At 62.4% G+C, this 57206-nt stretch carries 53 protein-coding genes (2 of these 53 running past the window's edge); 22 read left to right on the top strand and 31 right to left on the bottom strand.

Features of this window, described 5'->3' with window-relative positions:
- From der to AC244_RS07630, 3 genes are all read right to left on the bottom strand, one after another.
- A protein-coding gene (gene der / locus AC244_RS07640; protein WP_053248166.1) for a ribosome biogenesis GTPase Der crosses the window boundary here: on the bottom strand, positions 1-1062 show its 5' portion. Its footprint begins 372 nt before the window's first position; only the first 1062 of its 1434 coding nucleotides appear in the window; it begins with the start codon at positions 1060-1062; its stop codon lies off the left edge, out of view.
- 117 nt (positions 1063-1179) lie between these two features.
- Positions 1180-1848, bottom strand: coding sequence for a tetratricopeptide repeat protein (locus AC244_RS07635; RefSeq protein WP_053248165.1), 669 nt, complete (start codon positions 1846-1848; stop codon positions 1180-1182).
- Positions 1849-1941: 93 nt separating this feature from the next.
- Entirely contained in the window at positions 1942-2529 is a 588-nt protein-coding gene (locus AC244_RS07630) for an NnrU family protein (protein WP_053248164.1), read from the bottom strand.
- A gap of 176 nt (positions 2530-2705) precedes the next feature.
- Here AC244_RS07630 and AC244_RS07625 point away from each other — a divergent pair, with 176 nt between their 5' ends.
- Positions 2706-3725, top strand: a complete 1020-nt coding sequence (locus AC244_RS07625) for a polysaccharide deacetylase family protein (protein WP_053248163.1) — start codon at positions 2706-2708, stop codon at positions 3723-3725.
- A 21-nt stretch (positions 3726-3746) separates the two neighbouring features.
- Here the strand turns inward: AC244_RS07625 and sbmA are convergent, their stop codons facing one another.
- The 6 genes from sbmA to glpK all read right to left on the bottom strand — a co-directional run bounded on the left by sbmA (position 3747) and on the right by glpK (position 10744).
- Entirely contained in the window at positions 3747-5006 is a 1260-nt protein-coding gene (gene sbmA / locus AC244_RS07620; RefSeq protein WP_053248162.1) for a peptide antibiotic transporter SbmA, read from the bottom strand.
- 166 nt (positions 5007-5172) lie between these two features.
- The gene (locus AC244_RS07615) at positions 5173-6372 is read right to left on the bottom strand and encodes an MFS transporter (RefSeq protein ID WP_202596049.1); all 1200 of its coding nucleotides are present in this window, start codon (positions 6370-6372) and stop codon (positions 5173-5175) included.
- Between the two features lie 122 nt (positions 6373-6494).
- Positions 6495-7199 (bottom strand): hypothetical protein, encoded by a 705-nt coding sequence (locus tag AC244_RS07610; protein WP_053248161.1) that lies wholly within the window; start codon positions 7197-7199, stop codon positions 6495-6497.
- 29 nt (positions 7200-7228) lie between these two features.
- A complete protein-coding gene (gene map / locus AC244_RS07605) occupies positions 7229-7981 on the bottom strand; it encodes a type I methionyl aminopeptidase (RefSeq protein WP_053248425.1) in 753 nt (250 codons plus the stop codon).
- Positions 7982-8068: 87 nt separating this feature from the next.
- Positions 8069-9127: an LLM class flavin-dependent oxidoreductase gene (locus AC244_RS07600; RefSeq protein WP_053248160.1), complete on the bottom strand. Its 1059-nt coding sequence runs from the start codon at positions 9125-9127 to the stop codon at positions 8069-8071.
- A gap of 129 nt (positions 9128-9256) precedes the next feature.
- The gene (gene glpK / locus AC244_RS07595; RefSeq protein ID WP_053248159.1) at positions 9257-10744 is read right to left on the bottom strand and encodes a glycerol kinase GlpK; all 1488 of its coding nucleotides are present in this window, start codon (positions 10742-10744) and stop codon (positions 9257-9259) included.
- Between the two features lie 264 nt (positions 10745-11008).
- On the opposite strand from glpK, the gene AC244_RS07590 reads away from it, so the two are divergent.
- From AC244_RS07590 to xdhB, 3 genes are all read left to right on the top strand, one after another.
- Positions 11009-11785, top strand: a complete 777-nt coding sequence (locus AC244_RS07590; protein ID WP_053248158.1) for a 3-hydroxybutyrate dehydrogenase — start codon at positions 11009-11011, stop codon at positions 11783-11785.
- Positions 11786-11902: 117 nt separating this feature from the next.
- Entirely contained in the window at positions 11903-13393 is a 1491-nt protein-coding gene (gene xdhA, locus AC244_RS07585; protein ID WP_053248424.1) for a xanthine dehydrogenase small subunit, read from the top strand.
- Between the two features lie 2 nt (positions 13394-13395).
- The gene (gene xdhB, locus AC244_RS07580; RefSeq protein ID WP_053248157.1) at positions 13396-15732 is read left to right on the top strand and encodes a xanthine dehydrogenase molybdopterin binding subunit; all 2337 of its coding nucleotides are present in this window, start codon (positions 13396-13398) and stop codon (positions 15730-15732) included.
- A gap of 69 nt (positions 15733-15801) precedes the next feature.
- Here xdhB and AC244_RS07575 read toward each other — a convergent pair whose 3' ends face one another.
- On the bottom strand, positions 15802-16050 hold the full coding sequence (locus AC244_RS07575) for a hypothetical protein (RefSeq protein ID WP_053248156.1): 249 nt from the start codon (positions 16048-16050) through the stop codon (positions 15802-15804).
- A gap of 102 nt (positions 16051-16152) precedes the next feature.
- Between AC244_RS07575 and AC244_RS07570 the strand changes: the two genes are divergently transcribed.
- The 4 genes from AC244_RS07570 (at position 16153) to AC244_RS07555 (ending at position 21078) form a co-directional block, all read left to right on the top strand.
- Positions 16153-17094, top strand: a complete 942-nt coding sequence (locus tag AC244_RS07570) for a LysR substrate-binding domain-containing protein (RefSeq protein WP_053248155.1) — start codon at positions 16153-16155, stop codon at positions 17092-17094.
- Between the two features lie 127 nt (positions 17095-17221).
- Positions 17222-18460 carry a urate hydroxylase PuuD gene (locus tag AC244_RS07565; RefSeq protein ID WP_053248154.1) on the top strand — a complete coding sequence of 413 codons (1239 nt, stop codon included), beginning with the start codon at positions 17222-17224 and terminating at the stop codon, positions 18458-18460.
- Complete coding sequence (gene guaD / locus AC244_RS07560; protein ID WP_053248153.1) at positions 18457-19773, top strand: guanine deaminase; 1317 nt, start codon at positions 18457-18459, stop codon at positions 19771-19773. Before AC244_RS07565 ends, guaD begins: the two co-directional genes overlap by 4 nt.
- Positions 19774-19941: 168 nt before the next feature.
- Positions 19942-21078: an alpha-hydroxy acid oxidase gene (locus AC244_RS07555; protein WP_053248152.1), complete on the top strand. Its 1137-nt coding sequence runs from the start codon at positions 19942-19944 to the stop codon at positions 21076-21078.
- Positions 21079-21420: 342 nt separating this feature from the next.
- Here AC244_RS07555 and uraH read toward each other — a convergent pair whose 3' ends face one another.
- The 5 genes from uraH to AC244_RS07530 all read right to left on the bottom strand — a co-directional run bounded on the left by uraH (position 21421) and on the right by AC244_RS07530 (position 24702).
- The gene (gene uraH, locus AC244_RS07550; RefSeq protein WP_053248151.1) at positions 21421-21783 is read right to left on the bottom strand and encodes a hydroxyisourate hydrolase; all 363 of its coding nucleotides are present in this window, start codon (positions 21781-21783) and stop codon (positions 21421-21423) included.
- 13 nt (positions 21784-21796) lie between these two features.
- The gene (locus tag AC244_RS07545; protein WP_053248150.1) at positions 21797-22294 is read right to left on the bottom strand and encodes an ureidoglycolate lyase; all 498 of its coding nucleotides are present in this window, start codon (positions 22292-22294) and stop codon (positions 21797-21799) included.
- Positions 22295-22390: 96 nt separating this feature from the next.
- Positions 22391-22894, bottom strand: a complete 504-nt coding sequence (uraD, locus tag AC244_RS07540) for a 2-oxo-4-hydroxy-4-carboxy-5-ureidoimidazoline decarboxylase (RefSeq protein WP_025428020.1) — start codon at positions 22892-22894, stop codon at positions 22391-22393.
- Complete coding sequence (gene puuE, locus AC244_RS07535) at positions 22894-23823, bottom strand: allantoinase PuuE (protein WP_053248149.1); 930 nt, start codon at positions 23821-23823, stop codon at positions 22894-22896. Before puuE ends, uraD begins: the two co-directional genes overlap by 1 nt.
- A gap of 78 nt (positions 23824-23901) precedes the next feature.
- Positions 23902-24702 carry a DUF1045 domain-containing protein gene (locus AC244_RS07530; protein WP_082366765.1) on the bottom strand — a complete coding sequence of 267 codons (801 nt, stop codon included), beginning with the start codon at positions 24700-24702 and terminating at the stop codon, positions 23902-23904.
- 281 nt (positions 24703-24983) lie between these two features.
- Here AC244_RS07530 and AC244_RS07525 point away from each other — a divergent pair, with 281 nt between their 5' ends.
- Positions 24984-25373, top strand: coding sequence for a PRC-barrel domain-containing protein (locus tag AC244_RS07525; protein WP_053248148.1), 390 nt, complete (start codon positions 24984-24986; stop codon positions 25371-25373).
- A 306-nt stretch (positions 25374-25679) separates the two neighbouring features.
- On the opposite strand, the gene AC244_RS07520 is transcribed toward AC244_RS07525, so the two are convergent.
- Positions 25680-26822 carry an NAD(P)/FAD-dependent oxidoreductase gene (locus tag AC244_RS07520; protein ID WP_053248147.1) on the bottom strand — a complete coding sequence of 381 codons (1143 nt, stop codon included), beginning with the start codon at positions 26820-26822 and terminating at the stop codon, positions 25680-25682.
- Positions 26823-26860: 38 nt separating this feature from the next.
- On the opposite strand from AC244_RS07520, the gene mnmD reads away from it, so the two are divergent.
- Both mnmD and AC244_RS07510 read left to right on the top strand, forming a co-directional pair.
- Positions 26861-27580: a tRNA (5-methylaminomethyl-2-thiouridine)(34)-methyltransferase MnmD gene (gene mnmD / locus AC244_RS07515; protein WP_053248146.1), complete on the top strand. Its 720-nt coding sequence runs from the start codon at positions 26861-26863 to the stop codon at positions 27578-27580.
- 135 nt (positions 27581-27715) lie between these two features.
- On the top strand, positions 27716-29302 hold the full coding sequence (locus AC244_RS07510; protein WP_053248145.1) for a trimethylamine methyltransferase family protein: 1587 nt from the start codon (positions 27716-27718) through the stop codon (positions 29300-29302).
- Positions 29303-29391: 89 nt separating this feature from the next.
- Here the strand turns inward: AC244_RS07510 and AC244_RS07505 are convergent, their stop codons facing one another.
- Both AC244_RS07505 and AC244_RS07500 read right to left on the bottom strand, forming a co-directional pair.
- Entirely contained in the window at positions 29392-29841 is a 450-nt protein-coding gene (locus tag AC244_RS07505) for a host attachment protein (RefSeq protein ID WP_053248423.1), read from the bottom strand.
- A 143-nt stretch (positions 29842-29984) separates the two neighbouring features.
- Positions 29985-30659 (bottom strand): helix-turn-helix transcriptional regulator, encoded by a 675-nt coding sequence (locus AC244_RS07500; protein WP_053248144.1) that lies wholly within the window; start codon positions 30657-30659, stop codon positions 29985-29987.
- 95 nt (positions 30660-30754) lie between these two features.
- Here AC244_RS07500 and AC244_RS07495 point away from each other — a divergent pair, with 95 nt between their 5' ends.
- The 3 genes from AC244_RS07495 to AC244_RS07485 all read left to right on the top strand — a co-directional run bounded on the left by AC244_RS07495 (position 30755) and on the right by AC244_RS07485 (position 34027).
- Positions 30755-31054, top strand: a complete 300-nt coding sequence (locus tag AC244_RS07495; protein WP_053248143.1) for a hypothetical protein — start codon at positions 30755-30757, stop codon at positions 31052-31054.
- 20 nt (positions 31055-31074) lie between these two features.
- A complete protein-coding gene (locus AC244_RS07490; protein WP_053248142.1) occupies positions 31075-32178 on the top strand; it encodes a DNA alkylation repair protein in 1104 nt (367 codons plus the stop codon).
- A gap of 298 nt (positions 32179-32476) precedes the next feature.
- Positions 32477-34027 carry a DEAD/DEAH box helicase gene (locus AC244_RS07485; RefSeq protein ID WP_053248422.1) on the top strand — a complete coding sequence of 517 codons (1551 nt, stop codon included), beginning with the start codon at positions 32477-32479 and terminating at the stop codon, positions 34025-34027.
- A gap of 108 nt (positions 34028-34135) precedes the next feature.
- Here AC244_RS07485 and AC244_RS07480 read toward each other — a convergent pair whose 3' ends face one another.
- The 3 genes from AC244_RS07480 to AC244_RS07470 all read right to left on the bottom strand — a co-directional run bounded on the left by AC244_RS07480 (position 34136) and on the right by AC244_RS07470 (position 36625).
- Positions 34136-35011, bottom strand: coding sequence for a DMT family transporter (locus AC244_RS07480; RefSeq protein WP_053248141.1), 876 nt, complete (start codon positions 35009-35011; stop codon positions 34136-34138).
- Positions 35012-35096: 85 nt separating this feature from the next.
- The gene (locus tag AC244_RS07475) at positions 35097-35549 is read right to left on the bottom strand and encodes a GyrI-like domain-containing protein (RefSeq protein WP_234716866.1); all 453 of its coding nucleotides are present in this window, start codon (positions 35547-35549) and stop codon (positions 35097-35099) included.
- Positions 35550-35755: 206 nt separating this feature from the next.
- On the bottom strand, positions 35756-36625 hold the full coding sequence (locus AC244_RS07470) for a LysR family transcriptional regulator (protein WP_053248139.1): 870 nt from the start codon (positions 36623-36625) through the stop codon (positions 35756-35758).
- A gap of 80 nt (positions 36626-36705) precedes the next feature.
- Between AC244_RS07470 and AC244_RS07465 the strand changes: the two genes are divergently transcribed.
- The 4 genes from AC244_RS07465 (at position 36706) to AC244_RS07450 (ending at position 41211) form a co-directional block, all read left to right on the top strand.
- Entirely contained in the window at positions 36706-37794 is a 1089-nt protein-coding gene (locus AC244_RS07465; protein WP_082366764.1) for a YeiH family protein, read from the top strand.
- Positions 37795-38029: 235 nt separating this feature from the next.
- The gene (locus tag AC244_RS07460; RefSeq protein WP_082366763.1) at positions 38030-39424 is read left to right on the top strand and encodes a circularly permuted type 2 ATP-grasp protein; all 1395 of its coding nucleotides are present in this window, start codon (positions 38030-38032) and stop codon (positions 39422-39424) included.
- Between the two features lie 4 nt (positions 39425-39428).
- Complete coding sequence (locus AC244_RS07455; RefSeq protein ID WP_053248137.1) at positions 39429-40367, top strand: alpha-E domain-containing protein; 939 nt, start codon at positions 39429-39431, stop codon at positions 40365-40367.
- A gap of 16 nt (positions 40368-40383) precedes the next feature.
- Complete coding sequence (locus tag AC244_RS07450; RefSeq protein WP_053248136.1) at positions 40384-41211, top strand: transglutaminase family protein; 828 nt, start codon at positions 40384-40386, stop codon at positions 41209-41211.
- A 64-nt stretch (positions 41212-41275) separates the two neighbouring features.
- Here the strand turns inward: AC244_RS07450 and AC244_RS07445 are convergent, their stop codons facing one another.
- Both AC244_RS07445 and AC244_RS36280 read right to left on the bottom strand, forming a co-directional pair.
- Entirely contained in the window at positions 41276-41650 is a 375-nt protein-coding gene (locus AC244_RS07445; protein WP_053248135.1) for a hypothetical protein, read from the bottom strand.
- Positions 41651-41701: 51 nt separating this feature from the next.
- The gene (locus tag AC244_RS36280; protein ID WP_152975874.1) at positions 41702-42013 is read right to left on the bottom strand and encodes an NAD(P)-binding domain-containing protein; all 312 of its coding nucleotides are present in this window, start codon (positions 42011-42013) and stop codon (positions 41702-41704) included.
- A 127-nt stretch (positions 42014-42140) separates the two neighbouring features.
- Between AC244_RS36280 and AC244_RS07440 the strand changes: the two genes are divergently transcribed.
- On the top strand, positions 42141-42461 hold the full coding sequence (locus AC244_RS07440) for a winged helix-turn-helix transcriptional regulator (RefSeq protein WP_053248134.1): 321 nt from the start codon (positions 42141-42143) through the stop codon (positions 42459-42461).
- A 250-nt stretch (positions 42462-42711) separates the two neighbouring features.
- Here AC244_RS07440 and araD read toward each other — a convergent pair whose 3' ends face one another.
- The 6 genes from araD to chvE form a co-directional block, all read right to left on the bottom strand.
- Positions 42712-44451: an L-arabinonate dehydratase gene (gene araD / locus AC244_RS07435; RefSeq protein WP_053248133.1), complete on the bottom strand. Its 1740-nt coding sequence runs from the start codon at positions 44449-44451 to the stop codon at positions 42712-42714.
- Positions 44452-44503: 52 nt separating this feature from the next.
- Positions 44504-45937 (bottom strand): aldehyde dehydrogenase family protein, encoded by a 1434-nt coding sequence (locus AC244_RS07430; RefSeq protein ID WP_053248132.1) that lies wholly within the window; start codon positions 45935-45937, stop codon positions 44504-44506.
- A gap of 74 nt (positions 45938-46011) precedes the next feature.
- On the bottom strand, positions 46012-47007 hold the full coding sequence (gene araD1, locus AC244_RS07425; RefSeq protein ID WP_053248420.1) for an AraD1 family protein: 996 nt from the start codon (positions 47005-47007) through the stop codon (positions 46012-46014).
- Between the two features lie 186 nt (positions 47008-47193).
- Entirely contained in the window at positions 47194-48495 is a 1302-nt protein-coding gene (gene mmsB / locus AC244_RS07420) for a multiple monosaccharide ABC transporter permease (RefSeq protein ID WP_053248131.1), read from the bottom strand.
- Complete coding sequence (gene mmsA, locus AC244_RS07415; protein ID WP_053248130.1) at positions 48495-50030, bottom strand: multiple monosaccharide ABC transporter ATP-binding protein; 1536 nt, start codon at positions 50028-50030, stop codon at positions 48495-48497. Before mmsA ends, mmsB begins: the two co-directional genes overlap by 1 nt.
- 98 nt (positions 50031-50128) lie before the next feature.
- The gene (gene chvE, locus AC244_RS07410) at positions 50129-51196 is read right to left on the bottom strand and encodes a multiple monosaccharide ABC transporter substrate-binding protein (protein WP_053248129.1); all 1068 of its coding nucleotides are present in this window, start codon (positions 51194-51196) and stop codon (positions 50129-50131) included.
- Between the two features lie 278 nt (positions 51197-51474).
- On the opposite strand from chvE, the gene AC244_RS07405 reads away from it, so the two are divergent.
- Positions 51475-52458, top strand: a complete 984-nt coding sequence (locus tag AC244_RS07405) for a LysR family transcriptional regulator (RefSeq protein ID WP_053248128.1) — start codon at positions 51475-51477, stop codon at positions 52456-52458.
- A gap of 108 nt (positions 52459-52566) precedes the next feature.
- The gene (locus AC244_RS07400) at positions 52567-53007 is read left to right on the top strand and encodes a hypothetical protein (protein ID WP_053248127.1); all 441 of its coding nucleotides are present in this window, start codon (positions 52567-52569) and stop codon (positions 53005-53007) included.
- 7 nt (positions 53008-53014) lie between these two features.
- On the opposite strand, the gene AC244_RS07395 is transcribed toward AC244_RS07400, so the two are convergent.
- The gene (locus tag AC244_RS07395; RefSeq protein ID WP_053248126.1) at positions 53015-53269 is read right to left on the bottom strand and encodes a hypothetical protein; all 255 of its coding nucleotides are present in this window, start codon (positions 53267-53269) and stop codon (positions 53015-53017) included.
- Between the two features lie 352 nt (positions 53270-53621).
- Between AC244_RS07395 and iolG the strand changes: the two genes are divergently transcribed.
- Positions 53622-54614, top strand: a complete 993-nt coding sequence (gene iolG / locus AC244_RS07390) for an inositol 2-dehydrogenase (RefSeq protein WP_053248419.1) — start codon at positions 53622-53624, stop codon at positions 54612-54614.
- A 227-nt stretch (positions 54615-54841) separates the two neighbouring features.
- On the opposite strand, the gene AC244_RS07385 is transcribed toward iolG, so the two are convergent.
- Positions 54842-57206 carry the 3' portion of an EAL domain-containing protein gene (locus AC244_RS07385; protein WP_053248125.1) on the bottom strand. It continues 2 nt past the right edge of the window, so the window shows 2365 of its 2367 coding nt (coding positions 3-2367); its start codon straddles the right edge of the window (only 1 of its three bases is visible, at position 57206); its stop codon occupies positions 54842-54844.

The following is a 57206-nucleotide window of genomic DNA, read 5'->3' as shown; positions in this document are numbered from 1 at the left end:
GCGAATGCCGCGCGCCTGCGGCAACAGCCGCTCGGTCTTTTCGCGCAGATCGGCAAGCACCGCCTGCCAATCTTCCACCAGATCCCATTTGTTGAAGGCGATCACGGCGGCCCGGCCTTCGCGAATGATGAGATCGACGATCTGCAGGTCCTGCTTTTCGAACGGAATGGTCGCGTCGAAGACGATCACCACCGTTTCGGCGAAGCGGATGGCGCGCAGCGCATCGGCAACCGAGAGCTTCTCCAGCTTCTCCTGCACCTTGGCCTTGCGGCGCATGCCGGCAGTATCGAACATCTTGATGGTGCGGCCGCGCCAGTCCCACTCGACCGAGATCGAATCGCGGGTAATGCCGGCTTCCGGTCCGGTCAAAAGCCGGTCTTCGCCAAGGAACCGGTTGATCAGCGTCGACTTGCCGGCATTCGGCCGGCCGACGATCGCCACGCGCAGCGGCTTGGTTTCGTCGTAGGCAGGCTCGGCCTCGTCATCCTCTTCCCCCGTCTCGCCGGTGGTCGGGCGCAGGTCGATGTCGGTCTCGGCCACATCGTCTTCCGGCGGATAGGCCCGGTCTTCGCCGATCGCAGCGATGATCGCGTCGCGCAGATCGAGCATGCCCTGGCCATGCTCGGCCGAAATCGGGCACGGGTCGCCAAGACCGAGCGTGAAGGCGTCATAGAAACCGCCGTCCGAACCACGCGCCTCGGACTTGTTGGCGACGAGCACGACCGGCTTGCCGCGCCGGCGCAGCATTTCCGCCAGCGTGTTGTCGGCCGGCGTCAGGCCCGCCTTGGCGTCAACGACGAACAGCGACAGGTCGGCCTCGTCGATCGCAGCTTCGGTCTGCGCCCACATGCGGCCCTGAAGGCTGTCGGGTGCGGATTGCTCCAGGCCGGCGGTATCGATGATGCGGAACTTGAGGTCGATGAGCTTGGCATCGCCCGGACGGCGGTCACGGGTAACACCCGGCGTATCGTCGACGAGCGCCAGCTTCTTGCCAACCAGGCGGTTGAACAAGGTGGACTTGCCGACATTGGGGCGCCCGATGATGGCGACGGTGAAACTCATGAACGTATCCGTTTCCGTCTGAAAGCGCTGCGCGTCATCAGGACACGCAGCGCTTCAACAGTTTGATAATCAACATATCCTTTCCAAAGACCGGACCCGGTCTCCAGGGATATGCGCTTAGGCTTTGCCGCTCGCGGCAATCACGTCGAGCAGCATCTGCGCCCGGCCTGCGACATTGCGCGGGCTCTGGGCGTCATCGACGATCTGTTGGAACCAGCTCTTCGCCTTGGCGATATCACCGGCCTTGTAGGCAGAAAGGCCAAGCGCCTCGCGCGCCGAGTGGCGCATATTGTTCTGCGGCACGGCCAGTTGCTCGACTTCGGCCGAAACCTGGTCATAGGTGCCGTGATCGACCAGCAGGTAGGCGGCACGCAGCCGGGCGGCATCGCGAAGCGCCTCGGGCAGGCTTGTATCCTTGCCGATATCCGAAAACGCCTTGATGGCGGCATCGATCTCGCCCTTCTCGGCCTGAAGCGTCGCCGCGCGAAGACGGGCGAGCACCGGATAGGCACCGTAGCCATCCTTCTGCAGGTTGTTCAGAGCGGCCAGCGCTTCGTCGGCCTTGTTTTCCTTGGCAAGGTTCAGCGCCTGCAGGAATTCGTCGCCGGACTTTGAAGATGCGTTGTCGCGCCAGTAGTCGTAGCCGACCTTGCCGACGGTTCCCAGAACGATCAGCACGGCGATCGCCACGATGACGCTGCCGAAACGGGCCCAGATGTTCTTCATCCGGTCCGAACGCAGTTCTTCATTCACCTCGCGGATAAAGCTGTCGTCTTGGTTCGCCATCGATTGCCCCGGCCTCTCGGCCTTCCCTGCACGCTATTAGGATTTTGCGCCTTCTACCCGATTTTGCGGCAGTTGTAAGGGGGCGTGCGTTATTTAGCCGACAACCATGGGAGAAACGCCGATCACCAGTTCGTGCAACGTCCACACAATCACCCCGTAAAGGGCGGCGCCGATCACCACGGCGATCAGGTCATAGCGGTAGGAAACAAACGCCGGATAGGTGATTTCGCCGGCGCGCCAGCGCTTCTTCATCGAAATTCGCAGGATGACCGCCCAGGCGAGGAACGTGCCGAAGAGCAGCACCGACGACGTCTCGCCATTGGCAAGCAGATGGGCGAGTGCCCAGATCTTGATCGCAAGGATCGCCGGATGTTTGGTGACCGTCCGGATCTTGCCCGGCGGAAGATAGGCGGCCACGAGACAGATGCTGGCGATCAGCATCAAGGTCAGCGCGATATGAGCGAGGAACACCGGGGGCGCGTAGAGCATGCCGGTGGAGGCACGGGCCTGATCAAAGCCATAGGCGATCAGGCCGAGGCCGACCAGCGCACAAATGCCGTGGATCGCATGCCAGGCACCGGTGCCGCTGCGGGCGATCACCGATGCGCGCAGGCCGGGCGCGAAGCTGCGAACGAGATGGATGCCCAGGAAGATCACGATACCCAATATCAGCAGCGCCATGTCGTCACCCGTCCTTCATTGTTGTTCTGTCCACTCATACCAAGTCTCGATGATGGGTTCCTATCACCGAGACTTGGTATCAGGCATAGCCGGAGTGTGTAGAAATTTCCAGACAGATCAAAGGATTGCCGCATTCCTGGATAAAGGGACCGCATACGCAAATCGTCGCAGATATCATGATCCGAACATTTATTGCCCTTTCCCTCGCCCTTGTCCCTACCCTCGCCGCCGCTGCCGAACCCACGTTCGACATGGCCACGCCGGCTGTTCCGGCGAAGGACAAGCAGCTCGTCATCGTTTCCTTCGACGGCGCACATGACAACGCGCTGTGGGAGAAGAGCCTGGCGATGGCCAAGCGCACCAATGCGCATTTCACCTACTTCCTCTCCTGCACGTTTCTGATGACACGGGCCGACGGTAAGCAGATCTACAAGCCGCCGGGGCTGAAACCGGGTCGCTCCAATGTCGGTTTTGCCCAGAGCCGCGAAGAAATCACCGCCCGCGCCGGCCACATCTGGCAGGCCCATCTCGACGGCCACGACATTGCCAGCCACGCCTGCGGCCATTTCGATGGCAAGGGCTGGACGAAGGCTGACTGGCAAAGCGAATTCTCGACATTCGACACGGCGCTACGCGATGCCTGGAAGAAGGCGGACAAGCCCGAGGCCGAGCCTGAAGGCTGGGCTGAATTTGTCCGGACCGGCATCAAGGGTTTCCGCGCACCCTACCTTTCGCTGAGCGACGGCCTGCTTCCGGCCTTGAAGGCATCCGGCTTCACCTATGACGCGAGCCTGGTGACCAAGGGGCCGGGCTGGCCGATGGAAAAGGATGGCCTGCCGCGCTTCGGCCTGCCGCTGATCCCCGAAGGACCATCCAAGCGGCCGGTCATCGGCATGGACTACAATCTGTTCGTGCGCCATTCCATGGGCGTGGAAAACAAGAAGGACGGCGCCGCCTTCGAGGCGCGCACATACGAGGCCTACAGGAAGGCCTTTGACAGGGAGTATGCCGGCGACCGGATCCCGCTGCAGCTCGGCTTCCATTTCGTCGAAATGAACGGCGGCGCCTACTGGCGCGCGCTCGACCGGCTGCTGACCGATGTCTGCACCAAGCCCGATGTCGCCTGCGTCAGCTACGCCCAGGCGCTGCCGATGATCGACGAGGCAAAGAAGAAGGCGGATCGCTCCGCCTTCTGATTGTTTCGCATTTGGCCCGGCTCAGGCCAGTTCTTCGTCGCCACCGACGGCGATGAACTTCTGCTCGATTTCCGGCAGGGGCTCATCGTCGATTGCCGCTTCGAAGGCGCGCAGACGCTTGTAGATCGACAGAAGCTCGACAATGGTCGGCCAGGACGAAACGAGGTACTGAAACGACGACGTCACCTGCCCGAAAGCGCCCGAGATCTGGTTCAACGCGCCGAGCGAGATCTTGCCGGCGATGATCGACGGCGCCAGGATCAGCAACGAAAAGATGTTGTTGATCTGCAAATAGAAGATGCGGGCGATGTTGAAGTAGAGATAGTGGAAATAGAGTCGGAAATAATTCCGACGAACGTTGTCGAAGAGATCGGCAACGGTCGGAGGCTGAGCGCGGTCGGCGTGATCCTCGCCATAGACCAACTCCTTGCGAAAGGCCGCCTCGACACGCTGATTGCGGAACTCGAGACCCGGCAGCTTGATACCGACGACCGCCAGAAACACCGTGCCGAACAACGACCAGAGCACGGCGGCGGTGACGAGCGGATAGGGAATGGCGCCGACAATCGGCAGTTCGGTCACGTTCTCCGAAAGGCGGATCAACACCGGCGTGAAGGCAATCAACGTCATGACGCTGTCGATCAGGCTGACGCCGAGTCCCTCGACCGTCGTGGAAAAGCGCATCGTGTCTTCCTGCACACGCTGCGAAGCACCTTCGATATGGCGAAGCTTGCCCCAATGGGCCATGTAGTATTCGTTCATCGCCGTGCGCCAGCGGAAGATGTAGTGGCTGACGAAGAAGCGCGTCATGACGGCGACTGCCACTGCGACAAGCGCAATGCCGAGGAAGACAGCAATCTGGCCGTAGAACTCGTCTGCCGTAACCACCTTGGACTTCGAAACGGCCGCCTGGATCAGATCCCAAAACGGCCCGTACCAATTGTTGATCGCCACGCTCACCTGCACCTGGAAATAGGTGACGAAGAGGATGAGTGCCGAGCCAAGAATCGACCAGTTCTGCCAGCGATGCGGCGAGTAGACGTACCAGAATGCCGCGAACAGGCCGACGACCAGCCCGAAGTAGAGATAGAACCAAACGAAGGCGGGCGACCAGAAGGCGGAGATGCCGACGATCGGCGGCGCATCCGAGGGCAAGGGTGGCATACCGAAGACGGCGCCCAGATGCTCGCCTTCGCCGTACCAGAAGGCAATGGCGACCAGCGACCAGACGACGAAGGAAATGAAAAAGAGCTTCGGCTTCGGGAAGAAGGATAGGAACAACGTACGGCACTCTCGTTTCGGGGGAGGAGAACAACTCGCCTCCCGAAGCGCCGAAACTAGGGCAAAGCGCCGTCATCAACAATCCAGTAATACAAACGTTACTGTTATTTCATGCACGCCGAAGACGCGCCGGGCGGACGAGCTTTACCATGGCGGGCGGTGGCGGTCAGGACTTCAACGCTGCGGAAATCCGCTTCAACTCGATGACGATGACGCCGCCGCAGAGGAAGAGCACCGCCGCAGCAATCAAGGTCGGCGCTGCAAAGCTGCCGGTGCGCTCCGCAAGCCAGCCGGCAACCAGAGGGCCGACGATCTGGCCGATGCCGAAGGCGGCGGTCATCAGCGCAAGCGCACGACGCGGACTTTCCGGCGCGAGTTGCCGGCCGATCTGCAGGCCATAGGCGGTGATCATCATGAAGGTTGCGCCGAGCATCAGACCGCCGGCGAGCGGCGCATAGGGCAAGGGAAGGCTGACCGTCAACACGAGGCCCACGGCCTCGACCAGCAGGCCGATCGCATAGACGCCGGCAAGGCCGAAACGCGGCACGGCGAAACGCCAGAAGTAAATGGAGAGCGCAGCACTCAAGCCCGTCAACAGCCAGGCGAGAAACTCGATGCTGTGGCCGCCACTTGGGTCGCGCGCCATGGCGACGAGGAAGGTGGCGGTGATGACGTAGCCGAAACCGAATAGCGCATAGGTGAACGTCATCACCGTCAACGGTCGCGTCCAGCGAAGCGGCTTCTCCCGCACCGCGCCCGCGCCGGAAACGGGAGTGCCCGGCAGCAGGGCCGCGACCAGCACGGTACCTATCAGGCCGACGAGCGCACCGGTGAACCAGTCGCTTTGCGACATGGAAAGCCCGGCGTGACCGGCCAGCGGGTTCGCCCAGACGCAGAGCGACGAGAGCGCGATACCAAGGCCGACGCCGCCGAAATGCATCGCCGGCACCTGTTCGGAGCGCGCGAGCAGGCCATGGCCGAGCACGATGCCGGAAATGAAAATCATGGCGAAGGCGCTGGCGAGACCGGCCAGAAAGCGGATGAGCGCCAGCACGGCGACGGAGGAGGACAGGCCCATCGCCGCAAGCAACAGCGTCGTGGCAACGAGCGCCGAAAGGCCGATCCGGCGTTCATGTCCATGCGCCCAGCCGTAGGCGGCGAGGATGGCGCCGGCGAGATAGCCAACGAAATTGGCCGAGGCGATGAGGCCGGCATCGCCAGGCGACAGGCCGAGATCGGTCATCATCGCCGGCAGGATCGGCGTGTAGGAGAAACGACCGAAGCCCATGGCGACGGCCATGGCGATGGCGCCGGCGGTCGCCGTGGCAGCGATGTTGGTCTGAAGCGGTCTGTCGAGCGTGGTCATATCGGTTTATTGCACCGCAACACGGGAGACCACAAACGACTAAAATTGAAGGTCCTATTGAAGAAATCGAACGATTGCCCGTGAGCCCGGGTGAGGCGGAAAACCGCACGCACCCGGATCCGCTAGTCTCCTACCACGAAATCGTTTCGAGTAATCTGAAACGCGAAGGGTGACTGCGCAAAAGGTCCGTTTTTCTTAAAGTCTTCGTCGAACTGCATCTGCCATTTTTTGAAGAAACCAGCGCCAAGGGCCGCCTCTACCTTGCCCTTCGTAGCTGGCTCGTCAGTCACCGACAGGGTGACCGTCTTCAGACGAACACCGGGGCCGAACGCGAGATTGAGGTGATCAGGATGGACTTCCTGAAGGCTCTCGGGGTTGGCTGGGTCATCAATCGTCGCGAACACCGGATAGGTGTGCCGAGGGAGCTCGCGCACTGGACGACCCGCCGCCAAGCTGTCTAGGGATCGCCGGATTTCCTCGCGCCCATAGTCCTTCAATGGCGGATCCGCCAAGGTGAAAAAAGCCGTTCCTGGAGCATAGCCCTTCAATAGGGCGAACAAGTACCGCCCCGGAGCCACTTCCAGCACCAGAGCTTCGCCCTCAAGGGTTCCGGCACCACCCCCTCCACCGGAGTCGCCAATCTTGAACCACTTTGGCGGCATCTCCCACTCCGCGACCGTAACAGCGCTTGCTGTGATCTCGCCACTGGGTGTTTCGACAGTGACCGTGAGCTTCTGATGCCACTCCCAATCCCGGAAACCAAACATGTCGCAGCCTGGCAGAACCGCCAGGAGGGTAAACAGCAGTATCAGCGATGCAGGTCTCATTCGTTTCATTCGGGCCCGATTCTTGCCCGTCAGCCGGGCAACGTCACCACCAGCGGCCCGCCGCGCGTCACCACGACCGTGTGCTCGTACTGCACGGTCGGTGCCCGCGGTTCGCTGTAGAGCGTCCAGTCGTCCTTGTCGCCGCTCTCGGCCCAGTCCGCTCCCATCGAGAGGAAAGGCTCGACGGTAAAGACCATGCCGTCGGTCATGCGCCGCCGTTCGCTCGGATCCGGCCAGGTCGCGATCTCTTTCGGCTCCTCGTGCAACGAGCGGCCGATGCCGTGGCTGGCAAGATTGGTGACCAGCGAATAGCGGTTCTTGCGGGCAAAATCGCCGATGGCATTGCCGATCGCGGCAAGCGACTGGTCGGGACGCACCTGCTTGAGGCCGACCCACATCGCCCGCTTGCCGTCGCGGCAGAGCCGGTCGATCGCGGCCGTCACCGGCGGCACCGGAAAGGAAGCGCCGGTATCGGCGAAAATGCCGTCCTTTTCAGCCGAAACGTCGATATTCACGAGATCGCCGGCGAGGATGATGCGGCTGCCGGGAATGCCGTGGGCGATTTCCTCGTTGACGCTGATGCAGGTGGCACCGGGAAACTGGTAGCAGAGTTCCGGCGCGGACCGCGCGCCGGCATCTTCCAGCACCTTGCGGCCGATGGCGTCCAACTCGGCCGTCGTGATGCCGGGTTCGAGTGCCTCGCCCATCGCCTGCAGTGCATTGGCACAGATGCGGCCGATTTCCTTCAGCCGCAGCAAATCTTCTTCGTTGTTGAGGGTCATCCGTGTCTCGCTTTCGCGCTCACACATAGCCTGCCGGCGCCGGTTTTTCCAGCGCCGACAGTCGATCCATGGCGGGTCGGCGATGGCTCAGGCCGAAACGGCCAGTCCGGCCCGTTCCTCCGCCAGCGCCTTGCGCACCAGCGGCGCCACCCTGGTGCCGTAGAGTTCGATGCCGCGCATGATCTGCGCATGCGGCATCGGGCCGATCGCCATCTGCAGCAGGAAGCGGTCGTTGCGGAAGAGTTTCCAGTTCTCGACGATCTTCTCGGCCACCGTTTCGGGATCACCGAGGAAGAGGTTGCCGGTTGGGCTGCGCGCCTGGTCGAAATGCGCCCGGTTCGTCGGCCCCCAGCCGCGCTCGCGGCCGATGCGGTTCATCACCTCCGCCTGCGGGCCATAAAACTGGTCGGCGGCAAGGTCGGTCGTATCGGCGATGAAGCCGTGAACGTTGATGCTGGTCTTTAGCTTCGCCGGATCCTGGCCGGCGCGACGGGCAGCCTCGCGATAGAGGTCGAACAGTGGCGCGAACCGGCGCGGCTCGCCGCCGATGATGGCGAGGGCCACCGGCAGCCCGAGGGCACCGGCACGGGCAACCGACTGCGGTGTACCGCCGACGGCAATCCACAACGGCAGCATCTCCTGCAGCGGACGCGGATAGACGCCACGATCGCTGATATCAGGGCGCATCTCGCCCGCCCAGGAAACCTTCTCCGTTTCGCGTAGTGCCATCAGCAGGTCGAGCTTTTCGGCAAAGAGCTGATCGTAGTCGTCGAGCGACTGGCCGAAGAGCGGGAAGGACTCGATGAACGAGCCGCGACCGGCCATGATTTCGGCCCGGCCGTTGGAGATGAGGTCGAGCGTCGAGAACTGCTGGAACACCCGCACCGGATCGTCTGAACTCAGCACGGTAACGGCACTGGTCAGCCTGATAGTTTTCGTCCTGGCAGCGGCTGCGGCGAGGATCACGGCCGGCGCCGAAGCCGCGTAGTCCGGGCGGTGATGTTCGCCGAGGCCGAAGACATCGAGGCCGACCTGATCGGCCAGCTCGATCTCTTCAAGCAGATTGGCAAGCCGCCGCTGGCCTTCCCGGCCCTCGTCGGCAGCGTTCGGATCGACATCCGCAAATGTGTAAAGCCCGAGTTCCATGGTGCCCATCCTGTCGTTATCTTACCGACAGATAGTTGGCGCGAGCGAAAGCAGCAAATGCGCGTCCGGGAAACACAGTGTTTCCCGGATGGTGCCGAACGGTGCCGCGATCGGGCCGAGGGTCAGGGTCTAGGTCAGCGTGCGCTTGACCGCACTGCGCCACCCCTTGAGCTTGGTCTTGCGCGTCGCCTCGTCCATTGCGGGCTCGAAACGGCGATCGCGGGCCCAGGACTTGGCAAAGTCCTCCTGTTTCGGCCAGACGCCGGCGCGGCTGCCGGCGAGCCAGGCAACGCCGAGCGCCGTCGTCTCAAGGATGATGGGCCGGTCGACCGGCGCGTCGAGCAGGTCGGAAAGCCGCTGCATCGTCCAGTCCGACGCGACCATGCCGCCATCGACGCGCAGCACCGTTTCCTTGCCGTCACTGCGCCAGTCCTTGTGCATGGCTTCGAGCAGATCGCGCGTCTGGTAGCAGACCGCCTCGAGCGCAGCACGCGCGAACTCGGCGGGCCCGGTGTTGCGGGTCATGCCGAAGATCGCGCCGCGGGCGTCCGGATCCCAGTGCGGCGCACCGAGGCCGGTGAAGGCCGGAACCAGATAGATCTCCTGCGACGGATCGGCACTTTCGGCAAGCGTGCCGGTGTCGGGCGCCGCCTTGATCACCTTCAGGCCATCGCGCAGCCACTGCACCGCCGCGCCGGCAACGAAGATCGAGCCTTCGAGCGCATAGGTGGTTTCGCCATCCAGCCGATAGGCAATGGTTGTGAGCAGCCGGTTCTTAGACCGCACCATGTCGTTGCCGGTGTTGAGCAACGCGAAGCAGCCGGTGCCGTAGGTCGATTTCAACATGCCCGGCTTGAAACAGGCCTGGCCGATGGTGGCGGCCTGCTGGTCGCCGGCAACGCCGAGGATCGGGATCGCAGCACCAAAGAGCGCCTTATCGGTGACGCCGAAATCGGCGGCGCAGTCCTTCACCTCCGGCAGCATGGCGCGGGGAACCCGCAGGATGTCGAGCAACTCGTCATCCCAGGCATTGTCGGCGATGTTGTAGATCAGCGTGCGCGAGGCGTTGGTCGCATCGGTGACGAAGGACTGTCCGCCCGTCAGCCGCCAGATCAGGAACGTATCGATCGTGCCGAAGCAGAGTTCGCCCTTGGCGGCTCTGGCCTGGGCGCCCTTTACGTTCGACAGCAGCCAGTTGAGCTTGGTGCCGGAGAAATAGGGGTCGAGCAGCAAGCCGGTCTTCTTGGTGAAGGTCTTCTCCAGCCCCTGCTTCTTCAGCTTGTCGCAATAGGCCGCGGTGCGGCGGTCCTGCCAAACGATGGCGTTGTGGATGGGCTTGCCGGTTTCGCGATCCCAGACGACGACGGTCTCGCGCTGGTTGGTGATGCCGATGCCGGCGATATCGGTTGCCGAGATCCCGGCCTTGCTGATCGCTTCCTTGACGGTGAAAACGACCGTATTCCAGATCTCTTCCGGATCGTGCTCGACCCAGCCGGATTTCGGGAAGTGCTGCTTGAATTCCTTCTGGCCGGCGCCTGCCACCTGCTGCTTGCCGTCGAAGACGATCGCCCGGCTCGACGTCGTGCCCTGATCGATCGCGAGAATATATCCGCCCATATGCCCCTCCCCGGCCTGCATCACGTGTTTCGACGCCCTTCCCAAAGGGCGTAGCGTCCATTTCGAAAAACTTCAATACGATGACAAAACGAATGTCAAACGAAAACAAAACGCAAGAAATCGCGGCGAAGCCTCCGACCGCAACTCTGCGTCGGCGGCCTGAAAAACACAATTGTCACATCAGCGGTTTTACGCGTAGGTTGACGCTGTTGCGTCGCAAAAACCGGGCAAGATTAAGCGACGCTGCAAAGGGAGAGATCAGCAATGACGAGAACTGCGGTCATCACCGGTTCGACGAGCGGCATCGGCCTTGCCATTGCCAAGGCCTTCGCCAAGGGCGGCGCCAACATCGTCTTGAACGGCTTCGGCGCACCGGACGAAATCAAGGCCGCGACGGACGAAGTCGGCGCGCTCACTGCCGGAACGGTCATCTATCACCCGGCCGACATGACGAAGCCGGACGAGATCGCCGATCTGATGGCGACGGCTGAAAAGCGTTTCGGCAGCGTCGACATCCTAGTCAACAATGCCGGCGTTCAATATGTCGAGAAGGTCGAGGATTTCCCGGTCGAGCAATGGGACCGGATCATCGCCATCAACCTCTCCTCCTCTTTCCATACCATTCGCGCCGCCCTTCCCGGCATGAAGGCGAAGGGCTGGGGCCGCATCGTCAACATCGCCTCGGCGCACGGGCTCGTCGCCTCGCCGTTCAAATCCGCCTATGTCGCTGCCAAGCATGGCATCATGGGGCTGACGAAGACCGTCGCGCTCGAAGTTGCGGAAAACGGCATCACCGCCAACTCGATCTGCCCGGGCTATGTGCTGACCCCGCTCGTCGAAAAGCAGATCCCGGATCAGGCCCGCACCCGCGGCATCACCGAAGAACAGGTGATCAACGACGTGATGCTCAAGGGCCAGCCGACCAAGAAGTTCATCACGGTCGAACAGGTGGCGTCATTGGCCGTCTACCTCGCCGGCGACGATGCGGCGCAGATCACAGGCACGCATGTTTCGATGGACGGCGGCTGGACGGCGCAATAGCGCGCGTCCGTCCATTGAGACAAGGCGGCAGACGCCCTAACTCTATGAAAATGCGCATGGTCCGCTGCCGGGAACGATTCCGGTTTTTGCGGCCATGCATCAGCAGGAATGAATGGCATGCCCAAGCATAGGGAACGCAAGGACGACGACAGCATTCGCTTCATCCTCAATGACAGCGAGGTCGCGCTTTCCGACGTGGCGCCGACCGCGACCCTGCTCGACTATCTCAGGCTCGAACGCCGGCTGACAGGAACCAAGGAAGGCTGCGCCGAGGGCGATTGCGGTGCCTGCACCGTGCTCGTCGGCCGCCTTGCGGGCGACGCGCTGGTCTACGAAAGCGTCAATGCCTGCATCCGCTTCGTCGGATCGTTGCATGCGACCCATGTGGTGACCGTCGAACATCTCGCGGCAAGGGACGGAACGCTGCATCCGGTGCAGCAGGCAATGGTCGATTTCCATGGCTCACAATGCGGCTTCTGCACCCCCGGCTTCGTCATGTCGCTTTATGGCCTCTGGCTTTCGAACGATGATCCGAGCCGCGCCGACATCGAAAAGGCGCTGCAAGGCAACCTCTGTCGCTGCACCGGCTACGAGCCGATCGTAAAAGCGGCCGAGGCCGCCGCAAGCGCGCGACCATCTGCCATCTTCGATCCGATCACGGCTGCGCGCGAGGCGACCATTGCCCGCCTCAGGGCGCTGCAACCCGAGAAAACGATCACGATCCGCCATGGTGAAAGCTGTCTGATCGTGCCGGCGGATGCTGCCGGCCTCGCGGCGGCTCTTGCCGAACACACGGGCGCGACCGTGGTTGCCGGCGCGACCGATGTCGGCCTCTGGGTCACCAAGCAGATGCTGCCGATCGATCCCGTCATCTTCATCAACGGTATCACGGAGCTGCAGCGCATCGAGGAAAGCGGTGCCGGCCTGACCATTGGCGCCGGCGTCAGCTACACCGCCGCCTTTGCAGCGCTCAGCAAGGCCTATCCGGCCTTCGGCCGGTTGATCGATCGCATCGGCGGCGAACAGGTGCGCAATATGGGCACGATCGGCGGCAACATCGCCAACGGTTCGCCGATCGGCGATAGTCCGCCGCCCCTGATCGTGCTTGGGGCAACCGTCACGCTGCGATCGACGGAAGGCAGCCGTACGCTGCCGCTGGAGGATTTCTTCATCGCCTATGGCAAGCAGGACCGCAAAGCCGACGAGTTCGTCGAGAGCATCTTCGTACCCAGGCTGCCGGCGGATGAGCTGTTTGCGGCCTACAAGATCTCCAAGCGCCGCGACGAGGACATTTCCGCATTGCTCGGCGCCTTCCGCATTTCCCTCGACGGCAACAGGGTGAAGACCGCCCGCATCGCCTTCGGCGGCATGGCCGGCACGCCGAAGCGCGCCGCAACCGTGGAAGCAGCACTCATCGGCAAGCCCTGGACCGAGGAAACGGTGCGCGCCGCTCAAGCAGCCTTCGAAGCGGACTACCAGCCCTTGAGCGATTGGCGCGCCACCAGCACCTATCGCATGCTGGCTGCAAAAAACCTGTTGATGCGTTTCCTGCTCGAAAGCGGCGGTCAGCCGGCGGAGCTCGTGCGCTATGCGGCGGGAGAGAGGTGATCATGGACAAGTCGACCTTCGAGGAACGCAAGGCGATCAGCGGCCAGATGCATTCTCACCAGCGCCATGACAGTGCCCACAAGCACGTGGCCGGCACCGCCGATTATATCGACGACATGCCGGAACCAGCGGGCACCCTGCACGGCGCGCTGGGGATGACCGATCGTGCCCATGCCGAAATCACCGAGATGGATCTCTCGGCTGTCGCCGCAGCGCCCGGCGTCGTCTGCGTGCTGACCGCCAGGGACATGCCCCATTCCAACGACATCAGCCCCAGCCACCTGCATGACGAACCGGTGCTTGCCGACGGCATCGTGCAGTTCCACGGCCAGCCGGCCTTTGCCGTCATCGCCGAGACGCGCGACATCGCCCGCCGTGCTGCCCGGCTGGCAAAGATCAGCTATCGCGACCTGCCGCATTTTACCGACATCACCGATGCCGTCGCCCATGGCGGCGAACTCGTCACCCAGCCCCTCTCCCTGCAGCGCGGCGATGCCGATGCCGAACTGGAGAAGGCGCCGCGGCGGCTGAAGGGCCGGATGCGCGTCGGCGGCCAGGAGCATTTTTACCTCGAAGGCCACATCGCCCTTGCCATTCCCGGCGAGGACGACGAGGTCACCGTCTGGTCGTCCACCCAGCACCCGAGCGAAATCCAGCACATGGTCTCGCACGTGCTCGGCGTTCCCTCCAATGCAGTCACCGTCAATGTGCGCCGCATGGGCGGCGGCTTCGGCGGCAAGGAAACGCAGGGCAACCAGTTCGCGGCCCTTGCGGCCGTGGCGGCCAAGAAGCTCGGCCGCGCCGTCAAGTTTCGCCCGGACCGCGACGAGGACATGACGGCCACCGGCAAGCGTCACGATTTCCTCGTCGACTACGATGTCGGCTTCGACGAAGACGGCCGCATCCGCGCCGTTCACGCCAACTATGCAGCGCGCTGCGGCTACTCCTCCGATCTCTCCGGACCGGTGACCGACCGCGCGCTGTTCCACGCGGACAGCTCCTATTTCTCCCCGCATGTGAAGCTGACGTCGCAGCCGCTGAAGACGAACACCGTCTCCAACACCGCCTATCGCGGCTTCGGCGGCCCGCAGGGCATGGTCGGCGGCGAGCGCATGATCGAGGAGATCGCCTACGCACTCGGCAAGGATCCGCTCGAAATCCGCAAACTCAATTTCTATGGCGAGAAGGGTTCGGGCCGCGACATCACCCCCTACCACCAGCATGTCGAAGACAACATCATCGCGCGCATCGTCGCCGAGCTCGAAGAAAGTGCCGACTATCAGGCACGCCGCGAGGCGATCCTCGACTTCAATCGCAATAGCCGCATCATTCGCAAGGGCATTGCGCTGACGCCGGTAAAGTTCGGCATCTCCTTCACCATGACCGCGTTCAACCAGGCGGGCGCGCTGGTGCACATCTACCAGGATGGCTCGATCCACCTGAACCATGGCGGCACCGAGATGGGCCAGGGCCTCTATGTGAAGGTCGCTCAGGTGATCGCCGACAGCTTCCAGGTCGATCTCGACCGGGTCCGCATCACGGCGACCACGACCGGCAAGGTCCCGAACACCTCGGCAACGGCCGCGTCCTCGGGCTCGGACCTCAACGGCATGGCCGCCTTCGATGCGGCGCGACAGATCAAGGAGCGGCTCGTCGCCTTTGCAGCTGAGCGCTGGCAGACGACCGCCGAGAACGTCACCTTCGTTCCCGATCATGTGAAGATCGGCGAGGAACTGGTGCCCTTCCCCGAATTCATCAAGCTCGCCTATATGGCGCGCGTGCAGCTTTCGGCCGCCGGCTTCTACAAGACGCCGAAGATCCATTGGGACCGCGCGACCGGCCGGGGAACGCCCTTCTACTACTTCGCCTATGGCGCCGCGGTGTCGGAAGTGTCGATCGACACGCTGACCGGCGAATACATGGTCGACCGCGTCGACGTGCTGCACGATGTCGGCCGCTCGCTCAATCCGGCAATCGACCTTGGCCAGATCGAAGGCGGCTTCGTCCAGGGCATGGGCTGGCTGACGACCGAGGAACTGTGGTGGGACGACAAGGGCCGGCTGCGCACCCATGCGCCCTCGACCTACAAGATCCCGCTCGCCTCCGACCGGCCGAAGATCTTCAACGTCAAACTGGCCGAGTGGTCGGAAAATGCGGAAAGGACCATCGGGCGGTCCAAGGCCGTGGGCGAGCCGCCCTTCATGCTGCCGATCTCGGTGCTCGAGGCGCTGTCGATGGCAGTCGCGAGCGTTGCCGATTACCGCGAATGCCCGCGTCTTGATACACCGGCGACGCCGGAGCGTGTGCTGATGGCCGTCGAACGCCTTCGGCAATCCTGACGACCAACCTTTTGGGTGGTGACGGCGTCGCGCATCCTGTTTGCTGCGCGACGCTCTGGACGAGCCCGGTCAGATCCGGGGGAGCTCATCGCAGTCGAAGAGCCGGTGAGCGTCGGAATTCGCCTCGGCATCGTCGCCATAGGGACCGCGGCCATCCATGAAACCCATGTCTCTCTTGATATGGTCGGACAGCGCTTTGACATCGAGGACCGGCTTGGCGGCAACGGCGCCGCGAAACAGGGTGGACGCGAGCCGCACGACCGTATCCAGCGAAAGAAGCGGTTTTCTTTCAGTATGTTCGAGAACGTCGCAAGTCATTTTGAGCACCTGTTCGTCTTGGGAAGTTGACTTGCAGGATGCCGTGGACGAGGATTGAAATCCAATCGAACATCCGTCTGCATGCATCAAGAGAACTTATCCATGAAGATGTCCAAGCAGTTTCCGTTGAATGCGCTCCGGGTCTTCGAAGCCGTGGCCCGCCTCGGCAGTTTCACCAAGGCCGGCGAAGAGCTGGGCATGACCCAGACCGCTGTCAGCTATCAGATCAAGCTGATCGAGGAGAATGTCGGCGAACCGCTGTTCCTGCGCCGACCGCGCCAGATCGCGCTCACCGATGTCGGCCAGCGGCTGGCGCCGCGGGTCACCGAAGCCTTCGAGATGTTGCAGGAGGCCGTCTCCTCGGCGCGCGGTGACATCGACAGCGCGCTTCTGATCAGCTCGACGCCGACCTTCGCCTCGCAATGGCTCGCCCGCAACATCGGCTCGTTTCAGCTCGCCCATCCCACCATCGCCGTGCGGCTGAGCACCAACGACAAGATCATCGATTTTGCCAGCGAACCCGCGGATCTGGCGATCCGCTCCGGTGCCGGCGTCTGGCCGGGACTCGACAGCCACCCGCTGATGCGCGTCGAGTTCAGCCCGATGCTGAGCCCGACGCTCGCCGAAACCGTCGGCGGGATACGCGAACCGCGCGATCTCCTGAAACTGCGGATCATCGACGCGGGCGATCCCTGGTGGCGGATCTGGTTTTCCGCTGCCGGCGTCGACGATCCGGACCTCGAGGGTCGCCCGACGAGCCGGCTCGGCGCACAATCCTTCGAGGCGCGCGCCGCCGTTGCCGGCCAGGGCGTGGCCATCCTGACGCCGGAATTCTACGGCGACGACGTGGCGCTCGGCCGGCTCTACCAGCCTTTCGACCTGCGCTGCAGCGACGGCTGCGACTATTGGCTGGCCTATCCCCATGCGCGCCGCAACACGCCGAAGATCCGCATCTTCCGCGACTGGATCCTCGGCGAGCTCTGCCCCTCGGTGCAGTTCGGGGCCGATTGGGAAGAAAAGCGCAAGGCCGCATTCACCGGCTAAGTGTAACCCATTAGAATCGATCAGGTTTATCGCCAGGGCGATTTCATCCTTGAAATCGTCCCGCCCCCTTCCCCAACCCCCGGTTTTTGCGCAAGGTGCGCTGACGGAGAGAATAAAGGGGACCTGAATGTACGAGTTCGCCATCGCCTGGGAATGGCTGGCCTTCGCCGTCCGCTGGCTGCATGTCATCACTGCCATCGCCTGGATCGGCTCATCCTTCTATTTCATCGCGCTCGACCTCGGCCTGGTGAAGCGCGATCACCTGCCGGCCGGTGCCTATGGCGAGGAATGGCAGGTGCATGGCGGCGGCTTCTATCACATCCAGAAATATCTGGTCGCCCCCGCCTCGATGCCGGAGCACCTGACCTGGTTCAAATGGGAATCCTACATGACGTGGCTTTCGGGCTTCGCCATGCTCTGTCTCGTCTATTACGGCGGCGCCGATCTTTTCCTGATCGACCGCCACGTGCTCGATATCTCGGCGACCACGGCAATCCTGATCTCACTTGGCTCACTCGGCATAGGTTGGATCTTCTATGACCTGCTCTGCAAGTCGCCGATCGGCAAGAACACCTGGGGCCTGATGGCGCTTCTCTATGTGGCGTTGGTGATCATGGCTTGGGGCTATACGCAGGTCTTCACCGGCCGCGCCGCCTTCCTGCATCTCGGCGCCTTCACTGCGACCATCATGTCGGCCAACGTCTTCCTCCTCATCATCCCCAACCAGAAGATCGTCGTCGCCGACCTGATCGCCGGCCGCACGCCCGATCCCAAGCTCGGCGCCCAGGCCAAGCAGCGCTCGCTGCACAACAACTACCTGACCCTGCCGGTCATCTTCTTCATGCTGTCGAACCACTACCCGCTGGCCTTTGCCACCGCCTTCAACTGGATCATCGCGGCACTGGTGTTCCTGATGGGCGTCACCATCCGGCACTGGTTCAACACGACGCATGCCCGCAAGGGCAAGCCCACCTGGACCTGGCTTGTCACCGTCCTCCTCTTCTTCCTGATCATGTGGCTTTCGACCGTGCCGAAGGTTCTGACGGGCGAAGAAAAGGCCGAGGTCGCGCCGGTCTTTGCCCGGTTTGCTGAGAATGCCCACTTCCCCGCCGTCAAGGACGCGATCTCGACCCGCTGTTCCATGTGTCATGCGGCCGAACCGGTCTATGAGGGCATCACCCGGCCGCCCAATGGCGTGGTGTTGGAAAGCGACCGGGAGATTGCCGCCCGCGCTCGCGAAATCTATATCCAGGCGGGGCGCAGCCATGCCATGCCGCCCGGCAACATAACTGATATGACGACGGACGAGCGCCAGTTGCTGACAGCCTGGTTCGAAAGCGCCGTCGAGGAAGGCAAGACACAATGACATCGACGCTCATCCGCGGCCGCCTGCTGAGCTTCCATCGCGCGCCCGAAAACATCGACGACAGCGCTGCCTATGCCTACGAGGCCGATGGCGCGCTGCTGGTCGAGGGCGGGCAGATCAAGGCGTCGGGCGCCTATGCGACCGTCGGGGCCGAAGCCCCGGATGATATCGTCGAGATCGATCACCGTCCGCATCTGATCGTGCCGGGTTTCATCGACACCCATCTGCATTTTCCGCAGATGCAGGTGATGGCGTCCTACGCCGCCAATCTGCTCGAATGGCTGAACACCTACACCTTCCCGGAGGAATGCCGCTTCGTCGAGACCGCCCATGCCGAGCGCATTGCCAGCCGCTTCTTCGACGAAATGGTTCGCCACGGAACGACCACAGCGGCTGCCTATTGCTCGGTGCACAAGGCATCCGCCGACGCCTTCTTCGCCGAGGCGCTGCGCCGCGACATGCGCATGATCGCCGGCAAGGTGATGATGGATCGCAATGCCCCGCAGGGCCTGCTCGACACGCCGCAGATGGGCTACGACGAGACGCGCGCGGTGATCCGTGAGTGGCACGGCAAGGGCCGCAACCACGTGGCCATCACCCCGCGCTTTGCCATCACCTCGACGCCGGAGCAGATGGACGTCGCCAAGTCGCTCGTGCACGAATTCCCCGATCTGCACGTCCAGACGCATCTCTCCGAAAACCGCGACGAGATCGCCTTTACCTGCGAGCTTTATCCGGAAGCCAAGGACTACACCGACGTTTACGCCCGCTACGGCCTGCTCGGGCCGAAAAGCCTGTTCGGCCACTGCATCCATCTCTCCGAGCGCGAGGCGGATGTGATGAGCGAGACGGGATCGGTCGCGGTCTTCTGCCCCACATCCAACCTCTTTCTCGGCTCGGGCCTGTTCCCCTTGCGGGCGCTCAACCGGCGGGAAAAGCCGGTGCGCACCTCGGTTGCCTCTGATATCGGCGGCGGCACCAGCTATTCCATGCTGAAGACGCTCGACGAGGCCTACAAGATCCTGCAACTGCAGGGCGAGCGGCTGAACCCGTTCGACAGCTTCTTCATGATGACCCGCGGCAATGCCGAGGCGCTGTCGTTGGTCGACAAGATCGGCACGCTTGAGCCGAGCACCGACGCCGACTTCATCGTGCTTGACATGGCGGCAACGCCGGCGATGGCGTTGCGCGCCGAAGTGGTCAATTCGCTCGCCGACGAGCTTTTCCTGCTGCAGACCATGGGCGACGACCGCTCGATCGTCGAGACCTATGTGGCGGGAAAACCGGCCAAGTCGGCGCTCGTTGCGGGCTGATTCGTAAGCCTAAAGCAAAGAGGTCAAAAAAATTGACCTCTTTGCTCCAGCGCTATTAACAAGCCTCCGGCAAACATGGTAAGGGCTCTGAAGTCATTCCTGGAGCAGGCGTGCGCGGCTTTCACCGGCATCCCGCTCTGACCTGTGTTTCAGATGAAGGCCGTTTCCATGACGCAAATCCTCGAAATCAGCGACCTCAAGGCCCTCGCCAAGCGCCGCGTACCGAAGCTTTTCTTCGATTACGCCGACAGCGGCGCCTGGACCGAGGGCACCTATCGCGCCAACGAGGAAGACTTCGCCAAGGTGAAGCTGCGCCAGCGGGTGTTGGTCGACATGACCAACCGCTCGCTGGAAACGACCATGATCGGCCAGAAGGTGTCGATGCCGGTGGCGCTGGCACCGACGGGCCTCACCGGCATGCAGCACGCCGACGGCGAGATGCTGGCGGCGCAGGCGGCAGAAGCCTTCGGCGTTCCCTTCACGCTGTCGACCATGAGCATCTGCTCGATCGAGGACGTCGCCTCGGTCACGACCAAACCCTTCTGGTTCCAGCTCTATGTCATGCGCGAGCGCGAATTCGTGCTGAACCTGATCGACCGGGCAAAGGCGGCCAAATGCTCGGCACTGGTGCTGACGCTCGACCTGCAGATCCTCGGCCAGCGCCACAAGGACCTGCGCAACAACCTGTCGGCGCCGCCGAAGCTGACCCCCAAACATCTCTGGCAGATGGCGACACGTCCCGGCTGGTGCATGAAGATGCTCGGCACCAACCGCCGCACCTTCCGCAACATCGTCGGCCACGCCAAGAGCGTCACCGACCTCTCCTCGCTCGGCGCCTGGACGGCGGAACAGTTCGACCCGCAGCTTTCCTGGAAGGACGTCGAATGGATCAAGGAGCGCTGGGGCGGTCCGCTGATCCTGAAGGGCATTCTCGATCCGGAAGACGCCAAGATGGCGGCTGCGACCGGCGCCGACGCGATCATCGTCTCCAACCATGGCGGCCGCCAGCTCGATGGTGCCCATTCCTCGATCAGCATGCTGCCGCGCATCGTCGATGCCGTCGGCCACCAGATCGAGGTGCATCTCGACGGCGGCATCCGCTCGGGTCAGGACGTGCTGAAGGCCGTCGCCATGGGCGCCAAGGGCACCTATATCGGCCGCCCCTTCCTCTATGGTCTCGGTGCCATGGGCAAGGAAGGCGTGACCAAGGCGCTGGAAATCATCCGCAAGGAGATGGACATCACCATGGCGCTTTGCGGCAAGCGCGATATCAACGACGTCAACCGCGACATTCTTGCGGATTGACGCATCGACCCTACGTCTGCGCTCCATGGAGGCGGTTCTCGGGACCGGCTTCAAGGAGCGCCGCGCGTCAAATATGGCGCGCTCAAGACGCTGCAACGCGCTAAGTTTGCTCAAAAGTTCCGGCGGTTCAACGCCGGTCAAGGACGCCCCCGCTGTCACCGTCATGCTCGGGCTTGACCCGAGCATCCACCACCCTCAAGCCGTTACGCGTCCGGCGCAGGACTGGATCCTCGGGTCAAGCCCGAGGATGACGGGAGGAAAGGTCCGACCACGAAGGCAACATGATCATCACTCTTGAGGTCGCCCGCCAGGCCCCCGCCTCTAGATGCAGGAAGCCAGCGCTCAACTGCCGCGATAGGTGGAGTAGCCGTAGGGCGAAAGCAGCAGCGGCACGTGATAGTGGCTGGCCGGATCGGCAATGCCGAAACGCAAGGGGATCAAGTCGAGGAAAGCTGGTTCCGGCAGCGCAGCGCCCGTTGCGCGCAGATAGTCGCCGGCGTGGAAGACCAGCTCGTAACTGCCGGCCATGAAGCCGACGCCTTCGACCATGGGGCCGTCGACGCGTCCATCGCTGTTGGTCCGGACGGTGCGGATCAGTTGCCGCTCGTCGCCTTCGAGCCAATAGAGATCGATGCGCAGGCCTTCGGCCGGCTTGCCGAGCGCGGTATCGAGAACATGGGTGGTCAGGCGGCCGGTGCTGCTCATCGCGTCTCTTCCCTCAGACTGCGCTTTGGATGACGAAGGGCTGTTCGTAGACATACTCTTCAAGATTGTTGCCCGGCCCATCCCGGTCGACGACGATGAAGTCGCTGACCGTGCCCACCGACATCAGTGGATGGTGCCAGACATTGCGCCCGTAGTTGACGCCCTGCCGTCCGTTCGCCCGGAAGACCCGTGGCGCGCCCGGTCGGCCGCCCTCGTCTTCGGCAACGACGACGAGCCACGGCCGGTCGTCGAGCGGCGAGAAGCTCTGGCTGCCGAAGGGGTGCCGCTCCATCATCGTCACCTCGTAGGGGAAGGCGCGCGGCTGGCCGCGAAAGATGTTGATGATGACATTGGCGCCCTCGCCGACGACGTCGGCGCGCGCAAGCCCATGGAAGCGCTCGGTGTTACCGCCGTTGATGTAGCGCATCGAAGCCGGATCTGCCTCGATCACCGTACCGAATGGGGCGAAAGCGTCTTGCGTCAACGGTTCGATCGAAAGAAGACGCGACATCAGACCACCGCCCCGCAGCGCTCGTTGCCGGCGACAATGGCATGGTCCGGTTCGACTGCCCTCGGTACAGATGAGAGCAGATATCGAACTGATATGTCAGGCATTTTCGTCTCCTGGAAGCATGGATTGCAGCCGCAGACGGGCGATTTTCTCCACCTGCGCGCAGGCGGTTTCAAATTCCTCTTCGGTCGAATTGTCAATGCGCCTTTCGAACGAGGCGAGAATGTCGTTTTTCGTCAGGCCCTTGACCGCGATAATGAAGGGGAAGCCGAATTTCTGCGTATAGGCTTCGTTGAGCGCCGTGAACCGGGCATGCTCGTCGGCCGAAAGACGATCGAGACCGGCGGACGCCTGCTCCGCCGTCGAGTCCGCCGTCAGCTTGCCGGCGATCGCCAGCTTGCCGGCAAGATCCGGGTGGGCGCGCAGCACAGCGAGCCTTTCGCGCGGCAGGCCGGCGCGAAAGGCCTGGCAAAGTGCCGAGTGCACATTGCCGGCCGAAAGTCCCGTTGCGGCCGCCCTGTCGTAGGCCCGTTCAGCAACCCATGGAGAATGCTCGAACACGCCGCCGAAGCGGCTGACGAAGGCGTCGCGATCGGACATCAGAGAGCCCCTTCCGGCTTGTGGTGTTCATACCAGTGGCGAGCGATATCGATGCGGCGCGGTACCCACACCTTGTCGTGCGACATGACGTAGTCGATGAAGCGCGCCAACGCTGCGGCGCGGCCCGGACGACCGACGAGGCGGCAGTGCAGGCCGATGTTCATCATCTTGGCATTGCCTTCCTTGCCTTCCTCATAGAGCACGTCGAACGTGTCCTTGAGGTAGGTGAAGAATTGGTCGCCGGAGTTGAAGCCCTGGTTCGTCGCAAAGCGCATGTCGTTGGCGTCGAGCGTGTAGGGGATGATCAGATGCGGCTTGTCGGGCGTAAGCCCCGGCACCCAGTAGGGCAACTCGTCCGCGTAGGAATCGGAGGAATAGAGGAAACCACCCTCTTCGAGAACAAGCTTCAGCGTGTTGTTCGAAGGCTTGCCCTGGTAAAGGCCGAGCGGCCGCTCGCCGGTCAGCTCGGTGTGCAGCCGCACGACCTCGCGGATATGCTCGCGCTCCACCTCTTCGGGGAAATCCTTGTATTCGAGCCAGCGCAGACCGTGGCTGGCGATCTCCCAGCCCGCTTCCTTCATCGCTGCGACCGCTTCCGGGTTGCGGGCCATCGCCTGCGTTACGCCATAGACCGTCAGCGGCACGTCGCGGCTGGTGAACATGCGCCAGAGCCGCCAGAAGCCGGAACGGGAGCCGTATTCGTAAATCGATTCCATGTTGAGGTTGCGCTGCCCCTGCCAGGGTTGCGCACCGACGATCTCCGAAAGCAGGCTCTCGGACGCCGGGTCGCCATCGAGGATGCAGCTTTCGCCGCCCTCTTCGTAGTTGAGCACGAACTGCACGGCGATGCGCGCATCGCCCGGCCAGTTTGCCTTGGGCGGGTTGCGGCCATAGCCGACGAGGTCACGCGGATAGGTAGTCTCAGACATCAAATCACCCTTCGAATTTTCCGGAACGGTATCATTGCCGACCGGATTGTCGAGACAAAATGACGTCAGTGCAGACGGTTAGCGGCCCGCCATCAGCGAGGCGACCATCCGCGACAACGGCGGAACCGGGCTCGGCACAAGCGGCGCTTCAGTGGCTACCCGCTTGATCCGGTCGACCCGTTTGGTCGCGGAGATCTTGCCGAGCGGGTGCTGCGAGTGGACGCGCATCGGCGCGCCCGATTCCTGTTCGACGAACAGTGCCAGGCTGCCGATCGTCAGCGGCAGCGCCAGGCACGGTTCGAACAGGTCCCGAAGCGGCGCCTCGATGCGGCGCATCGCGTCCTGATTGAGCGGCCCGGTCAGCATCATGTGGAAGCGATATTCATCCATCACATGAGCATCGCCCCAGCGGTGCAGATTGGAAAATTGCGGCGCCGTCAGCCGGTCCGGGTCGGAGCGCTCGATCTCGTCTTCGCTGAGCGGCGCGCGAAACGCGTCGAACTCCTGGATGATGCTGCCGGCCAGAAGATGCATCGCCGTGTTGGGGATCTGCGGCATCAGCCCCCAGCACTGGCCGAGCCGGGCCACTTCCAGGCGCTCGATCTCGAACGGCGTCTGGGCGCCGGCAAAATGCATCAGCGCCTTGAGAAGCTGCGCCTCGTCCATGTCAGGATGAAGCCGGAAGGGCGACATCACCACCGCATGAAAGCCGAAGCGGCGTGGAACGGCGGTGTGAAAGGCGATCTCGGATGCGGTCAACCCGGAGATCGACGGCAGTTCTGCCGGCTCGCCGGAATAGACGTTGCGGCCGAGCCAGCTGGCGGCAACCGTTGAAAGCGGATCGGCCATCGGCGGCGTGAAACAAATAGCGTAACGCATGCGCATGCTCCGGAAATCCGCTCTGGCACAGACCCGCGACAACCGATCTCGATCGTCGCCAGGGCGCGCGCAGGGTTCAAAACCTTAGAGCTTCGGCAATGCCCTCCGATGGGGAGATGCGGCGCTCTATTGCCCGCGTCTTAGGTGATTTGCGTGACAGATTGACGAAGTAGACGGGGCAAAACCGCTCCATTGCCGTCCGGATCCGCCCGCAGCGTTTTCGGAACCATCCAGCCGACCAGCCGTTCCCTCGAGGTAGCGAACAACGATGGAGAAGAAGCGTGACCTATCACAATGCGAACCTTCAGGACGCCAGGATCAAGGAAACCCATGACCTGATCGCGAGCGACAAGGTTGAAGGCACGAAGGTCTATGGCGCCGACAACAAGCACATCGGCTCGATCGAGCGCGTGATTCTTGAAAAACGCAGCGGTCGCGTGGCCTATGCCGTGCTCGGTTTCGGCGGCTTTCTCGGCATCGGCGAAGACCACTATCCGCTGCCGTGGGCGAAGCTGACCTATGATGAGAGCCTCGGCGGCTATCGCACTGATGTGACTCGTGAACAGGTCGAGCGTGCGCCGAAATATCACGGCAACGAGGAATACGACTGGAACAGCGAGAATGGACGCCGCGTCTACGACTACTACGGCGTGCCGCCTTACTGGATGTAAGAATAGGTTTTCCGAATGTCTGATATACGGGCTCCGTCAGCGGCGGAGCCCGTATTACCCTGTAAAATCATCTTTATTTCCGGAAGGTCATTTGCAAAACAGCGACATGGCGAGGACCTCCCTCATTTCTGTGCCTGTCACAGAAATCCAGCCAGCCCAAGTCTTTGGGCCGAAGAGTCTTTTGACCCGACAGACGTCGGGTCACTGGATCCCCATCACAAGGGCGAGGATGAGGAGATTGGGGTGGCTCCCTCGTCCAGCCAGTATCCTCAGGGGTCTGTCGAGCGGCCATCTGAAGCGACCGGCTTAAAGATGTTTCTCGCGAAGTGCTGCTATGTGATTCCGGCACAAGAAGGATTCCGGAATATCGATCGACGGCTGGCCCCCAATCTCGTCGATGACGAAGCGCGCAAGGCGATGGGCGATACCGAAGCTCACCTTGAAGCCGCCGGTGAGGACCGAGAGGTTTTCGTGATCCGGATGGCGCCCGGCGATCGGCTCCCTGCCGGTCGATTTCGGCCGGATGCCGGCCCAGCGCTCAACCACCTCTGCACCCCGCAGTGCCGGGACCAGCGCCTCGGCCCGCCCGAGCAGCTCAACAAGCAGTTCATCCGTCGACAACGGATCGGCATATGCGTTCTCGCTGGTGCTGCCGACGGCGACATGGCCGTCGTCATGGGCGACGATATAGACGCCGTCGGTGAAGATGACGGGCAATTGCGGATCGACGTCGGCCAGCAGCAGCGCCGCCTGCCCCTTGACCCCGGTGCCGCTCGGTCCACGGATAGGTCCGCAGAGCGTATCGATGAGCGGGAAGCTGCCGACGCCGGCGGCCAGTACGCAATGGCCGAAGGAGATTTCCGTTCCGTCGTCGAGTTCGGCTCGGCCATGGCCGGGATAGATTGCCCGAACGCCGGTTCCCTCGATGATCCGCACGTTCGGCGATTGCGCCAGCGCCGCGTGCAGGACCGCCAGCGTCTGTCGCGGGGAAAGCCGGCCGCCGAGCGTATCGAACACCAATCCGCAGGCAGCAGCCTCCGCACCGAGCCAGCCGGACGGCAGTTCGTCGCGCACGTGCCAGAAGAACCGGCGGTCGCCGGCCCGCCAGTTTTGCATCGCATCCTGCTCGTGGCGAAGGGCGATCTCACGCAGATGCGGCTTGGCGAGCGGCATGATCCGCCCGTTGCGGCGGGAACCCCCCCAAAGCCCGGGTTCAGCCTCGAGCGCTTCTTTCTCACTCTCAAGCGACACAAGGGCATCGAACTGGAATTGTTTCTTGGCGTTCCATTTGTCCGGCATATGCGGCATCAGCGCGCCGAGTATGCCGCCGCTGGCGCCGGCACCGATGCGGCGCTCTTCGACCAGGCAAATGTCCATGCCGGTCCGCGCGGCCGTAAGGGCGGCCCAAAGCCCCATGATACCGCCGCCGACGATCAAAAGTTCGCTCATCGATTGACCTTCTCCGGTGGCGGGATTATCGCCATCGCATGACAGCATCCGCCGCAGAACCGAACCAGCCCCCGGCACATCAAAGCCTCGATTGGCACGAGGGCGATATGCCCTATTCCAGGGAATTTGGCGATCACTTTTATTGCCGCACCGATGGTCGGCTGGAATGCGGCCATGTGTTTCTTGCCGGCAACCGCCTGCCCGAACGCTGGGCCTCCGGCGGTGCGTTCACCATCGGCGAGCTTGGCTTCGGCACCGGCCTCAACTTCTGCGAAACCTGGCGGCAATGGAAAGCCACGGCTGCCAAAAGCGGCACACTGCATTTCGTCAGTTTCGAGCGATTTCCCATGCAGGCGGAAGAGATCTCCCGTGCCCTGTCGCACTGGCCCGAGATCGACGCCGAACGGCTGGCCCTTGTCGAGCGCTGGCCCGCGACAAACGACGGCAGGATCGAGATCGATTTTGGCGACGGCGTTCGCCTGAGTGTCGTCTGCGGCCCCGCTCTCGATGGCCTCGGCGAGGCGGCAGAGCGCTTCGATGCCTGGTTCCTCGATGGTTTCGCGCCATCACGCAATCCCGACATGTGGTCGGAGGAACTGATGCGGCTGGTGTTCGACAGGACGGCGCCCGACGGCAGCTTCGCCACCTATGCCGCGGCCGGCTTTGTTCGCCGCAATCTGCAAGCCGCCGGCTTTACTGTCGAGAAGCGCAAGGGCTTCGCCGGAAAACGCGAAATGCTGCGCGGCGACAAACGCTGAGCGAGGCAAACTCCTGGCCTCCACGGGCGTTTTGACGGCCTTTACTCCACCAGAGAACTGAACTGTCGCAAATGGCAGGGGCATCAACGCCAAAAATCTGCGACATAAATCCATCGGCAACGCGGTGGGTTTTTCATGAACGACGATCAGTTTCCGGATGCTGCCACAGGCGAAACTTCCTCTTCCCCGCTCGAGCGGCGACGCAGGCCCGGCGGCCGCGGTGGCGAGCGCACACGAAAATCCTCAGGCGGCAAGTATCTCAATCTCGTCAACACCCAGAGCAAGTCCACGGTGCTCTCCGACGATGCGCTCGAGGCGATCCACGACACATCGCTGACGATCCTTGAGGAAATCGGCATGGACATCATCCTGCCCGAGGCGCGCGAGCGCATGAGGGCAGCGGGTGCCGATATCACGCCCGGCACCGACCGCGTCCGCTTCGACCGTGGCCTGATCATGGACATGATCGCGTCGGTGCCCTCCTCCTTCACCATGCATGCACGCAACCCGGCCCGCAATGTCGCGATCGGTGGCAACAACCTCGTCTTCGCCCAGATCGCCAGCGCGCCGTTCGTGGCCGACCGCGAGGGCGGACGGCGCACCGGCAACCACGAGGATTTCCGCAAGCTGGTGAAGCTTGCCCAGTCCTACGACATCATTCACACCACCGGCGGCTATCCCGTCGAGCCCGTGGATTTGCACGCCTCGGTGCGCCACCTCGACTGCCTCTCCGACATGGTGAAGCTCACCGACAAGGTCTTCCACGTCTATTCGCTCGGCCGCCAGCGCAACACGGACGGCATCGAAATCGCCCGTATCGGCCGCGGCATATCCATGGAGCAGATGGAGCGCGAACCGTCGCTGTTCACGATCATCAACACCTCCTCGCCGCTGCGCCTCGACGGGCCGATGCTGCAGGGCATCATCGAAATGTCGTCGCGCAACCAAGTGGTGGTGATCACGCCCTTCACGCTTGCAGGCGCCATGGCGCCGGTGACGATCGCCGGGGCCCTGGTGCAGCAGAATGCCGAGGCGCTCTGCGGCATCGCCTTCACCCAGATGGTGCGGCGCGGGGCGCCAGTCATGTATGGCGGCTTCACCTCGAACGTCGACATGAAGACGGGAGCGCCCGCCTTCGGCACGCCGGAATACATGAAGGCGGTGATCGCCGGCGGCCAGCTCGCCCGCCGCTACAACATTCCCTACCGGACCTCGAACACCAATGCCGCCAACACGCTCGACGCTCAAGCCGCCTACGAGTCGGCGCTGTCGCTCTGGGCGCTGACGCAGGGTGGCGGCAATTTCATCATGCATGCGGCCGGCTGGACGGAAGGCGGACTGACGGCCTCCTTCGAGAAGTTCATCCTCGACGTTGACATGCTGCAGATGGTGGCGGAGTTCCTGACGCCGCTTGATGTCAGCGACGACGCGCTCGGGCTCGACGCGGTGCGCGATGTCGGCCCCGGCGGACATTACTTCGGCACGCTGCACACGCTGCAACGCTATGAGACAGCGTTCTACTCGCCGATCCTGTCCGACTGGCGCAACTTCGAGACCTGGACGGAAGCCGGGCGGCCGACGACCTATGACCACGCGAACCGGGTTTTCAAGCAGAAGCTCAACGAATACGAACGGCCGCCGCTGGATGCGGCGATCGAAGATGAACTCGACGCCTTCGTTGCAAAACGCAAGGAGGAAGGCGGCGTCCCGACAGACTTCTGAGGGAACGCTGCATGCGTATGAGAGCCTTTCCGGTCTCCGCTTTACGCGTTTCCTGAGGGGAACCCGCTACGCACTTCCCTGGAAAAGCTTCAGGGATAGACGGCCGAGCGGGCGGTTGCGATCAGTTGCTCGATCGGGACCGTCACGCAATTGCGGTCGATTTCGGCAACCGTCTTCTGCTTTACATTGGCAGAAAGCAGCTTGCGCAAGTCTCCAAGCGTCCTTGGTGCCGCGCAGATCACCAGGCTGTCGAAGGCGTTGTTGTTCAGATAACCTTCGAGCCTGCTGGCCACATCGACAGCAAAGCGGTGTTTTTCCTCGCGCACCGGATCACTGCTGTACTCCATCGCTGAACGTCCATGACCGACGGACGAATGGCTGCGCCCCGGCTTGTCGGCCATGATGTCCTGGGCGCGTTTGGGGTCGGTATGGATGACCTCCTCCTCCGGGTGCTGACGTTCGTCCTTCCGCAGGTTGACGCCCTTGACGAAGCGCGCCGTATTGCCATCCGCGGCCAGTATCCAAGTCCGGTTTTGCACGATTGTCTCCCATGAAATGATGTTGCTCGTGGGCAGGCCAGAGTAAGCCTTTAATAGAAACGGATGAAGGCCCATCCGGTTCCATGACTTCCTCGATTGAGCGCACTTTTATTGTGTGTTCGCATATTGTGTGCTCGCAGGCCTCACATGCGCGCGAGATAGGCGTCGAAGCTGCGGGCGGGCGACGGCTGGAAATGCTCGCGCTCAAACTTCATCTCCCTGATGCGATCCACCCGGAAGTCGCGAAAGTCCTGGCGCAGCTCGCACCAGGCGGTCAGCAGCCAGTGATGGCCGAAGACGCTGAGACCAAGCGGCCAGACGGTGCGCTCGGAACTTTGATCGGCAAGGCTTTCATAGGCCAGGCGCACCTTGCGTTCCTCCGTGATTGCCCGGCGCAAGTCACCCAGCATCGGCGGCGGCTTTGGCTGCAGCGCCGAGCGGAAGGCGCGGATCGGGGCACTGCGCAACCGCGCCACGTGCTCGGGCGGCAGTCCGTGCTCGATCTTTTCCATGGCCTCGCGCGCGGCCTGCGCCAGCCGGTGGTCGCCGAGCATCTGCACGGCCCGGGCACCGAAGGCCAACGCTTCGAGCTGCTCGAAGGTGAAGGCGAGCGGCGGCGCGTCGAAACTTTCACGCAGGAGGTATCCGACACCGCGCTCGCCGTCGATCGGCGCGCCTGACGCCATCAGATGCTCCATGTCGCGATAGATCGTCCGCCGCGCCACTTCCATCTTGTCGGCGATTTCCTGCGCCGTCATCGCCCGGCCGGTGGCCCGCATGAGCTGGATGATTCGAAACAGCCGGTCGGCAGGCCTCATTGGCGTATTCCTGTCCTCGTCCATGTGCGGTTATGGCCATAAAGCTGTCAGTTGATCTGTGATTAAGTCAAGCGGCAATCAACGTGGAGCATGCAATGACCGCCCAGAATATCCTCGAACTCGCCGTCTGCATCGTTGCGGACAAGCCGGCAGCCACAGCGGCGCGCCAACGGGCGATGCAGGCCATTTCCCACTATCCCGGCTTCATTTCCTGGCGAGCCGTCGGCTCGTGCGAAACGCCCGGCATGCTTGCGGATCTGGTCGAGTGGGAAACGCTCGACGCCGCCAAATCCGCAGGCGAGCGCGTGCGTCGCGATCCGGATTTCGCTCCTTACATGGCAGCAATCAGCGCGGTAATGCTGATGCAGCACTTTGCCGTCGAGCAACAGATCTGAGCCGGGGAGAAGACCGAGAGATGGCGGAGCCACTGAAAAACCTGCTGCATCCGGGCGTCGTCGCCACCATCGCCGACCGCCTGAGCGCGGTCCGCCCGACATTCGACCGCGGAAGGTTCACGTCACTTGCCGGCGACAATCTCGACGCGCTGGAACTGATGCAACGATCGCTGCAGATCCGCGATGCGCTCATCGAAACCCTGCCGCAGTCCTTTCCGCAAGCCGCGGCAACCCTTGGCGACTGCCTGCCTTCCGACGGAAGGACCGGCCTCAGCGGCTGGGCTTTGCTGCCCATCAGCCAATATGTCGCGGTGCGAGGGCTCGGCGATTTCGAGCTCTCGCTGTCGCTGCTGCGCGCTTTGACGCCGCACTTCACCGCCGAGTTCGGCATCCGCGTGTTCATCGACCAGGATCAGGAACGGGCGCTCACGATCATCGGCTCATGGGTCACCGACGCCAATCACCATGTCAGGCGTCTGGCAAGCGAAGGCACGCGCCCTCGCCTGCCCTGGGCGATGCGGCTGCCGAAGCTCATCCGCAATCCCGAGCCTATCCTGCCGATCCTGACGGCCCTCATCGACGACCCGGAAGACTATGTGCGCCGCTCGGTCGCCAACAGCCTCAACGACATCGCCAAGGATCACCCCGATCTGGTGGCAGGCTTCGTCGCCGAACACATGGCAGGCGCCTCACCGGAGCGGCGGCAATTGCTGCGCCACGCGTCGCGAACGCTTCTAAAGCAGGGCCATGAGGCAGCCTTTTCGAACTTCGGCTTTGCGGCGCCCTCCGGCATCGATGCTGCATTCTCGCTCGACCGGTCGGAGATCGCCCTCGGGGAAAGCCTCGTGTTCAAGCTCGCGGTCAGGCACACCGCAAAGACGGCCCAGAAGATTATGATCGACTATGCCGTGCACCATCGCAAAGCCAATGGCACGACCTCGCCCAAAGTGTTCAAATGGACATCAGCGACGCTGGAGCCGGGCGCGACGATCGAGATCAAGAAGCGTCACGCCATCCGGCCGATCACAACCCGCCGTTACTATCCTGGCGCCCATCGCGTGGTGATCCTCGTCAACGGCCAGGAGGCTGCCGACGCCGATTTCGAGCTGGCGGTGGACGAATAGCCCCCACCTCATTTCGCACCTGCGAAAAGATGCACCTTGACTTTTGGGGCCAAAACGACGACATGGACGCAGCGTCACCTTCAGGCCGCCGCGTGAGCGCGCCCTCGGCACCACAGAAAGCCGTGAAGAAGGAAAAGCGCACCCATACGCCGTAACCGGCGACAGCACAGGCGCTTGACGACTTTTTTCTTAACCCACAAGTTCCCAATTCACGCGGGGTTCTTGACGCCGAACGACACCGGAACAGCAGACTGCGGTTCCGGCGAATGCGTTTGGCGCCCCCAAAAGGTATATGCATTTGTCCACCTTTAAAGATCTTGGTCTTTCCGAACACATTCTGGAGACCCTGTCCGCCAACGGCTTTGAAAAGCCGACGCCGATCCAGGCGCAGGCCATTCCGCTGGTGTTGAAGGGCCACGACTTGATTGGTCTCGCCCAGACCGGAACCGGCAAGACCGCCGCCTTTGGCCTGCCGATGATCGAAAAGCTCGTTGCCGACGGCAAGCGTCCCGACCCGCGCAACATCCGCGCCCTGGTGCTGGCGCCGACCCGCGAACTGGTCAACCAGATCGCTGCCAACCTCAAGCTGTTCGTCAAGAAGTCCCCGCTGAAAATCGGCGTTGTCGTCGGCGGCGTCTCGATCAACAAGCAGACCGAACAGCTCGCCCGCGGCGTCGACATCCTCGTCGCAACGCCGGGTCGCCTGCTCGACCTCATCAACCGCAAGGCCGTGACGCTGACCCAGGGTCGCTACCTCGTGCTCGACGAAGCCGACCAGATGCTCGACCTCGGCTTCATCCATGACCTGCGCAAAATCTCCAAGCTCGTGCCTAAGAACCGCCAGACGCTGCTGTTCTCTGCGACGATGCCGAAGCTGATTGCCGAACTCGCCGGCGAGTATCTGACCGACCCGGTCAAGGTTCAAGTGACGCCTCCGGGCAAGGCCGCCGACAAGGTTGAACAGTATGTTCACTTCGTTCCCGGCAAGGACCTGAAGACGACCATCCTCAAGAAGACCCTGACCGACAATCCGGATGGCCTGTCGCTGATCTTCAGCCGCACCAAGCATGGCGCCGAGAAGCTGATGAAGCATCTCGACCACGTCGGCTTCAAGGCCGCCTCGATCCACGGCAACAAGAGCCAAGGCCAGCGCGAGCGTGCCCTCAAGTCCTTCCGTGACGGTGAGATCCGCGTGCTTGTCGCAACCGACGTCGCAGCCCGCGGCATCGACATCCCCGGCGTCACCCACGTCTACAACTACGACCTGCCGGAAGTTCCGGACGCCTATGTTCACCGCATCGGCCGTACCGCCCGCGCCGGCCGCGACGGCATTGCGATCGCCTTCTGCGCACCGGACGAAATCCGTCTGCTTCGCGACATCGAGAAGCTGATGGGCATCAACATCGCTGTCGCCAGCGGCGAAGCGCCTGCCGACCAGGCCCGTCCGTCCAAGGGACGCGGCGGCCGCGGCAACGGCAATGGCAACGGCCAGCACCGCGGCAATGGCGGCGGCCAGCGACAGGAATCCCGTCCGCGTCGCGAGCGTCCGGCTCGCCAGTCGGCACTCGCTCCGAGCAGCTTTGCCGGTGACGACCTCCTGCGCGACGACCGTCCGCAGAAGGCGGAACACCGTGGCCAGCGCCCGGCCGGCCAGGGCCATGCCGAAGGTCGTTCGGAAGGCAACCGCAACCACGAAGCCAAGAAGCACCACGGTCGTCCCGGCCAGAAGCCGGGCGAATGGCGCAACAAGGGCCCGCGTCCCGAAGGCCAGGGCGGCGACCGCCGCGAAGGTGGCCAGGGCGGCATGCGTCGTGGCGCCGGCGGCGGCAACCGCGGCCCGCAGGCCTGATCTGCACGAGCATTTCCAGGAATAAAGTGTGAAGCGGTTTCCGTCAGGAAATACGTAGAAACAAAGAGATAAAAACGGCGGGCCGCTTCGGCCCGCCGTTTTTTATGCCTACTGTTTGCGGTTGGTCAGGTAAACGCCGGCAACGGCAATGACCGTGCCGATGATCATCGGCAGCGTCAGCGCCTCGCCGAAGAACAGCCACGCCTGGACGGCCGCCAGCGGCGGCACGAGATAGATGAGCGAGGCGGCGCGCGACACCTGGCCACGGCGGATGAGATAGAGCAGGAGCGCGATTGCACCCATGGAAAGCCCCAGCACCGACCACGCAACCGCTGCAAAGATCTGCAGGTTCCAGGTGACGTGCAGGTCCTCCAGCATCAGGGCCAGCGGAATTGTGACTATCAACGCGCCGAGATATTGAAGCGCTGCGATCGTGCGGATGTCGCCACTCTGAAGATGTCGCTTCTGATAAAGCGTGCCATAGGTGACGGCGGCCATGCCCAGCACGTTGATGATCACCGGGAACAGGTGGATCGGCGTTGCACCCATATCGATCGAAAGCACCTTTGGCAGTACGGCAAGCGCGATGCCGAAAAAGCCGAGCACGAGCCCGAGTTTCTGCTGAACGCTGAGCTTCTCGTCGATGACGACGGAGGCGGCAATGGCCGTCATCAACGGCTGCAGCCCGGCGATGATGCCCGAGATCGCGGCGGGCACGCCCTGCCCGATCGCCCACCACACGGCGCCGAGATAGAGCCCGTGCAAAAACATGCCCGAGATGACCGCATGGGCGGCCGCCGACCAGGACTTCGGCCATTTCGCCCCGGTCACGAGGCAGAAGCCGATGAAGAGCAGGATCGCCAGGCTGTAGCGCAACACCAGAAACGTCAGCGGATCGGCAAAGGCGGCCGCATATTTGGCGACGACCCAGCCGGTCGACCAGAGCAGTACGAAGATGGCCGGAGCCAGGCGGGCGAGCGTCATTGACCTATCCGAACGGACAAAGGGAGGTCAGCCGCGATAGACGCGGGGGCGTTGATGGTCAAAGCAATTTTTCTGATACTGAGGATCAGCCGATCGGAACCATCAGCCGTAGCGACGAGAGCGAGAGTGAAACAAAGCCCGGCTCATATTCCTCGCGAAAGTGAAGCGCACTTGTGTCGACCGCCAGCCCTTCCGCGGCGATCCAGTCGAACATCCGCTGATAATGCGCGAAAGCGTCACCATCGTCAGGGTGATGCATGGCGCTGACGAAGCGCATGGCCGGCAGGTCGACGTAACCAGGATGGCTGGTCGCTTCCGCCGTCTGCGAAACGAAGCCGACGAGGTAGCGGAAGCCGTCCGGACGATCGTTCCAGGACAGGCCGACGAGCGTCGGATGCTCCTTCGGATGCAGTCGCAGATGATGCTCCTGCATCGCCGCGATCAGGCGGCGAACCGCACCATCCGCCGCCTCCCCGAAAGTCCCCTCCCAGAACGAACCCGCGATCCGCTGCGCTGGTCTTTCCACGATTTCGAACACGGTTGTCACCTCTTGCGAGACTACAGCGCCGCGCGTCATGTACGACGCGCAAAGGACGCTGTAACACTTCAAACTCGCGGCATATTTTCCCCTTAAATCGATACCGCCTTAAGGAACTTTGCAGTGAAATGGGCGCCGTCTCCGGTAACCGCATCTATTGATAGTCCAGTTGCACTGAATGGCAATCGCCTTTGCCGAGCCGGCCGTCAGAGCAAATCGACGAAGGCGCGCGCCGCTCGGCTGAACTGGCGGTCGCGATGCGTCAGCAGTTCGAAGCTGCGTTCCGCAAGCTCGAACGGCAGTTCCACGAGCCGGCCGCTATCGACGAAGGGCTGGGCGGCAAGCTTCGAGACGGCGGTGATGAAGGGACCGCTCTCGACGGCCGTCAGCACCGCCTCGTTCGACGGAAGCTCGAGTTCGACCTTCAGCTGATCAATATCCGCACCATGCGCCTGCATCGATTGCAGGAACATTGCCCGCGTCCCCGATCCTTCTTCGCGCAGCATCCAGCGCGCGGAAAGCAGCGCGTCAAGATTGACTGGCCCGCCGGCAAGCGCATGGCCGGGCGGCGCATAGATGGCGATGCGATCGACCGCCACGCTGCGATGGTCCAGCTTCTCCGCATCGACCCTGCCCTCGACGAAACCGAGCTGCGCTGTTCCTTCCTCGACCGCCTCGGCGACAACCGCCGTGTTGCGCACGGTCAGCTTCACGTCGATGTGCGGATAATCATGGGTGAAGCGCGCGAGACGGGCGGGCAGCCAGTAGCTTGCCACCGTCTGGCTTGCGGCGATCACAAGCGTGCCGCGGCGCAGATCGGACAGATCGTTGAGGCAGGCGGTTGCCGCCATGGCCCGCGCGAGAACGGCTTTCGCCTCAGGCAGAAAGGCTGTCCCAGCCTCCGTCAACGCCAACCCACGGCCGACCCGATCGAACAACCTGACGTCGTGCTGCGTTTCAAGCGCGGCGATCGCCGCACTGGCGGCCGACTGCGTGACGTTCATTGCCTCAGCGGCGCGCGTCATATGCAGGCGCTCCGCGACAGCTACAAAAATGCGAAGTTGGTCGAGGGTCATAGAAAATCAATCGCAAAAACCGATCAGATTGACAAGAACAATCCGTTAGACAGATTTATCAATCGGACTAGGTTGCGGCCATGTCCACATCGCATCCCCCATCGAGCGCCCCCGCATCCACGCTCCTTTCCCGCATAGCGCGCATCGCGCCGGGTTTGATCCTCTGTTGCCTCATAGCACTCGCCGCCTTCGGCCTTGAACGGTTCGAGGCGCGTTGGACCGGTCGGCCATGGCTGGAAGCGCTGGTTATCGCCATCCTTCTCGGCGCCTTCCTGCGCGCCTTCTGGACGCCCGGCGATCGCTGGATGGCCGGCATCCGCTTTTCCTCCAAGCTGCTGCTGGAGGCGGCGATCGTCCTGATCGGCGCAACGCTCAGCTTCAAGGCGATCCTGGCCAGCGGCCCGCTGCTGCTGGCCACCATCGTCGGTATCGTCTTTCTCTCGATCGTCTCCGGCTATCTGATCGCGCGGTTGCTTGGCCTGCCGAAGCGAATGGCGACGCTGATTGCCTGCGGCAATGCCATCTGCGGCAACTCGGCGATCGCCGCCGTCGCACCGGCAATCGGTGCGGAAGGCGATGAAGTCGCCGCCGCCATTTCGTTCACCGCGATCCTCGGCATTGCCGTCGTCCTGTCCCTGCCGTTGATCGGCGGCTGGTTCGGCATGTCGCCCTATGGCTTCGGCGTGCTGGCCGGCATGACCGTCTATGCCGTGCCGCAAGTGCTGGCGGCGGCCGCTCCGTTCAGCGCGCTGTCCGTGCAGGTCGGCACGCTGGTCAAGCTCGTTCGCGTGCTGATGCTTGGCCCGGTCGTGCTGTGCTTCTCGATCATCAACCGCGAAGGAGAAACCCATCCGCTGGCGCCAAGCCTGCCCGCCGGCAAGCGCCGTGCCCGCCTCGCCACGTTTGCGCATTTCGTCCCGTGGTTCATTCTCGGGTTCCTCGCCGTCGCGGTGGCCCGAAACAGCGGAATGATCCCTGACGCGGCCGCCACTGGCGCTGCGCGCCTCGCCACATGGCTGACCGTCATCGCCATGGCGGCACTCGGCCTGGAAGTCGACATCCGCAAGCTGGCCGACGCCGGCCCGCGCGCCAGTGCCGCCGCCATGCTGTCGCTTCTGGTGCTGGCCGGCTTGGCAGCCGCAGCGATCACCGTTTTCGGTCTCGGCTAGTCTCCCGGGCGCGCCCAAATTTCAAGCATTTGCTTATTTTCTAAGACGCCGAGATCGAGCCGCATTCGGTGGCAGACCGCCACCGCCCCATTGTTGGGCATCTCTTTCCCCGCAAGAGCCGGAATAGCGCGCCAAAACTTTCTTGTCCCGCGACTGTGCACGCTTCTTGCATTGCATCCAGCGTTGTACTCAAATGGTCAAAAATAAGGGGACCACGCCTTTGGCATTTGACGAAATGATGAATGCGGACAGCAGTCCGCGCCAGCCATATTCGACCTATCATGAATGGTATGCCAGCCAGGACAGAAATCGGCTCATAACGAAATCAAAGGACGCCGAGAATATCTTCCGGAAAACCGGCATCACCTTCGCAGTCTACGGACACGCAGACTCCTCCGAAAAACTCATCCCCTTCGACCTCATCCCCCGCATCATTTCCGGCCGAGAATGGCGCAAGCTCGCCCAGGGCATCGAACAGCGGGTCATCGCGCTCAACGCCTTTCTCGATGACATCTACCACAAGCAGGAGATCATCCGCGCCGGCCGCGTGCCACGCGAGCTGATCGAGAAGAACGTGGCCTTCCTGCCGCAGATGATCGGCTTCCGGCCGCCGGGCGGCGTCTACACCCATATCGTCGGCACCGACATCGTGCGCACCGGCGAGGATCAGTTCTACGTACTCGAGGACAATGCCCGCACGCCGTCAGGCGTCAGCTACATGCTGGAAAACCGCGAAACGATGATGCAGATGTTCCCAGAACTCTTCCATCAGAACCGCGTGCGCCCGGTCGAAAACTATCCCTACCTCTTGCGCCAGAGCCTGGCGTCGCTGGCGCCTCCCGGCTGCAGTGGCAAGCCGCGCGTTGCCGTTCTTACCCCCGGCATCTACAACTCCGCCTATTACGAACATGCTTTCCTCGCCGACATGATGGGCGTCGAACTGGTCGAGGGGTCGGACCTGCGCGTCATTGACGGCAAGGTGAAGATGCGCACCACGCGCGGCTACGAGGCGATCGACGTGCTCTATCGCCGCGTCGACGACGACTTCCTCGATCCTCTGACATTTCGGCCGGAGTCTGCGCTCGGCGTTCCCGGCATCATGGATGTCTACCGTGCCGGCAACATCACCATCGCCAATGCGCCGGGCACCGGCATTTCCGACGACAAGGCGATCTATTCCTACATGCCCGAAATCGTCGAGTTCTACACCGGCCGCAAGCCGCTGCTTGAAAACGTGCCGACCTGGCGCTGTTCCGAGCCGCAGAGCCTCAAATACGTGCTCGAACACCTGGAAGAACTGGTGGTCAAGGAGGTGCACGGCTCCGGCGGCTACGGCATGCTGGTCGGCCCGACCGCCAGCAAGAAGGAGCGCGCCCTCTTCGCTGAAAAGCTGAAAGCCCGCCCGACCAACTACATCGCCCAGCCGACGCTGTCGCTGTCGACCGTGCCCATCCTCGTCAACAAAGGCATCGCGCCCCGGCATGTGGATCTTCGTCCCTATGTCCTTGTCTCCGACAAGGTGCAGATCATTCCCGGTGGCCTGACGCGCGTCGCCCTCAAGGCTGGTTCACTCGTCGTGAACTCCAGCCAGGGCGGCGGGACCAAGGACACCTGGGTACTGGAGGACTGAGACCATGTTGGGAAGAACTGCAAACGGTCTCTACTGGATGTTCCGCTACATTGAACGCGCCGAAAACAGCGCCCGGCTGATCGACGCCGGCCTGCGCATGGCCCTGACCCGCAGCGGGGCGACGGAGGGTGATTGGGACGGCGTGCTGCAAAGCGCCGGCGTGCGCGAACTTTACGACGAAGTGCACGAAACGCTGACGAGCATCGACGCCATCGACTTCCTGCTGCGCGACCGCGCCAATCCGTCGAGCGTGATGTCCTGCATCGAGGCGGGTCGCCACAACGCCCGCATGGTTCGCACGGCACTGACGCGCGAAACCTGGGAAGCAACCAACGAATGCTACCTCGAGATGAAAGCGATGCTCTCCAAGAAGGCGCGCCCGACCGACATGCCGGAGATCATCGATACGATCAAGCGTCGTGCCGGCCTCATCCGCGGCGCCTTCCACGGCACCATGCTCAGGAACGAGATCTTCAACTTCTCGCGCATCGGCACCTTCATCGAGCGGGCCGACAACACCGCGCGCATCCTCGACGTCAAATACTACGTGCTGCTGCCGGCGGTCGCCGCCGTCGGCTCGTCGATGGACAACGTGCAGTGGGAATCGATCCTGCGCTCGGTCTCGGCCCACCGCGCCTATGGCTGGGTCTATGACGCCGAGCTGAAGCCGGCCAACATCGCCGATTTCCTGATCTCCAACGGTCGCATGCCGCGATCGCTCGCCTATTGCTACGAGAAGATCGCCAGCAACCTCGGCTATCTCGAGCGGGAATATGGCGAGCGCCACGAGGCGCACGAAACGGCGGAGCGCACGCTGGCGGCGCTGCGCAGCCGCTCGATCACCGACATCATGGACCAGGGCCTGCACGAATATCTCGAGGATTTCATCAGCCAGAACAACCGTCTGGGGCAGGAAATCTCCGACGGTTATCGCTTCAACTGAGTTTCGGGAGAACAGCATGCACCTGAAAATCAGCCATACGACCGAATACCACTACGACGAGCCGGTGCAGTATGCGCTGCAGCGGCTGCGCCTCACGCCGATCACGGGGGTCGGCCAGACCGTGCTCGGCTGGCAGACGCTCATCGACGGCGCGGCGATCGAGGTGAGCTACGACGATCACTTCGGCAACCGCGTCCATCTCGTCAGTGTTGACGGCGACCGAGAGGCGATCCACATCACCGCGAGCGGCGAGGTCCACACCGAGGATCGCGCCGGTGTCTTCGGGCCGCACCAGTCCTACGTGCCGCTTTGGCTCTATGCCCGCGAAACGCCGCTGACCAAGGCGGGCAAGCTGATCCGCGATCTGGCGAAATCGGCCGAGGGCGAGACCGATCTTGCCCGCATGCACGCGCTGATGGCGATGATCCATGAGGCGGTGGAGTACAAGGCCGGCGAAACCCACGCGGAGACGGCGGCCGAGGATGCGCTGGAGAGCGGCCATGGCGTCTGCCAGGATCATGCCCATATCATGATCTCGGCGGCCCGCTCGCTCGACATGCCGGCGCGCTACATCTCGGGCTACCTGATGATGGAGGGGCAACCGGAGCAGAGCGCAAGCCACGCCTGGGCCGAGGTGCATCTGCCCGGCCTTGGCTGGGTCGGCTTCGATGCGGCCAACAAGATCTGCCCGGACGATCGTTATGTGCGCATCGCGTCTGGCCTCTGCTACCGCGATGCCGCCCCGATATCCGGCCTGATCCACGGTGAAGCAAACGAGACGCTGAAGGTATCGGTGACCGTCGAGCAGCAGGCGCAAAACCAGAGCCAGACGCAAAGTCAGTAGGATGTCCTGCCACCAGCCAAAGCCCTCATCGCCGGTTGGGGCTGCAACTGCACGGCATTGTGGCCTACGACACTGGAGACCTTACCAACGGCCCAAAAAAGCCGACGATACGTGTTAATCGCTCCTGGCCAGGGTCGAGGAATGCGATGTCCAAACCCTCAGGGAAGGATGACCCATCAGGCATCACAAACTTCCACCCGAAGCGGGCGATCCCATGATGAACATCGACGTCGCTTGTCCGTATGATGCGTGCACCGGGATGCTTGGCCTGAATTCCTGCGATGTGCGCGAGCAATTCTTCTGCGCCGGCAGCATGAACTGTTGGATCAGTGTACGTGGCGCCATCGCTCCAGATCGGTAACAGCAACGCCCGCCGCTGCTGGGCGTCCTCCTTCGACCAGGCAGCACAATACGAATCGATGAGATGAGTTAAAGGCATTCTATTCCGCTCCTGTAGATCATTGGTCTGACTACAGCGCCGCGCGTCTTATCAGACGCGCAAAGGTCGCTGTAGCATTTTGAATTGCTGCATGTTTTCAGCCTTAAATCGGCTACGATTTAAGGAAACATGCGGTAGACCCATGCTCGGACGACAAGGCCCGAGCGCATCCTGCTTCGTTTGCCGCAAACAGCTGACAGCCATACGGCCAACTGCCGCGACGGTCGCGCCGGCAGCAGCCAACGGCCTGATCTTTTCTGTTGTCCTGTTCCAGATCGTCGTGCGGTATCCAGCCTGAATCAGTGCGAGAGCGAGCGCCGATCCCATACGACCGGCTCCCAAAACACGGATTGCAGGCTTCATTCCGACACTCCATATTGAGCCGCGCAATGCTCGGCACGCTTGCCGTTGGAGGAAACCTACGATGTGGACGGTGTGACGCCAATACGCACGGAGCCGTAAGTGGTTACCAGCCGGTAAGGAGAAAGAGATGAACAAGCCTGCGGACAACGGCTTTTCGACAGCCATGAAGATGGTCGCGGGTAAGTGGAAGATAAACATCCTTTGCGAGCTCGGCGTCGCGCCCCGCAGGTTTGGCCGGCTGCGACAGTCGATCCCGGCGATCAGTGAAAAGATGCTGACGCAGCAATTGCGCGAACTGGAGGCTGACGGGCTTGTGAACCGAAAAGTCTATCCGGGATCTCCGACCAAGGTCGTCTATTCGTTGACGGAAAGCGGAGCAGCACTCAACGCAGGAGCAGAGGGACTATGCCACTGGGCTGAACAATTCCCATCCCGTGCCGATGCTTAAGGCCGCTGCACAACCATGCTTAACTGGCTCTTCAGAGAACAGCATAGCTCAGCCGACACGGTACTGTCGCACCGCAATCACGGTGCGACATTCGTAGGAGCATGGGCCTACTGCATAATTCCTTAAATCGGAAACGATTTAAGGAGAAAATTATGCAGCAAGCTTAAGGTGTTACAGCGTCCTAAGCGCGTCATGTCTGACGCGCGGCGCTGTAAAGCACGAGAGGTCAATCCGCTCTCGCGCCGCGCGCTTAGTGGCTGTCGCGTTCGACGACGGAACCGCGCGCGCCGACGAGGAAGTCGAGGTCGGCGCCGGTATCGGCCTGCATGACCGTGTTGACGTAAAGACCGCCATAACCGCCCTTTTGCGGCTTTACCGGCGATACCCAGGCCGCGCGGCGGCGGGCCAGTTCCTCGTCGGAAACGTCGAGCCGGATGGTGCGGGCCGGAACGTCGACGGCAATCATGTCGCCGTTCTCAACCAGCGCCAGAGGGCCGCCGGCGGCAGCTTCCGGCGCGGTGTGCAGGATGACGGTGCCATAGGCGGTGCCCGACATGCGCGCATCGGAAATGCGGATCATGTCGGTGATGCCCTTCTTCAGCACCTTCGGCGGCAGACCCATGTTGCCGACCTCGGCCATGCCAGGATAGCCCTTCGGGCCGCAATATTTCAGCACCATCACGCAGGTCTCGTCGATGTCGAGATCGTCGCGGTTGATGCGGGCGTGATAGTCCTCGATGCTTTCGAAGACGACGGCGCGGCCCGTGTGCTGCATCAGGTGCGGCGATGCCGCCGAGGGCTTCAGCACGCAGCCCTTGGGCGCGAGATTGCCGCGCAGCACGGCGATGCCGCCCGACTGCGTCAGCGCCTTTTCGCGCGGCACGATGACGTCGTCATTGTAGTTGGTGACGTCCTTGACGCCGCTCCAGATCGTATCGCCGGTAACCGTCAAGGCATCCTTGTGCAAGAGACCCATTTCGCCGACGGCTTTGATGACCACGGGCAGACCGCCTGCGTAGTAGAATTCTTCCATCAGGTGCTTGCCCGACGGCTGCAGGTTGACGATCGTCGGCACGTCGCGGCCGAGCCGGTCCCAGTCGTCGAGCGTCAGCTCGACACCGATGCGGCCGGCAAGCGCCAGAAGATGCAGCACGGCATTGGTCGAGCCGCCGACCGCGCCGTTGACGCGGATGGCATTCTCGAACGCTTCCCTCGTCAGGATGTCGGACGGTTTCAGATCTTCCTTGACCATGTCGACGATACGACGGCCGGAAAGCTGGGAGATCACCCGTCGGCGAGCGTCGACGGCGGGGATTGCCGCATTGCCGGGAAGCGTCATGCCAAGTGCTTCCGCCATCGACGCCATGGTCGAGGCCGTGCCCATGGTCATGCAGCTGCCGGCCGAACGGGCCATGCCCTGTTCCGCGTCCATGAACTCGTCCAGCGACATCTCGCCGGACTTCACCATTTCGGAAAACTGCCAGATGGCCGTGCCGGAGCCGACATCCTTGCCGCGCCACTTGCCGTTCAGCATCGGACCGCCGGAAACGAGAATGACCGGGATGTCGACGCTGGCTGCACCCATCAGCAGGCTCGGCGTGGTCTTGTCGCAGCCGCCGAGCAGTACGACGCCATCGACCGGATTGCCGCGGATCGCCTCTTCGACGTCCATGGCCGCCAGGTTGCGGAACATCATCGCCGTCGGCCGCAGCGTGCTCTCGCCCACGGAAAAGACCGGGAATTCGACCGGGAAGCCACCAGCCTCGTAGACACCGCGCTTCACCCGCTCGGCGAGATCACGCAGATGCGCGTTGCAAGGCGTCAGCTCCGACCAGGTGTTACAGATGCCGATGATCGGCCGGCCGTCGAAGGTGTCGGCGGGCAGTCCCTGGTTCTTCATCCAGGAGCGGTGCATGATGGCATTCTTGCCCGTGCCGCCGAACCATTCCTGCGAACGCAACTTGCGCGGCCACTCAGCTTTCTTCTTCATCTTATCTTTCCTTAAGCGGCCCGCGCCGAAACGCGGGCCTGGACGGCGCCCTCTAAGCCAGGGTGTAGGCCGTCTTGACGGTTGTGTAGAATTCGGCGGCGTAGCGACCCTGCTCGCGCGAGCCATGGGAGGAGCCCTTGCGGCCACCGAAGGGCACGTGGAAATCGACGCCGGCGGTCGGCAGGTTGACCATCACCATACCGGCCTCGGCATTGCGCTTGAAATGCGTCGCATGTTTCAGGCTGGTGGTGGCAATGCCCGACGACAGCCCGAACGGCGTGTCGTTGGCCACGCTGAGCGCCTCGTCATAGTCCTTCACCCGGATCACCGAAGCGACCGGTCCGAAGATTTCCTCGCGAGAGATACGCATCTGATTGGTTGCCTCGGTAAACAGCGCCGGCTGCAGGTAGAAGCCGGGCGTGTCGCGCTTCAGAAGCTCGCCACCGAAGGCGAGTCTGGCGCCTTCCTGCTGGCCGATGGCGATATAGTCGGTGTCCTGGTTGAGCTGGCTCTGGTCGACCACCGGGCCGATATGGGTGCCGGCCTTGAGCGCATCGTCGATGACGAGACCCTGCATGCGCTCGCCCATCGCCGCGACGAAGCGGTCGTGAATGCCTTCGGTGACGATCACCCGCGACGAGGCGGTGCAGCGCTGGCCGGTGGAGAAGAAGGCGGAGTTGACGGCGGCTTCGACGGCAACGCCGAGATCGGCATCGTCGAGCACCACGAACGGGTTCTTGCCGCCCATTTCCAGCTGGTACTTGCGATTGTGCTCGACCGAGGCCAGCGCGACGCGTTTGCCGGTGCCGGTCGAGCCGGTAAAGGTGATCGCCTGGATGTCGGGACCGTCGAGCATCGTCTGGCCGACGACCGAGCCCTTGCCCATCACCAGGTTCAACACACCCTTCGGCAGGCCGGCGCGCACGAGAATGTCGACAATCGCCCATGAGCAGCCGGGCACCAGTTCGGCCGGCTTGAAGACGATGGTGTTGCCGTAGCAGAGCGCCGGGGCGATCTTCCAGGCGGGAATGGCGATCGGGAAATTCCACGGCGTGATGATGCCGACGACGCCGACCGGCTCGCGGGTGATCTCGACGCCGATGTTCGGACGCACCGAGGGGATGATCTCGCCGGCCAGCCTGAGCGCCTCACCGGCGAAGAAGTCGAAGATCTGGCCCGCACGCACCGTTTCGCCGATGCCCTCGGCCAATGTCTTGCCCTCTTCACGCGACAGCAGCCGACCGAGTTCGTCCTTGCGCGCCAAAATCTCGTCGGCGGTCTTTCGCAGGATGGCGTGGCGTTCGAGGATGCCGGAGCGCGACCAGGCCGGAAATGCCGCCTTGGCGGCGGCAATCGCCGCCTTCGCATCCTCGGCCGAGGCGCGGGCATACTCCCCGATCACGTCGTTGGTGTCGGACGGATTGATATTGGCAACGCCATCCCCGCCAACCCACTCGCCGGCAATCAGGTTCTGGTGCAATGTCATGGGCCTCAGCCTCCTTCATCTTCTTTTCGCGGGTAGCCGCTCCTCAGCGGCCTGCCGCTGGCATACCAGATATATCAGAGCTGATGTATGGCGACCTGTTCGTCGGCGGCGATCGCAAGCGGGTTGCGCAGGGGAAGACCGAATTCGGCTGCCTCGATCTCGAAGACATCCCCCTCCTCGGTGCGGATACCGTCGCCGAAGGAAAGCGTTGCCGTGCCGAACATGTGCACGTGGACGTCGCCCGGCTGGCGAAACAGGCCGTATTTGAAGTGGTGGTGTTCAAGGTTGGCAAAGCTGTGCGACATGTTGGCTTCGCCCGACAGGAACGGCTTTTCCCAAAGGACTTCACCGCCACGCAGAATGCGCGAGGTGCCTCTGATATCCTCCGGCGCTGCACCGACACGGATTTCCGGTCCAAAGCTCGCCTGGCGCAGCTTCGAGTGGGCGAGCCAGAGATAGTTGACCCGCTCGGTCTTGTGGTCGGAAAACTCATTGGCAACGGCAAAGCCGATGCGGAACGGCACACCCTTGTCGGAAATGACATAGATGCCGGCCATCTCCGGCTCCTCGCCGCCGTCTTCAGCAAAGGCGGGAGAAACGAGCGCCGAGCCGGGCGCCACAGCCGAAGTGCCGTTGCCCTTGTAGAACCATTCCGGCTGCACGCCGGTTTCGCCCGGCTTCGGCTTGCCGCCTTCAAGACCCATGCGGAACATCTTCATCGAGTCGGTCAGCGTTTCCGCCGCCGCCTCGGTGGTCTTCTTGTGCATGGCGTCGCGGGTTGCGGCCGAACCGAGATGTGTCAGCCCCGTTCCGGTCAGATGCAGATGCGCCGGATCGGGGTGGGTGATCGGCGGCAGCAGGCGGCCTTCGGCATAGGCCTTTTCGAGATCGACCACCGCGCCAAGGCCCTTGGCCTCGATCGTGTCCTTGAGGCTGCGCCCGGCATTGGCGGCTTCCAGCGCCAGCGCATAGACGCTCGTCGCACCGGCGACCGCACGGGCCGTTTCACCCGGCGCGCGCACCGCAACCGTTGTCGATCCGTCTTCGTTTCTGATCTGAGAAATCAGCACGATCCTGTCCTTCCTTGCATCGCTCTGGCCTTGCATCGTTCGGGCCCGTTGCACTCACCTGATCTCAGGCAAAACGCCGCCCTCGGGTGACTGTTGCCGCCCAATCCCGACAGCTTCGGCTGTCAACCCTGGCAGCCGAAGCCGCCTGCTCAATGTTACTGGTTCGATCCGGGCTGTTCGGTCTCGTCAGCCCTTGTTCTTGTTGTAGACGTCGAAGAACACGGCAGCGAGCAGTACCAGACCCTTTACAAGTTGCTGGTAGTCGATGCCGAGGCCCATGATCGACATGCCGTTGTTCATCACGCCCATGATGAAAGCGCCGATCACCGCCCCGGTGATCTTGCCGACGCCTCCCGAGGCCGACGCGCCCCCGATGAAACAGGCAGCAATAACGTCGAGCTCGAAGCCGACACCAGCCTTCGGCGTCGCCGAGTTCAATCGGGCGGCGATAATCATGCCGGCAAGCGCCGCGAGCACACCCATGTTGACGAAGGTATAGAAGGTCAGCCGCTCGGTGTTGATGCCCGAGAGTTTCGCCGCCTTGACGTTGCCGCCCATGGCATAGATGCGCCGCCCGATCGTCGAGCGCGTAGTGACAAAGGTGTAGAGCGCAATCAGCACCGCCATGACAACCAGCACGTTCGGCAAGCCACGGTAGGTTGCGAGCTGAAAACCGAAGAAGATTGCAACCGCACTGATGATCAACATCTGCGCAACAAAGAAACCGAAAGGCTCGTTTTCCGTCCCGTGCAACTCGTTCTGCCGACGATGTCCAATAGATTTGTAGATCAACAGCGCGACGGCCACCAAAGCAACGACAAGGGCAAACACGTTGTTTATGGTCCACTGGACCAAAACAAGCTGCGGGTCAGGCCACATAACAGACCATGTGCTGGTATCGATGAGAGACTGCTGGAACTGGATCCATGGTGTGTTGAAGGAAATTGGACCCAAGAACCCGAAAAGGTCTGGCACAAACCCCGTTGAAAGCAGCTGGAAGTCCTTCGGGAATGGGCCGATAGGCCGGTTCTGTAGAACAAGATAGGTCAGACCGCGAAACACAAGCATCCCGGCGAGCGTAACGATGAACGCTGGGATCTTCTGATAGGCAACCCAATAGCCCTGCGCAGCGCCAACCAGTCCGCCAAGGATCAGACACAGCGGCACAACTATGGAGAAGTGCACTCCCCACTTAACCAGCATAATTGCTGATAGACCACCTATGAAGGCAACGATCGAGCCGACCGAAAGGTCGATATGTCCGGCGACGATAATCAAAAGCATGCCCAGCGCCATGATGACGATGAACGAGTTCTGCAAGACCAGGTTCGTCAAGTTGACGGGCTTGAATAGCACGCCCCCAGTCAATATCTGGAAGAACAGCATGATGATCACGAGCGCGATCAAAAGTCCGTACTCACGGATGTTGTTCTTGAGATAGTCCCCGATCGAGGGCTTGTTTATCTGGGTGCTCGTATCGGCGACCATTAGTGTTTCTCCCCTGAACGCATGATGGCACGCATGATGGATTCCTGGCTCGCTTCCGCCTTCGAAAGCTCAGCGACGATGCGGCCCTCATTCATGACGTAGATGCGGTCGCAGGTTCCAAGCAGCTCCGGCATTTCCGATGAAATCATCAGGATGCCTTTGCCCTCGGCTGCAAGCTGGTTGATGATGGTGTAGATCTCATACTTCGCGCCGATATCGATACCGCGTGTCGGCTCGTCGAGAATGAGGACTTCCGGATTGGTGAACAGCCACTTCGACAGCACGACTTTCTGCTGGTTGCCGCCGGAAAGATTGACCGTTTCCTGATAGATCGAGTGCGAGCGGATGCGCAGCTTCGAACGATAGTCGGAGGCGACCTTGACCTCCTTGCGATCGTCGATGACGCCGTTTGACGCCACCGCCTTCAGGTTGGAGAGCGTCGTGTTCTCCTTGATGTTGTTGATCAGCACGAGTCCCAGCTGCTTGCGGTCCTCGGTGACATAGGCAAGGCCGGCGTCGATGGCGCGCGGGATGGTGCTGACGTCGACCGGCTTGCCGCGCATCAGGACGTCGCCGGTGATCTTGTGGCCCCAGGACTTGCCGAAGATGCTCATCGCCGTTTCGGTTCGCCCCGCCCCCATCAGGCCGGCGATGCCGACGACTTCGCCGGCGCGCACGGTGAAGTTGACGTCGTGCAGGAACTGCCGGTCGCGGTGATGCTGGTGGAAAACGTTCCAGTTCTTCACTTCCAGCAGCGTCTCGCCGATCTTGGGCTCGCGCGGAGGATAGCGGTCTTCCATGGCGCGGCCGACCATGCCCTTGATGATCCGGTCTTCACCGATATCCTCGGTCTGACAGTCGAGCGTTTCAACGGTGCCGCCATCGCGCAGAATGGTGATCTGGTCGGCGACTTTGCGGATCTCGTTCAGCTTGTGCGAGATGATGATCGAGGTCATGCCCTGCGCGCGAAACTCCATCAGCAGTTTCAACAGCGCGTCGGAATCGTTTTCGTTGAGCGAGGCGGTCGGCTCGTCGAGGATCAAGAGCCGCACCTTCTTCGACAACGCCTTGGCGATCTCGACCAGTTGCTGCTTGCCGACGCCGATGTCGGTGATCAGCGTCGCCGGCGGCTCGCTCAGGCCCACCTTCTTCAAAAGTTCCTGCGTGCGGGCAAAGGTCTGCGGCCAGTGGATGACGCCCTTGGTGGCGATCTCGTTGCCGAGAAAAATGTTTTCGGCGATCGACAGCAGCGGAACCAGCGCCAGTTCCTGGTGGATGATGATGATGCCGAGATGTTCACTGTCGGAGATGGTCGAGAAACGGCGGGGCTCGCCGTCATAGTAGATCTCGCCTTCGTAGGTGCCGGCGGGATAGACGCCGCTCAGTACCTTCATCAGCGTCGATTTACCGGCACCGTTTTCACCGACCAGAGCGTGGATCTCACCTTCGCGAACCTTGAAGCTGACATTGTCCAGCGCCTTGACGCCCGGAAACGTCTTGGTGATGCCACGCATTTCGAGAATGATATTGTCCATGTTCAGTCATTCCAGCGGCAGTCGGCAAGAGAGTACAGGCTCCCTCACCGGGAAAAAAGGGTCCGCGAAGGATCGCGGACCCCCGATGTGTCATCCGATCAGTTGTTGATCTGATCTTCGGTGTAGTAACCGGAGGAGACCAGCACGTCCTTGACGTTGGACTTGTCGACGGCGACCGGCTTCAGGAGGTAGGACGGAACGACCTTGACGCCGTTGTCGTAGGTCTTGGTGTCGTTCACTTCAGGCTCCTTGCCTTCCATGATCGCGTTGACCATGCCGACCGTGACCTTGGCGAGCTCGCGCGTGTCCTTGAAGATCGACGAATACTGTTCGCCGGCAAGGATCGACTTGACCGAAGGCAGTTCGGCGTCCTGGCCGGTGACCGCAGGCATCGCCATGTCGCCGGAGCCGTAGCCGACACCCTTCAGGGCCGAGATGATACCGATGGACAGGCCGTCATAGGGCGACAGAACGCCATCGACCTTGGCGTCGGTGTAGTTGGAGGACAGCAGGTTTTCCATGCGGGCCTGGGCAACGGCACCGTCCCAACGCAGCGTGCCGACCTGGTCCATGCCCTTCTGGCCGGACTTGACGACGATCTTGTTGCTGTCGATCAGCGGCTGCAGAACCGACATCGCGCCGTCGTAGAAGAAGAAGGCGTTGTTATCGTCCGGCGAACCGCCGAAGAGTTCGATGTTCTTCGGCTCGGTCGCGCCGTCGAGCTTCAGGCCCTGCACCAGCGAGGTTGCCTGCTGCACGCCGACCTGGAAGTTGTCGAAGGTGGCATAGTAGTCGACGTTGCCGCTATCGCGGATCAGGCGGTCATAGGCGATGACCTTGACGCCGGCGTCGTGGGCCTTCTGCAGGATGTCGGACAGCGTCGTGCCGTCGATGGCGCCGATGACGAGAACCTTGGCACCCTTGGTGACCATGTTTTCGATCTGGGCGAGCTGGTTTGGAATATCATCGTCGGCAAACTGCAGGTCCGGCGTGTAACCGGCTTCCTTGAACAGCTTCTCCATGGTCTCGCCATCGGAGATCCAACGGGTCGAGGTCTTCGTCGGCATGGAAATGCCGACCGTGCCTTTGTCCTGTGCGAAGGCGGGCGCCGCAAACGACGCGACAGAGATCGCGGCCGCTGCGAGAAGCGAAGTAATCAATTTCATCAGGTCTCTCCCAAAAGTGTTGAAGCCGGCAGGCCCGCAGCCTCCCCGTCCTATGCGCAGCGATCCACCGGCCCGGAGATCGCGTCTCCGGCGGTGGATCCAGGTGAAGGAAAGTCCTCCCCGCCCGCATGCTCCCACATGCACTGGCACATGGCGAAAAACTGGAATCAAAAGCCATAACTGTCAAATACAATATCGCTTTGCTAGCATATCATTATTGGTATAATACTCGAAAACAGTGTGATTTTTGAAACATTCTGAAAACGGTTCTGGTCACAATGATGAAGGATGGAAAGCCCGGCACCATAGGGATTGCCGGCGAACAGTTCGACACCGGGCTCTTTCGCTCAGGGCTGAAGATCAATCACCTCAGGCTGATCCTTGCGATCGACGATCATCGTCGCATCAGCGCTGCGGCCGAGACTCTCGGGATCTCCCAGCCCGCCGCCTCGCGCATGCTGGCCGAGATCGAGACGATCCTGAAGGCGCCGATCTGCGAGCGAGTCGCGCGCGGCGTGGAGCTGACGCGCTACGGCCAGGCGCTGGCGCGGCGCGCGCGCACGATCTTTCTGGAACTGCGGGAAGCATCGCGCGAGATCAGCGAACTGAAGACCGGCAGCGGCGGCTCGGTGTCGATCGGCTCGGTGACCGGGCCGGCGCTCAATCTCGCCGTTCCGGCGATCCGCCAGGTCATTACCGCCTATCCCGGCATCGAGATCAACATCCAGATTGAAAACAGCAATGTGCTGACGCGCGAGCTGCTCGCCGCCCGCCACGACTTCGTCGTCGGCCGCATCCCGGACGATCTCAGCCCGCGGCTCTTCAACATGGTCGAGATCGGTTACGAGGAGGTCTGCCTGATCGTGCGCGACGGCCATCCCCTGCTCGACAAACCCATTGCCGGCGCCGAAGATCTCCCCTCCTACGACTGGGTGTTCCAGCCGCCGGGAACGCTGCTTCGGCGCGCGGTCGAGGACAGCTTCATGTCCGCCGGCGTGCGCCTGCCGGCGACCGTGATCAACCCCTCGTCGATCATCCTGACGCTGTCGATCGTGCGCACCACCAACGCGATGGCGCCGGTGGCGCTCGATGTCGCCAACCTGATTGCCGACAACGGCACCCCGGCCGGCGAGATCCGTATCCTGAAGCCCGAGGTCCCGATCCGAATCAAACCCTACGGACTGATCACCGCCGAGGGGCGCGCGCTGCCGCCGAGCGCCAAACTGCTCTACGATCTCATTCTCAAGCAGGGGCGAGCCTGATCAGCCCGGCATGATCAGCTTCGTCTGAGCAGCCTGGTATGATCAACGTGGTTGATCAGCCTGGGATAATCTCCATCAGGCATTTTGCGCCGGGATAGCGGAGGCACCATGTTTGGAATGTCGGTGTTTCAGTCCGTGCTCGAGCGGCTGAAGACGGAAGAAGACGAGGAAGAGACCGCCGAAACGGAGGTCTTCGCGACGTCGCGCGCGCCTTCGTTCGCAACCACGTTCGTTACCGGCGGCAGCGATAGTGCCTCGGCTGCGCGCAGCGCGGTCGAGCGCGCCTATCTCGATGCGTCCTTCGTCGAGCCGCCCCCGACAGAGTCGATGCCGGAGTTTCTCAAGCGCACCAGTCTTGCCGAAGTCGCCGAGGAGCTCGACCTTGGTGAAAGGGAGACGCTTGCGACGCTTGCCGCCAAGCGGCGAAGCTTCGCTGCCGCCAATCATCCCGACCGCCTGCCGCTGGACTTCCGCGCCAATGCGACGGTGCGGATGAAACTCGCCAACATGCTTATCGACGAGGCCTCACGCCAGGTGCAGGCGGCCTGAACGCCGCTCACGCGTCGTTGTCGGCCTTGGGCGTCTCGTCTTTTGGCGCAGAGCCCTCACCACCTGCAGCCTTGTCGGTCGGCTTGTAGAAAAGCAGCAGCGAAGAGCCGACATAGGCGGCGATCGCCAGAGCGATGATGCTGAAGAACGGCTGGTCGTGATAGAATTCGAGCGCCGCCCAGCCGGCGCAGACCAGGAAGATCAAAAGCCGGCGCCACAAGGGACGGTAAAAGGCGTGGTCCGGGTCGATGAGTTTGATCATCTTGTCCTCTGGCTGTCTTGCGCTCGTGATCGGCAAAGGATTTGTTGTAGGGGAAATCCACCTGCCGCCGCAAGCCCGCGACCGCGCGGCGCACTTGACGGGCACCACGAAAATAGAATAAAAATTCCGAAAATTATTTCATCGACTATTTCATTCCGAACAGGCGGTTCAGAGCGCCGTGCGGGAGAAAGGGTCGAGCGAGGGAGAGGAAAGCGCGCGGCATCCGCGGCGCATGGCCGACAAACATCTTCCGACCGATTCGCGGAATTGCCCTTCCGCGGCGCCTTTGCGCGATGAGCGCCGATCATCACGCACCTTCCCGGTCGAGGACCGGATTTCGAGAGAGACAGAGATGACAGTGAGATTTGGTCTTCTGGGCGCCGGACGCATCGGCAAGGTTCATGCAAAGGCCGTCAGCGGCAATCCGGATGCCGTACTCGTCGCCGTGGCCGATGCCTTCCCGGCCGCCGCCGATGCCATCGCCAAGGCCTATGGCTGCGAGGTCCGCACCATCGAGGCGATCGAAAAATCGGCCGATATCGACGCCGTCGTCATCTGCACGCCGACCGACACCCATGCCGACCTGATCGAGCGTTTTGCCCGCGCCGGTAAGGCGATCTTCTGCGAAAAGCCTATTGATCTCGATGTCGATCGCGTCAGAGCCTGCATGAAGGTGGTGGCCGAGACCAAGGGCAAGCTGATGGTCGGCTTCAACCGCCGCTTCGACCCGCATTTCATGGCCGTGCGCAAGGCCATCGACGCTGGCAAGATCGGCGACGTCGAAATGGTCACGATCACGTCGCGCGATCCCGGCGCGCCGCCGGTCGACTACATCAAGCGTTCGGGCGGCATCTTCCGCGACATGACGATCCATGACTTCGACATGGCTCGCTTCCTGCTGGGCGAAGAGCCGGTATCGGTAACGGCAACCGCCGCCGTTCTGGTCGACAAGGCGATCGGCGAGGCCGGCGACTACGACAGCGTCTCCGTCATCCTGCAGACCGCATCCGGCAAGCAGGCGATCATCTCCAATTCGCGCCGCGCCACCTATGGCTACGACCAGCGCATCGAGGTTCACGGCTCCAAGGGTGTCGTCTCGGCCGAAAACCAGCGCCCGGTATCGATCGAGATCGCCAACGGCGAAGGCTATACCCGCCCGCCACTGCACGATTTCTTCATGACCCGCTATACCGAAGCCTATGCCAACGAGATCGAAAGCTTCATCGCCGCGATCGAGAAGGGTGCAGAAATCACCCCGTCGGGCAAGGATGGCCTGGCAGCGCTCGTGCTTGCCGACGCGGCCGTGAAGTCGGTCGTGGAAAAGCGCCAGATCAGCGTCGCGTAAAGCATTTCCAGGAAATCTGCCAAGCGGTTTTCCGCGCGGAAATGCGTAGAAACGAAGTGCTGGAGCGTTTCCGACCGGAAGCGCTCCTACTGCATAATTCCTTAAATCGGATCCGATTCAAGGATAGAATTATGCAGCAAGTTTAAAGTGTTACAGCGCCCTTAGCGCGTCATATTTGACGCGCGGCGCTGTAAGCACCACCAGCCAATTGGCAAAGACAAACCGCTTCAGCCGTCGGCGCGCAGCGGCACATTCTCCCATCCGCCGGCCTGTTCCTCCTGTCCCGTGCTTGGCGCGACGCCGGGCCTGCCGGTGAGGAACCCCTGGACCTGCAGGCAGCCCTCATCGACCAGGATCTGCTTCTGCCTCTCCGTTTCCACGCCCTCGGTCACCACAGGCAGGTTGAGGCTGTTGCCGAGCGCGATGATCGCCCGCACGATCGCATGCGCCGAGGGATCCTTGTCGAGCAGGGCGGTGAAGCTGCAATCGATCTTCAGCTTGTCGAACGGGAAGGTCTGCAGGTTGCTGAGCGAGGAATGCCCGGTGCCGAAATCATCCATGACGATGCGCACCCCATGGATCCGCAATCGTCCGAGGGTGGCGAGAACGTCTTCGCGATTGTGCAGGAGCGCCGCCTCGGTGATTTCGAGTTCCAGCCTGCGCGGCTCAAGACCGGTGCGCCGCAGGATGCTGAAGATCTGGTCGAACAGATTGGGAAGCAGGAACTGAACCGGCGAGATATTGACCGAAACCGGCAAAGGCTCGTTCCACTTCGCCGCCTCCCTGCAGGCCTGCTCCAGCACCCATTCGCCGATCTGGATGATCGAACCGCTTTGCTCGGCGATCGGGATGAAGACATCGGGACTGATCAGGCCGCGTTCCGGATGCATCCAGCGCAAGAGCGCTTCGTAGCCCAGGATCCGGTCGCCGCGCAGATCGACGAGCGGTTGGTATTCAAGGAAGAGCTGCCGGCGCAGGACGGCGTGCCTGAGGTCGTTTTCGATCTGCCGACGTGTGCGCACCGCCTCGTCCATCTCGGTATCGAAGAAGCAGGCGATCCCCTTGCCCGATTGCTTGGCGCGGTAGAGGGCCGTGTCGGCATTGTTGCGCAGCCGGTCGGCGGTGTCGCCATCGGTCGGGTAAATAGCAGCACCGATGCTGACGCCGATGGCCGTCGGATCGCGGTTCGTATCCATCTCCGCGGCAAAATACGTCAGGATGCGATCCGACAGGTGACGCGCCGCCTCCGGCTGTACGCCTCCCGCCTGAAGAATGGCAAATTCGTCACCGCCCAGCCGGGCGACGGTATCCCCCTCGCCGGCCGCCTTGCGCAGGATGTCGGCAACCTTCATGAGGATGCGATCGCCCTCGCCATGGCCAAAGATGTCGTTGACCGCCTTGAAGCGATCGAGATCAAGACAAAGGATCGCAAGCTGCTCGTTCTTCGCCGCCGCAGCCGCCATGGCCTGGGCAAGGCGACGGTCGAAAAAGCCGCGATTGGGGAGATCGGTCAGCGCATCGTGGTGCGCCAGATGCTCGATGGTGCGTTCGGCCTCCTTGCGCGCGCTGAGGTCGCGCACGAAGATCACCTCGCATTCGCGCCCGCGATACTCGATCGTCCGGCACATGAATTCGACGGGTACGGACTGGCCGGCCACATTGACCAGGTCGATCTCGGCCGGGCCGTCGCCGCGGTGCCGGCGCTCCAATCCTGCCGTGCCGAAGGCGAAAATCTCCGCCGGATCCCTGCCGGCAAGTTCCGCAACCTTCCACCCCGTCAGGCGTGCAAAACGCTCGTTGGCGTCGATGATGCGGCCCTCGTGCACGATGGCCATGCCTTCCAGTGACGCGTTGGCAAGTCCACGCAGGTCGGTCAGATGGCGGTCGACGAACAATGCGCCGAAAGCCAGGATGATCAACATGGTCGAGGCCGCGATGACCCCGCCGGCAAGCCAGGCGGGATGGATGACATCGGCCGTCGGAATATCCGGCGCCGGCACCAGCGTGACACCGCTCATCGACGTGAAGTGCAGGACGCAGATGGCAACGACGAGCAGCAGGGTCGAGACGACAAGACGGCGGGCATTGCGCAGCACATGAAACGCATGAAGCGCTGCGATCGCCAGCAGGATGCCGGCGCCCATGGCGAAAACCGTGAACCTTGTGTCGTAGACGATGTGTCCCGGCATCTCGAGCGCCTGCATGCCGGTAAAGTGCATGGCGGCAATGCCGATACCCAGCAGGGCACCGCTTGATGCCAGTGCGTAATACGACCGCGCACCAAGCCCGACCGTGAACGCAACCCACGCCGCCGCGACTGCGACCGCGATCGAGAGCGCCGTCCCGGAGGCGCCATAGGAAACCGTCATCCCGCCATCATAGGCAAGCATGGCAATGAAATGGGTCGACCAGACGCCGATACCGCAGGCAAAACCGCTCGCCGCGGTCCAGAGCCCGCGCTGGTTGCCTTCGCTTCGCTGGGCGCGCAGCAGCAACAGCATGGTTGCGACGCAACCGGCCAGGCAAACCACGGCGGCCACCAGAACCAGGCGCCAATCGTGGTCATCGCGTATGCATGCAATCACTGAAAAC

Source organism: Ensifer adhaerens, assembly GCF_001270265.1.
GTDB lineage: Bacteria > Pseudomonadota > Alphaproteobacteria > Rhizobiales > Rhizobiaceae > Ensifer > Ensifer adhaerens_B.
This window is presented reverse-complemented; position numbering and strand designations above follow the sequence as displayed.

Coding starts and splice junctions, on each gene's coding strand:
- uraD (WP_025428020.1), bottom strand. CDS start 22,894: ATGTCCGATCGCGACGCCTTCGTCAGCCGCTTCGGCGGCGTGTTCGAG.
- AC244_RS07635 (WP_053248165.1), bottom strand. CDS start 1,848: ATGGCGAACCAAGACGACAGCTTTATCCGCGAGGTGAATGAAGAACTG.
- AC244_RS07610 (WP_053248161.1), bottom strand. CDS start 7,199: ATGAGACCTGCATCGCTGATACTGCTGTTTACCCTCCTGGCGGTTCTG.
- AC244_RS07395 (WP_053248126.1), bottom strand. CDS start 53,269: ATGATCAAACTCATCGACCCGGACCACGCCTTTTACCGTCCCTTGTGG.
- AC244_RS07590 (WP_053248158.1), top strand. CDS start 11,009: ATGACGAGAACTGCGGTCATCACCGGTTCGACGAGCGGCATCGGCCTT.
- AC244_RS07520 (WP_053248147.1), bottom strand. CDS start 26,822: ATGAGCGAACTTTTGATCGTCGGCGGCGGTATCATGGGGCTTTGGGCC.
- AC244_RS07430 (WP_053248132.1), bottom strand. CDS start 45,937: ATGACATTGCACCAGAACCTGATTGCCGGCGAGTGGGTTGGCGGGGAT.
- AC244_RS07460 (WP_082366763.1), top strand. CDS start 38,030: ATGATGAATGCGGACAGCAGTCCGCGCCAGCCATATTCGACCTATCAT.
- AC244_RS07500 (WP_053248144.1), bottom strand. CDS start 30,659: ATGAGGCCTGCCGACCGGCTGTTTCGAATCATCCAGCTCATGCGGGCC.
- AC244_RS07490 (WP_053248142.1), top strand. CDS start 31,075: ATGGCGGAGCCACTGAAAAACCTGCTGCATCCGGGCGTCGTCGCCACC.
- map (WP_053248425.1), bottom strand. CDS start 7,981: ATGACCCTCAACAACGAAGAAGATTTGCTGCGGCTGAAGGAAATCGGC.
- xdhB (WP_053248157.1), top strand. CDS start 13,396: ATGGACAAGTCGACCTTCGAGGAACGCAAGGCGATCAGCGGCCAGATG.
- puuE (WP_053248149.1), bottom strand. CDS start 23,823: ATGTCTGAGACTACCTATCCGCGTGACCTCGTCGGCTATGGCCGCAAC.
- chvE (WP_053248129.1), bottom strand. CDS start 51,196: ATGAAATTGATTACTTCGCTTCTCGCAGCGGCCGCGATCTCTGTCGCG.
- iolG (WP_053248419.1), top strand. CDS start 53,622: ATGACAGTGAGATTTGGTCTTCTGGGCGCCGGACGCATCGGCAAGGTT.
- AC244_RS07555 (WP_053248152.1), top strand. CDS start 19,942: ATGACGCAAATCCTCGAAATCAGCGACCTCAAGGCCCTCGCCAAGCGC.
- AC244_RS07510 (WP_053248145.1), top strand. CDS start 27,716: ATGAACGACGATCAGTTTCCGGATGCTGCCACAGGCGAAACTTCCTCT.
- xdhA (WP_053248424.1), top strand. CDS start 11,903: ATGCCCAAGCATAGGGAACGCAAGGACGACGACAGCATTCGCTTCATC.
- AC244_RS07530 (WP_082366765.1), bottom strand. CDS start 24,702: ATGCGTTACGCTATTTGTTTCACGCCGCCGATGGCCGATCCGCTTTCA.
- AC244_RS07615 (WP_202596049.1), bottom strand. CDS start 6,372: ATGACCACGCTCGACAGACCGCTTCAGACCAACATCGCTGCCACGGCG.
- AC244_RS07600 (WP_053248160.1), bottom strand. CDS start 9,127: ATGGAACTCGGGCTTTACACATTTGCGGATGTCGATCCGAACGCTGCC.
- AC244_RS07445 (WP_053248135.1), bottom strand. CDS start 41,650: ATGCCTTTAACTCATCTCATCGATTCGTATTGTGCTGCCTGGTCGAAG.
- araD (WP_053248133.1), bottom strand. CDS start 44,451: ATGAAGAAGAAAGCTGAGTGGCCGCGCAAGTTGCGTTCGCAGGAATGG.
- AC244_RS07465 (WP_082366764.1), top strand. CDS start 36,706: ATGTCCACATCGCATCCCCCATCGAGCGCCCCCGCATCCACGCTCCTT.
- AC244_RS07400 (WP_053248127.1), top strand. CDS start 52,567: ATGTTTGGAATGTCGGTGTTTCAGTCCGTGCTCGAGCGGCTGAAGACG.
- guaD (WP_053248153.1), top strand. CDS start 18,457: ATGACATCGACGCTCATCCGCGGCCGCCTGCTGAGCTTCCATCGCGCG.
- AC244_RS07545 (WP_053248150.1), bottom strand. CDS start 22,294: ATGTCGCGTCTTCTTTCGATCGAACCGTTGACGCAAGACGCTTTCGCC.
- AC244_RS07575 (WP_053248156.1), bottom strand. CDS start 16,050: ATGACTTGCGACGTTCTCGAACATACTGAAAGAAAACCGCTTCTTTCG.
- AC244_RS07495 (WP_053248143.1), top strand. CDS start 30,755: ATGACCGCCCAGAATATCCTCGAACTCGCCGTCTGCATCGTTGCGGAC.
- AC244_RS07455 (WP_053248137.1), top strand. CDS start 39,429: ATGTTGGGAAGAACTGCAAACGGTCTCTACTGGATGTTCCGCTACATT.
- AC244_RS07450 (WP_053248136.1), top strand. CDS start 40,384: ATGCACCTGAAAATCAGCCATACGACCGAATACCACTACGACGAGCCG.
- glpK (WP_053248159.1), bottom strand. CDS start 10,744: ATGGGCGGATATATTCTCGCGATCGATCAGGGCACGACGTCGAGCCGG.
- mmsA (WP_053248130.1), bottom strand. CDS start 50,030: ATGGACAATATCATTCTCGAAATGCGTGGCATCACCAAGACGTTTCCG.
- AC244_RS07470 (WP_053248139.1), bottom strand. CDS start 36,625: ATGACCCTCGACCAACTTCGCATTTTTGTAGCTGTCGCGGAGCGCCTG.
- uraH (WP_053248151.1), bottom strand. CDS start 21,783: ATGAGCAGCACCGGCCGCCTGACCACCCATGTTCTCGATACCGCGCTC.
- AC244_RS07570 (WP_053248155.1), top strand. CDS start 16,153: ATGAAGATGTCCAAGCAGTTTCCGTTGAATGCGCTCCGGGTCTTCGAA.
- AC244_RS07625 (WP_053248163.1), top strand. CDS start 2,706: ATGATCCGAACATTTATTGCCCTTTCCCTCGCCCTTGTCCCTACCCTC.
- AC244_RS07405 (WP_053248128.1), top strand. CDS start 51,475: ATGATGAAGGATGGAAAGCCCGGCACCATAGGGATTGCCGGCGAACAG.
- AC244_RS07440 (WP_053248134.1), top strand. CDS start 42,141: ATGAACAAGCCTGCGGACAACGGCTTTTCGACAGCCATGAAGATGGTC.
- AC244_RS07630 (WP_053248164.1), bottom strand. CDS start 2,529: ATGGCGCTGCTGATATTGGGTATCGTGATCTTCCTGGGCATCCATCTC.
- AC244_RS07565 (WP_053248154.1), top strand. CDS start 17,222: ATGTACGAGTTCGCCATCGCCTGGGAATGGCTGGCCTTCGCCGTCCGC.
- AC244_RS07480 (WP_053248141.1), bottom strand. CDS start 35,011: ATGACGCTCGCCCGCCTGGCTCCGGCCATCTTCGTACTGCTCTGGTCG.
- AC244_RS36280 (WP_152975874.1), bottom strand. CDS start 42,013: ATGAAGCCTGCAATCCGTGTTTTGGGAGCCGGTCGTATGGGATCGGCG.
- mnmD (WP_053248146.1), top strand. CDS start 26,861: ATGACAGCATCCGCCGCAGAACCGAACCAGCCCCCGGCACATCAAAGC.
- mmsB (WP_053248131.1), bottom strand. CDS start 48,495: ATGGTCGCCGATACGAGCACCCAGATAAACAAGCCCTCGATCGGGGAC.